The following is a 57671-nucleotide window of genomic DNA, read 5'->3' on the forward strand; positions in this document are numbered from 1 at the left end:
TTATAGTTAGTGCCGTCTTCATGAACCGGAATCTTCTGACTGCAGATCTCCATAGAAATCCGAAATGGAAGACAAATCAACCTTCACCGTCTTCGGATGATCTTCCTGATAAGCGACTACTTTGTTATTGATGGAATAAGCCAGCCAGCCGGCTATAAAAACTGCCGCAACAACAGTAATGACGATCCCAAGTTTTGCCATTCTGTGTTCTCTTCGAACGATCTTCTTACGATTTCTCTTCAGTTCCTTCTTCTTCTCAACTTTTTCCTGGCTCATTTTCTATACTCCCAGATCCTGCAGGTCAAACCTATCTCTATGAGTGTCAAGTGCCACTCCATCACAAAACTTAATATCTTATATTTTAACCAATTCAGCCTTCCACTGCAACGCCTGGTTTACCTTCCGGGAGAAGTCCCATCTTCCATTCCTTAAATAATCTTTCAAAACGTTTCCGAAATGTTAAAAGACGTCTAAATAACTTCCAGAGCCCTCTCTATGAGTCCCTGTCGGTATTCCGGATAAGCGGCAAGTCCCTTATGGATCACATGCACCTGGAAGCCAAAACGTCGAAAAAGTTCTGCAATCTGTCTGGTATCTCCATGGTCTTCTTCTAATATATGGCCAAATGAATTTGTTGTCAGAGGCTGCATTTTCAGAGTTCCATGGAACTGCTGCCGACGAAGATCCGCTGCAATCCGGCTCAATCCATCCCGGTCAATCAAAGAGGCAACATAAGCATTATTCACGTCATGCTCGAGAAAAGCTTCCTGAAGCTGTTGATACATCTTTTTTAACGATCGATCCGTCTCATATCCGATCAAAATATACTTCTCACTGTTTTGAATATGCAAGGACCGGGCAACCAAATCAGCCAGCCGGTTTGCACTGGACAGATCCTCCTCATCCAATATCGGAGGCAGGACACAGACTTCCCGGAATTTCCTCTTTTCTTTTTCAAATTTCACATCACCAAGCATGGCCTGGTAGAGTGGGCCGTCCATCATGATCGTCGGAAAGACAACAATTCGATCATATCCATCTTCCGCCGCCTGCTCTAAAGCTTCTTTCATGCTTAAAAGAGATGCCGCCATACTGGAAAACGACATTTGGCCCATGTATTCGGGTGCAGGCATAAGATCTGTTCCATTCCTTTTTCTCTGAATGGAATCCTTCAAAGCAACTTCACGAACAATATCATTGATGATTGCTGTATACAAGCCCACATTTTCCGGCAATACCTGCATCAGCTCCATCCGCATGTGGTGAAGTCCTTCCCGCGCTTCCAGGAAATTCGTTGTGCCATGATTCGCTATGATAACAGCAGTCTTCATAGTAAAGCCCCTTTCCTCTATGCCATTCTGATCACGTGTAGTTTTCTTGCTTCGCAACTCCCACTGTGATTCTATTCGAAAAAGCGATCACTTGCTTTCTTCATTTCGATTATATCACTTACAGGAACGAAATAGCATAAATGATAGATGAAATTGCAAACAATCAGAAGCCAACGACGCTGAATAACCTTTCATCTTCTTTCACTGGCACTTCTTTTTTCTCAAAGCTTTCTATATGAATCCAATGAGAAGCGCGGGTGATTCCAGGCACAAACGCCACAACATCCAAGGGAGTTCCCTGTACTTCTGCTGTCACTGATCCATCATATTCATTCTTTACAAAACCGGTCAGACCATAATAATCTGCCACCTGCTTTGCGGTATAGCGAAAGCCGACTCCCTGGACTTCCCCATGAAAACAATAGCGTATTCTTACCTTCTTCAAATCAGTCAGGCCTCTTTCTAACAAACTTCTTTTTAACAAACTTCTTTTTAACAAACTTCTTTTTAACAAACTTCTTTGAAAAAAATCCTGTAAAAGAAGCGTCAGACCACACTGCTTTTACAGGATTTGAAGATACGGACAATGGGACTTGAACCCACACGTCGTTAGACACAGGAACCTAAATCCTGCGCGTCTGCCAATTCCGCCATGTCCGTAAATATTTCCGGTGGAAAAAATCCACCGGAAATTATTGTAACCTTTATTCCCCTTCTTTGTCCAGTAGGGAATTACTCCTCTTCGTCTTCTCCCAGACTCTTCAATGCATTCAGAAGATCATCGGAATTGATCTCTGAAAGGGAATCCAAAGCCTCCCAGAACTTGCCCTGACCGGCATTGGGATTGTATTCGCATCCGGCACCGCAGCTCCCACAGTCATGAGCGCAATTCTCAGGTTCATTAAAATTTGTATTCGTATTATCTGCCATAATGGCCTCCTATTCCGTAATTAATTCGAATGTAATGGTTCTTTTATCATAACCGGATTTACATGGGAAGGCAATAAACGATAATCCACTTTTGTATGATGATCTTCCTATGATTTCTTTTTCTTATCCGTGTCAGTGAACAATCTGTCCAAAACTGTCCGATAAGTCGGATCCAGCCGCCAGACAGAATTCTCTCTCAGCCCTCCATGGGCATAGTCTTTCCTGTAGTTGTCCCCATCAATAAAGCGGATATAAGCCTGCTTTTGAAGCTTTCCTCCTCTTTCTTTTAAAGCACTGTCAGACAAAAGCCAGATCCGAATTGTATGATCCGTTACATTTCCTGCGGAATCCTCTGCCCGATAGGTCAGGGTCATCCATCCGCAGTCTGAAAAGCCATCGAACTCTTCCGGGCAAAAGTCCAGGAGTCTTACCTTCCCGGCTGCTTCCCTCTGCCAGCCCTGTGCTTGGGAGCCTATGACTTCTTCAGTCTCCAGCGGAGTATCCGGGCTATCCTCTCTGTCATAAGCCTTAATAAGCTGTAAAAGCTCAATTTGCGTAGGCTTATGATTCAAAAAGAACTCATCTTTTCCCTCAAAATACGGGGCCTGATCCCATATGGCGTAAAGATGAATTTCTTTTCTGCTTTCTCCTTGAATACCCAAAGCTTTTGCCAGGTCCCTGATTCGAATTTTCGAAGACCAGGTGGAGTCCCCGGGATTGAAAGGCAGATCCGGCGTAAAAGAATCCGCTTGAAAGCTCCACCCTTGAAAGAGATACTGATCTCTCCCATCTTTTTGTTTGCTTTGATTGATAAAAGCGTTATCAGCAATTCCAATGGAAGACCAGACCTTATCCTCTGCCGGCATATCGCCGCTGATCTGCCCGTTCTGCCCACCCTTGTCATTGGCATGATAAATAATTCGATAACGGTTTTCTTCCCATTCCGCCTTTAAGGTAACTACGCCTCCATCCTGGTTTCCCCGATAGAACTCTTTCGGCTGTAAAATTCCCTCCGGGCCCTTCCAACCGATAAAGGTCGATCCTTCCAGAGACGGCTTGTCCGGATGCAGGTAGGTCTTTTTTCCATAGATGACTGTCTGATCTGGAAAATTCCCGCTTCCCCCATTCAGATCATAATGAATGGTATGAATTCCTCTTCTTGGAATAGAAACTGTCATCATATCAGAGAGCTGACCGGTATAGGATCTGGCACACAGATGAAGATAGTATTGTCTGGCCGTGTTCACATAGTCCGAAGGGATGTCCATCCCGAGACTCCGTGTATTCCCGCTGAAATCGCTGCTTGAGAGCCAGTGGAAATTCTGCAGGGAAATATTATTTTCATTTTCATCGATTCGATAATAGAAACCGGTCAGATAATCTGTTGCATCCATAGCAACCCCTTCATCGGGGACAAAGGACTCTTTATGACTGTTTTTATGATAGGCTATATAGTCATAATGATAAGTACCGGCCGCACGGTTTGCACTTCCTGTAAAATCTGCATGCAATTGATAATTGTCCAGATTCGAAAAAGAAACAGACGGTCGATAAGGCTTTGCGCCCGGAACTTCCATAGGATTCATCCAGAATGACTTATGCAGATCGACACCCATGATATTTCTCACATTTGACCAGTCAGAAAGGAAGGCTCCACAATCCTGGTCCGGGAGCCAGATGACAGTTCCGTCGCTTTTTCTGATAAAATGGCGCAGCATGAAATCCTTTGTATACCTGGACCTCTGATAAGTGCAGGAGTATAGCTGCAGATAGATCTTCCCGTCCCGATATATGGTTCGATCCGCTGTATTTGACATGTAGCGTGGATCAAATGGCCATTGGTCTGTATTTCCCTCATCGGAATAAGTCATGGGCAGGATCGAATTCTCTGACAGGCTGTCCGAAGCACGTACAGACTTTTCCTGATACATAGAAAACAGCAGAAGAAAAAACAGAATCAATATGAGAGAAAAATGTTTTCGATTCCAATTGATATGCCACCGATAGCCTTTCATACCCCGCCTCCCCTTGTAAAAAGTATCGCTTCCAAGATCCGCTGACAAAAAATCAAACGAACAAAAGAGTTGTAATCAGTTTAACAAGGATTTTCGAAAGCGTGTATAAACAATAATGAAGACTTTCTAAAGGCTGAAATTTCTATAAACAATTTCTATCATAAGTCTAAACTTTAAAAGGATGGTCTTCCTTTCTGCCATAAGCCTAAACTCAAAAGGATGGTCTTCCTTTCTGCCATAAGCCTAAAAAAAGGCTGACGCCTAATCAGACGTCAGCCTCTAATATTAGTCTTGTGAAATTTTATCGAATCAATCTCCAGTGCTTTAAGGCCTTTGCAATCCCATGTTCCTCCACCTTATCTGTCACATAAGCGGCATAAGGATCCAGTACCGGATCATGCTTTTTCATCACAGTAGAATGTTCGGGTGCAATTTTGAACATGGCCAGATCATTCGATGAATCGCCGAAGACATAAATATCATCCCGCTTGATTCCGAGAAGTTCTGCCATATGGAGAATCGCCTGTCCCTTATCATAACCCTTGGGAACACATTCATAAAAGCCTCCCCTCCGGTCCATGATATCAAAGTCATCGGAAAAGTCCCTGATAAAGCCCTCGATATCGGATTCTTCATCCGCCTGGACACAGAACTTTGAGATCTCATAATGACCTTCGAAATCAGAGGTACTCACCGCATAGAGCTTTTCGGTCTGTGCCTTCATATAGTTCATCACTTCCATCCTGGACACTTCCGGACGATAGTGATTACATTCCGATCCTTCCGCAACAACACCGATATTATAAATCTTGTCTGCATGAACCACTCTCTGCTGGAGTTCATCCGGCATAGAATAATAGAAGATTCTTTTTCTTTGATAGGTCAGTTCCGTTCCGCAGCCGGCCAGGATCCCATCCATTGGCAGGATCCTTTCCATTTGCTTCAGCATGCACTCACAGCGTCCGGAATTGATAAAGGACAGACAGCCATTCTTCCGGGCTTCTTCAATCGCACGGATCGCCGATTCCGGAACCTGGTGAGTCTTCTCGGAGAGCAAGGTCCCATCGATATCAAAGAACAGAGCCTTCATTAAGAGTTCTCCTTCAACATCTCATCCATGGTCCGCCAGCCGAGCATGGCACATTTGGTCCGGGCCGGCATATGGCGGATATCCTTCAGAATACCGGCTTCTTCCAGCTCATCTACTTCTTCCTCAGTAACTTCACCGGTGATCATACGATGGAAAACATCTGCCAGATGCTCTGCTTCTTCCACCGGCTTTCCGATGACAAGGTCCAGCATCATGTCAGCAGATGCCTGGGAAATGGCACATCCGTCTCCGACATAGCCTCCGTCGACAACCTTACCATCTTCTACCCGGAGGGAAAGTGTAATGTCATCTCCACAGGAAGGATTGACTCCCTCCAGTTCCATATTTGCATCTTTTATCGCATGCTTATGCACCGGGTTCATATTGTGATCCGTCAGGATCTCATTATAAAAGGTATTATTTGCAGGCATAATTTCCTCTTTTCCTTACTCCGACCTCTCAGGTCGGAATTGTTCAATCCTTATATCCCATCTCCGGCCGGATCATAGACAGGGCATGTAAGAAGGCATCGACATCTTCCTCTGTATTATAAAAGGCCAAAGAAGCACGGGTCGTCGACATGACACCAAGGAATTTATGAAGAGGCTGTGCGCAATGATGACCGGCGCGAACAGCCACATGATAAGAATCGAAAATCGCAGCCACATCATGGGGATGAACGCCGTCGATCTGAAAGGTCACAATCCCATGATGGTCTTCTGCTTTGTCCGAGCCAATGATGTGAACATGATCGATCTCCTTCATGCCATCCATCATCCGTTTGGTCAGGTCCAGTTCCCGGCTCTCGATCAGATCCCAGCCAAAACGGTTGACAAAGTGGATTGCAGCTTCCAGACCGACTGCACCGCCCACATTGACGGTCCCGGCCTCAAATTTATGCGGAAGCTCTGCATAGGTGGCACCCTCCAGAGTCACATATTCGATCATCTCACCGCCGTAAAGGAAGGGCGGCATTTTTTCCAAAAGCTCCTCTTTTCCATAGAGCACACCGATCCCCATGGGAGCATACATCTTATGCCCGGAGAAAGAAAGGAAGTCTACATCCAGATCCTGAACGTCCACCTTCATATGAGGAACGCTCTGGGCTCCATCACAGGAAAAGACGGCACCATGCTTATGAGCGATCTGCGCCATAGCTTTGATGTCATTTTCCCGGCCGAAAACATTAGAGACCTGAGTGATCGAGACAAGCTTGGTACGATCTGAAATGTGTTCTTCCAGGCGTTCGGGCGGCAGGAAACCATCCGGATCCGGTTCGAGATAGATAAGCTTTGCCCCTGTTGCCTTGGCAACATTCTGCCAGGGGAGCATATTGCTGTGATGCTCCATGACGGAAATAATGATCTCATCACCTTCTTTTAAGAAATGCAGACCATAACTATAGGCAATCAGATTCAAGGATTCTGTTGCATTCCGCGTAAAAACAATGTCCGAAGCCTTCTTGGCATGGATAAAGTCCGCGACCGTCTGGCGGGCACTTTCATAGGCATCTGTTGCAGCAAGGGACAATTCATAAAGTCCGCGCAGGGGATTTGCATTATTTTTCTCATAATAATCCGTCACAGCCTTTAACACGCAAGGCGGCTTCTGGGTCGTGGCAGAATTATCGAGATAGATCACATTCCGATTCTCAAAGACCGGAAATTCCTTTCGAATCAGCTTATCTTCCTTCGTCATATTTCTTCCATTCTAATCAGTCAGTCAACCAGTCAATCAACCAATCAACCAGTCATTCATACCATTTTATTCCTCACCGAGGAATTCCCGGACCTCAGCTCTTGTTTCCTCATCCGGGATCTTGGCTTTCACGGCATCAATTCTTGCCTGCGCCATCATTTCATAGATCTCTTCTTCCGTCAGTCCTCTGGACTGGAGATAGAACATAAGACCACTATCAAGCTTTCCGATCGATGCACCGTGATTTCCCTCAACATCCTCTTCATCGCAAAGGATGACCGGTATGGTCCGGTTGATAACGCCTTCATCCATGAGAAGAACATTCTCCATCTCGGTGCCGGTCGATCCGCCACATCCCCGATGGAAATCGATGGTTCCACGGAAAAGTTTATCTGCCTGATCCCGAAGAACACCGGAAGCATTGATATCACAGTTAGACTTTCTGCCATTGTGGTTGGCCACATAGTTCATATCCAGCTTGTGACGACCAGTCACGATATATCCGATATCTGTTGCCAGATCGGACTTATAACCGGAAAGCTCCGTGAAGGAGCCATAGTAATTATTCCGTCCGCCGAGGATCAGCTGGATCAGGCGGAAATTGCCATGATCTTCCACTTCTCCCCCGATATCATTCAGGAAATCCATGTGATCCGGCAGATAATTAACCTGAACCAGGGTCAGCTTTGCGTAGGGTTCGACATGATAGCGGGTCTGGAGAGCCGCCGTCGCATCCTCCTTGGAAACAGACCGGAAATTCATAACTACAGTCAGTTCCGTATTTTCCCCTACAGAAATATCGACCGCGTCCGTATATGCCTTGTCGCCGGCATAGTCGAAATCGAGATGGGCATTCTGCAGCCGTCCGGCATTTTTCTCCGTTTCCAGGACATGAATTGGGGTCTTCGATGCCTTAACGAGCCGGTCTATATTTGTCCCCATGCCGGTACGAAGGTCAGAAAGTGCGGATTCTGTAGACTCGCGGACCGAGATCCCGTCCGGAATATCCTGAGACAGGGCGGACGGCTTTCCTACGGGGACCCCTGTAAGATCCGTTTCATTCATATGAAGCCAGTTCCAGGTCAGACTTGGAATCCGGTTTACGATAAAATGTGTATTATTCATGATTCCACTCCTTAACCAATTGCGCCCTTCATTTCCAGGCCGATCAGATTATTCATCTCAACTGCATACTCCAAAGGCAATTCCTTACCGACATTATCAGCGAAGCCGCGAACGATCAGTGCCCGGGCGTCTTCTTCGGTCATGCCGCGGGACATGAGATAGAAGACAACATCATCCGAGATCCGGCCGATTTTTGCCTCATGTCCGACATCACAATCCTCCGTACGGATATCCATAGCCGGTATGGTATCGGAACGGCTGATATTATCAACCATCAGAGACTGACAGGAAGTCGAAGACTTAGAACCCTTGGCCTTCGGTGTCATGACAACAGAGGAACGGAAGGTGGAAATACCGCCGTCCTTACTGATGGACCGGGTATTGACATAGCTGCTGGTGTGGGGTGCATTGTGAACAGTCTTGCATCCGGTATCCAGATTCTGGCCCTTGCCGGCGAAGGTAACGCTGGTAAATTCAGACCGGGCGCCCTCTCCGTTCAGAACGGACATCGGATAGAGATAAGAAACATGGGAACCGAAGGAACCGGAGATCCATTCGATCTTACCGCCTTCTTCCACCTTGGCACGCTTGGTGTTCAGGTTATACATGTTCTTGGACCAGTTCTCAATGGTCGAATAGCGCAGGGTTGCGTTCTTTCCGACGAAGAGCTCTACGGCACCGGCATGAAGGTTTGCCACATTATACTTGGGTGCGGAACATCCCTCGATGAAGTGAAGGTAAGCGCCCTCTTCCACAATGATCAGGGTGTGCTCGAACTGGCCGGCACCGGCTGCGTTGAGGCGGAAATAGGACTGAAGGGGAATGTCCACATGGACGCCGGCCGGTACATAGACGAAGGAACCGCCGGACCAGACTGCTCCGTGCAGTGCTGCGAACTTATGATCGTTCGGTGTGATCAGCTTCATGAAGTGATCGCGGATCATATCTGCATAGGGTCCGTGAAGAGCGGACTCGACATCACTGTAGATAACGCCCTGGGCAGCAACCTCATCCTGAACATGGTGATAGACCAGCTCGGAATCGTACTGGGCGCCGACACCGGCCAGGGATTTCCGCTCTGCCTGAGGAATTCCAAGCTTTTCGAAGGTATCCTTGATATCTGTCGGGACGTCCTTCCAGTCGCTCTGCATCTTATTGTTCTTGGGACGGACATAGGTCACGATGTGGTCCATATCCAGGCCATCGATGGAAGGGCCCCAGTCGGGAACTTCCATTTTATTGTAGATTTCCAGGGACTTCTGACGGAAATCCGCCATCCACTGGGGATCATTCTTCTCTTTGGAGATCTCTGCCACGATTTCCGGTGTCAGGCCCTCCTGTAATTTGAAAGCATCGTCTTCGGAATAACGGAAGTCGTACATGCTCCGGTCAATATCCTTGACCTCGGTCTTTTCCTTTGCCATGATCTGACTCCTTAAAACTTACTGATTGATATATTTCTCGAAACCATTCTCGTTGATATCATCAACAATGGATGCGTCACCCTCGGCAACGATTTGTCCGCTGACTAAAACATGTGTCTTGTCAATGGTCAGGCTCTCTAAGATCCGGGTCGAGTGGGTAATGATGATCAGTGCTCCTCCAACCGACTTCTTATACTCTTCGACACCCTGGGATACGGTACGAACGGCATCGACGTCCAAACCGGAGTCGGTCTCATCAAGGATGGCGAGACTGGGCTTCAGCATCAGAAGCTGAAGAATCTCTGCCTTTTTCTTCTCACCGCCGGAGAATCCGACATTCAGATCACGGTCTGCATAAGAAGGGTCCATATTTAAGAGTTCCATTGTCTTCTGAAGCTCCTTCTTGAAGTCCCAGAGGCGAATGTGCTGACCGGTCTTATTTTCAATCGCTGTACGGATAAAGTTGGACAGGGTGATGCCCGGGACTTCTACCGGATTCTGGAAAGAGAGAAACATTCCCAGTTTTGAGATCTTATCAGTTGTAAGATCTGTGATATCCTGACCTTCGAAATAAATCTTGCCGCCATCGATCTTATAACGGGGATCGCCCATCAGGGTCGAACCGAGTGTGGATTTTCCGGCACCGTTCGGTCCCATCAAAACATGGGTCTCACCGCTGTTTACAACGAGATCTACGCCATGCAGAATTTCCTTTGCTTCATCGTCTGCTACAGATACCTTCAGGTCCTGTACTTTTAAAAGTTCTTCAGCCACCTTGCAGCCTCCTTCATTTTCAATGGATACATGAAAAGGTTCCGTTTGCTTTGGGTCCGGCCCCTTTTATTTCTTTTGTTCTGGTATTCTCAGCCTGGGACAGGCAGTAAGTAAAATAAACCAAATGGGAAATACAATTTGAGAAATACAATTCGAGAAATACAATTCGAATCGTATAAATCATAATTCCTATGGGATTACTATGTTATTATATCCCAGTGCAGTTTATTATACCATAGACAATCCGGGCCTTCTTGTATTTTTTCTAATAAAAAGACTATTCTTTGCGATTGTATATGTATGTTGGAAATGCAACATCTGACCGTCTGTCAGAGCTTGTATGGAAAAAACGACGGTGATCGTTTCTACAGGATTCCCGTCTGTTTGAGAAAGCCCGGCATTTGCCGGGCTTTTCTAGAGGTTTTGATCTATACGGATCACTTTGTAAATCCCTGCAAGATCTTGTACAGTTCGTGATAAAGGATCATGGCATCATCTTCACTCAGCTTGATGCAGGGAGCAACAAGTCCCGGAACATCCTTCAGCTTATCGCGCAAGTCCATGCCCTTTTCTGTAATTTCCACCAGAACAACGCGCTCATCTTCCTGAGACCGGGTCCTCTTGACCAGACCACTTTCTTCCATTTTTTTAAGCAGCGGTGTCAGTGTTCCGGTATCCAGGAAAAGTTTCTGTCCAAGATCTCCAACTCGAAGTTTCCTGTCTTCCCAAAGCACCATTAATGTGATGTACTGGGTGTAAGTAAGGCCGATGGGTTTCAGATAGGGCGTATACTGCTTGACCACCTCACGGCTTGCTGCATAGAGGGGAAAACAAAGCTGATGATCCAGGCGAAGCGCCTCATATTCCTGTCTTTCTTCCTCGCTGATCTTCTTTTCTCCAGCTTTCTTCCATTCTTCCTCTGTCATATTCCATCCTTTTCCTGTCTTTATCGTTTTTATTCTTTGCTGTATTATCTTATGTCATAATGAAAAGAATTTCAAAAACATCTTTCGAAATCCGTCAGGCAAAGAGAGATGCGATATAGTTGCTGAACTCTTTCATATCATAGGTCGGCTCAAATCGACCGATCACATTACCCTCGCGGTCGATCACAAACTTGGTGAAATTCCACTTGATATCCGGATTCTTCTTATAGTCCTTATCAATCTTCTTCAGAAGGCCCGACATCATGAGTGCCTTCGGTCCCTTGCCAAAACCTTCAAAGCCCTTCTGGCTCTTCAGAAAAGTGTACAGCGGAAGTTCGTTTTCCCCATTGACATCGGATTTCTTCATCTGCGGAAACTGTGTATGGTACTTCAGTGTGCAGAATTCATGAATCTCCTCATCTGTTCCCGGTGTCTGACCGGCGAACTGATTGCAAGGGATATCCACGATCTCAAGTCCCTTGTCATGAAATTCTTCATAAAGCTTCTCCAGCGGCTCATAATGAGGAGTAAATCCACATCCGGTTGCAGTATTTACAACAATAACGATCTTACCCTTAAAATCGGACATTTTCTGCTCTGTTCCATCGGTTTTCGGTACACTGTAATCATAAAATCCTGCCATAATAAGCCTCCTTCTTTTGTCTTATTCAGCGATCAAACATACGTATGATCTATATATTATTTTTGATATCTATATATTATTTTGTACAATATAATTTGTCAACATTTTTATAAAATATAGACCATTTTTTGAAAGAGAAAGGCTTCCCATCACAAAGCAAATGCCTGCCTGCATAAAGCAAATTCCTACCTGCATAAAGTAAATGCCTACCTGCCTAAAGCGAATTCCTACCTGCCTGGCATTCCCGTGTCACTCTTCTCCACTTACTGCTTTTTGGATCTCTTCGATCAATTCTTTTCGAATTCCCGTGATTGCCATATCTTTCCTGGTCATAACACCATAAAGGATTTCTCCCTCTTCCCGGGAAAGAGTAATTCCAGGCTCCTCTCCCTTCGGATATTCGGTGAAACTTTTCGGACTGATATTCGAAAGACCATTTTGCTTCATCATAATATTCATAATGTAATCCGAATTGGTCGTCACAGCTGCCGAAAGTCCGGAGAGGGCTTCGCCGGTCTCTGCCACCTTCCAGTCGGATTGCCTACGGAAGGGATCCATCTCCATCTGAATCAGAGGATGTGCCTGCCAGTCTGTCTTCTGTCTATTCCCCATTACCTGTCCCTTCCTGTCCCTCTGTCCAGACCCATTTTCCACGTTGCTTCCTTGTTCCTGCCGCTTCCCCCGACCATGCGCATGGATCCGTCCATTCTCCTTACCAGCCATATCTTCTGTCATGAAATAGAGCATAGCCGGAGTTTTCCCGAGAATTTCAAAGTCCAGTTGGTATCTCTTCCATTCATAGCGGAAGCGATCCATTTCTTCCGGGAAAATATAAACAAATCCGATATCGTCCTCCATCTCCCGAATCCTCTGCATGATGTGAAATGTAGAATCTGTGTGAATGTTATAACGGATTCCTTCTGCTTCATGTTTTTTATAGAAGTCTGAGAAATGTCTGGCGAACCAGGAACTTGGATTGGTCGCGATACGAATGACGTCGCAGTCGGAATCCATAGATAAAAGTTCCAGCTTTTCCAGCTCCTCCAGGATCGATCTCACCTGAAGATAGAATTGCCTTCCCCTGGGCGTCAGGCGGATGCCGCCGGCTTCCCGGAAAAACAGACTGTAAGAGAGTTCTTTTTCCAGGGAAGCTATGGTTTTACTGACATTGGATTGTGTTGTATAAAGTATTTTCGCTGCTTCGCTGAAGGAGCTGCTTTCTGCTGCGGCTGCGAAGTATTGCAATTGTTTGGTTTCCAGCATTTAGTTTCCTTTCCTCTCTTTTCAAAGCCACAGGCCCACCAGTGGGGCTTCCAACCAAGGATCATATCCAGCCATCCCGCCCGAGAATCATATCCAAACATCCCGCCAGTAGGTCTTCTGCCCGAGAATCATATCCAACCATCTCGCCAGCAGGTCTTCCGCCCTCAGGATTGCTTCGCCCGTAACTTCATCGAACGGTCAACCTCGAAAAGCGGCCCTTCGGAACTCGCCGCTTCGCGGCTCAAACAGTCCTCGGGCTATCGCTTTTCGAGGTTGACCGTTCGGAAGTTACATGGGCTTGCAAAATTCGGGCGGAAGGCCTGCTGGCGGGATGGTTTATATTGTTCTTACGGGCGAAGCAATCCTGAGGGAGGAGGGCCTGCGGCCAGGACGGTTCATATTGATCTTATGGGCGAAGCAATCCTGAGGGTGGAAGGCCCGCTGCCGGGATGGTTTATATTGTTCTTACGGGCGAAGCAATCCTGAGGGTGGAAGGCCTGGTGGCGGGGCGGTTTATATTGTTCTTATGGGCGAAGCTCGAGATCCTTGGTGACCTGATAATAGTCGCAGGCGTGGGGCGTATAGTTCTCTACTTTGGACTGAGAGATCATACTCATCTTCAGAAAGGCGATGAATACGAAGGCATCGTCATTCAGGACTTCCTCCTGCATTTTGATTGCCAGTTCATTTCGTTGGTCCGTATCAAAAGTTTTGGACATCTGATCGATCAAAGCATCCAGATCCGAGTTCGAATAGCCGCCCTGATTCTTCGGTGCACCGGTTCTGGCGAAAACGGTGAACCAATACTGGGGATCGCCTGTCGGGCACTGGACATTCGCCATGGCATAGACATCCCATTTGGAAGGGTCCTTGACGATCTCATTCTGGCTGGCGGTAGAATTGATTTCCACTTTGATGCCGATTTTTGCCAGGGATGCCTGGGCAGCTTCCGCAAGGATCGGAAGTTCCTGGCGGCTCGGATAGGTCAGCCACTTAACGATCAATTTCTTTCCGTCTTTCTCCCGGATGCCGTCTTTGTCTGTATCCAGCCAGCCGGCTTCTTCCAGAACTTTTTCTGCACCTTTTGGATCATATTTTTTTGCCTGAACCTGATCTCCTCCGAAAGAAAAACCGGAGGGAAAGACGCCCTGTGCCACAGTTCCGTTGCCCTCGAGAAGGTTCTTTACAAAGCCTTTTTTGTCAATACCCATGGCAATGGCTTTTCGGACGGCAGGATCTGAGCAGACAGAAGCGGTATTAAAGTTCATTTTGGCAAAGAAACAGCGGGAAGTCGCGATCTGTTTGATCTTGTAAGAATCGTTTTGAAACTCCGGATAAGATTCATAGGCCATCCCATAGGCTGCCTGGATCTCTCCGGATTGAAGTGCAGCTGCCAGGGTGTTTCCGTCGGTAATGGTTCGGATCCGGATCCGGTCGAGTTTCGGCTGACCATCCCAGTAAGCTGTATTCTTCTTCAGTGTCAGGGATTCATCCGCTTTGATCTCCGTTGCAATATATGGGCCGGTCCCGACAACAATGCCATGAGATGATCCTGCCTTCACATCAATAATGCAGGCATAGGGATCTCCCAGATAATTCATAAGTGCAGGATTTGCTTCCCTTGTATGGATGGTCAGAATCTGTCCATCCGCTTCCATGGATGAAATTTTTAAATCTGATGGTGCCCGGTCATGAACAGAAATCAGATGTTCCAGACATTCTTTCACCGCTTCTGCATCCATCTTCCTTCCATCCGAAAAGCTGACATGATCTCGCAGGGTGATCTTCCAGCTGGTATCATCGGTGTTTTCCCACTTCACTGCCAGCCAGGGTTCTACTTTCATGTCATCGGAATAGCGAACCAGAGTCTCTCCGATCCCATAACGAATGCAGGCCCAACCGGAATAGGCATTGTGAGGATCGACATTTGCTTCCTCATTGGAACTGTTGAAAGTGGTATCTCCGATCACAATTTCTTTCTTTCCCTTTCCTGCTTCCTTCCCGCTTCCGGCTTGTTGGGATGTGCTTCCGCAGGCAGTAAGGGAGGAAATCGCCAGAAGCAGTACCAGGAAAGCTGCCCAAAAACCTCTTTTGCTCTTATGGTGTATAAAACTTGTTCTCATTTTTGTTATTATTTCTGTGCTCATCTTCCAGACTTTTCTTCGGTCTATATGTCTCTAGAAGATTCTCATTTTCCAGACTTTTCCTCGATCTATATGTCTCTAGAGGATTCTCGTTTTCCAGACTTTTCTTTGGCCTATATGTCTCTAGAGGATACTCATTTTCCAGACTTCTCTTCGGTCTATATGTCTCTATAGGATACTGTCCAAGAGCCTCTTGGTACCATCGCTCTTCGGATGCCAAATGACATCCTCTGCCTTTCCTTCCTCCACGATCCTGCCCTCCTGCATGACCAGAATGCGGTCACTGTACTCGGCAGCCAGTGCGATATCATGTGTGATCATAAGTATGGTCAGGCCAAATTCTTTTTTCAATTCTTCTGTAAGGTCCATGACCTCTTTCTGGACCGTGACATCCAATGCCGATGTGGCCTCATCCAAGATCAAAAGTTTTGGTTCGGCCGCAAGTGCTCTTGCAATTGCCGCCCTCTGACATTGGCCTCCGCTCACTTCATGCGGATAACGATTTCGGATCTCTTCCGGAAGGCCGAGTTTTCTAAGAAGCGTTTTGCAGTGGCTTTGGGCATACAATTTCAATGCTTTTCTGCTCCTTTTTCCTTGCTGCCCTGCCTGCTTATTCTCCTGCTTGTCTTCTTGGTCCTTCGCTTGCTTATCTTCTTGGTTTTTCGCTTGCTTATCTTCTTGGTTTTTCTCTTGCTTTTCCTGCTGATATCCATCCAAAGATGCGAAATTCAGGATCGTTTCTTCTATTCCGGAGCCAAGACTTCTTCTCGGATCGAAACTTCCTCTCGGATCTTGGAAGACCATCTGCATCTTCTGATAGATCGGTTTCAGTTTCTTGTCTGACAAATTCGTAATATCCTGCCCCTCCAGATAGATCCGGCCCTCTGTCGGATCCAGAAGTCTTGTTAGAATACGTACCAGAGTCGTTTTCCCGCTGCCGCTTTCTCCAACGATGGAAACCGTCTCGCCTTTTTTTATTACGAAACTGACACCGTTCACGGCCGTAAGATCCGCCCGCGCCTTTAGAGGGAAAACTTTCCTGATATTTTCTGCCCTAAGCAGGACATCCTCTTTTGATTGACACATATCAAGTTTTTCTCCTTTGTTTCTCAAAACTGGAGAAATATCGTAATATAAAGTTTTTCTCAAAATTACGATAGTTTGCCCCTCCAAAACATCTATAAAAATTGCAAAAAATCGTTGTTCAGGCCGTCTTTTAAATTTACGATAGTAAAACCAACGATTCACTATCCGATTTCACAATAACTACTTCTCTTACGATATTTCACCCTTCAAACTCTCCACAGACTATCGTAAATGCGCAAGTTGGCTCATATTACGATTTTTCGCCCTACAAACTCTCCACAGACTATCGTAAATGAGAAAGTTGGCTCATATTACGATTTTTCGCCCTTCAAGCTCTCCACAGACTATCGTAAATGAGCAAGTCGCTCATATTACGATTTTTCGCCCCACAAACTCTCCTCAGACTATCGTAAATGCGCAAGTCGGCTCATATTACGATATTTCACCCAACAAACTCTCCACAGACTATCGTAAATAAGCAAGTCGGCTCATATTACGATATTTCGCCCTTCAAGCTCTCCACAGACTATCGTAAATGAGTTAATGCGCAAGTTGTCTCATATTACGATTTCTCGCCCTATGATCTGACGCATCCTTCTGCCTTCGTCTTCCTTTGTTCTGCCTTCATGATCCTCGGTTCTGCATCCAGAAGCAGCTTCGTGTATTCCGCCACAGGGTGGTTCAGGACCCGGTCCGCCGGCCCATATTCCACAGCCCGCCCGTCTTTCAGGACCAAAACCTGATCTGCCATCCGGCGGACAAGCCCCATCCGGTGGGTCACCAGAAGAATTGCCGTCTGATACTCCTCCCGGGCCAGAAGCAGCTCTTCCACCACTTGCTTCTGAATGGTCAGATCCAGGGCGGACGTCGGCTCATCCGCCAGAAGAAGCTTCGGCTTCAAAAGCATAGCTGCCACGATCCCGACCCTCTGCTGCATGCCGCCGGACAATTCAAAGGGATAAGAAGCCAGCACCCGGTCCGGGTCCTGAAAGCCGAATTTTTCCAGCAGTTTTCTTGCTTTCTTTTCAAATATAGACCGCTCCATCCTTCCCATCGTTCTTTCGATCTCATACAGTTGATCGTAAATGGTCCGCATGGGATGAAAAGAGGCTCCTGCATTCTGGAAGACCATGCCGATCTCTCTTCCGCAGAGTTTTCTTTTGTCTCTGTCGGAAATGGAAGTAAGGTCTAAATTTTCAAAGAAAATATGACCATCCTGTATCGTCCCGTCCGATCCCGGAAGTCCGATCACAGATTGTAAAAGAGTGGATTTCCCGGAACCGCTCTCACCGACGACGCAGAGGATCTCGCCCCGGTTTAAGGTGCAAGTGATGTGGGACAGAGCCAAAGAATCTCCATAGGAAATTGTCAAATCCTCTATACTGAGAAGTCCTGACATATGTATCCTTCCTCCCTTCCTTTCATGGATGTCCGATCTCCAGAAAATCTCTTAAGGCATCTCCGAAAAAGCGAAAAACTGCCACACAGATGACGATGGCAAAGCCCGGAGCCAGGGTGACCCATGGTGCTGTTGCCAGGAGATTTCGGCTGTCATTCATCATGGAACCCCATTCCGGGATCGGAGGTTTGGCCCCGAGTCCCAGGAAGGACAGACCGGCAATTTCCATCAGCATGGTCCCGATATCCAGAACTGCCGTGACAAGAATGGATCCGGCAATATTCGGTAAGATATGTCCAAAAAGGATCCCTGCTGTGGAGTCTCCGGACAGACGGGCCGCATCCGGATATAAATTCTGTTTTTCTGACAGGGTCTTACTTCTTGCCAGCCTCGCATATTTCGGCCAGCTGATCAAAGCTAAGGAAAGAACGGCATGAAAAGTGCCTCCGCCTAAAAGGGCCGCAATGGCCAGGGCAAAAACCAGACCCGGAAAGGCCAGAAAAAGGTCAGAGATCCGCATCAGAAGGCTGTCCAGCCACTTTCCATACCAGGCGGCCAGAAGGCCGATCGTCGTTCCTATGATCATAACAAGAAAGACCAGAAGCAGGGTGGACAGAATACTTGTTCTGGCGCCCAGGATGATCCGGGAAAAAGTATCCCGTCCGAAGCGATCCGTTCCCAAGATATGTGAGGCAGAGGGTCTTGCCTTGGTATTGGACAGGTCCTGCTTGTAGGGATCATAAGGCAGGAAAAAGCCGCCAAAAATTGCGATCAGAAGCAAAACAAAAGCCAGGGACCCGGAAAGTCGAAGCCGGCCGGAAATTCGAAGTCGGTTTACATTCGATCTCTGGTTTATCCCTCTCTTATGATCAAATTTATTATTCTCATGATCAAAGTTCTTATTCTCATGATCCAATTTCTTATTCTTATGATCCAATTTCTTATTCTTATGATCCAATTTCTTATTTTCCGTCTTCCTTTTAAATCTCATTTCCTTCCCCCCTCTCCCAGGCGAATCCGAGGATCCAGAAGGCAGGTGATAAGGTCCGTGACAAGATTCACCAGGACATAGATCAAAGCAAGCCACATCACATAGGAAAGGATGATGGGATAGTCTCTGAGATGGATGGCATCGACTGCCATCTTACCGACCCCGTCCCACATAAAAATGGATTCGATAATGGCCGTCCCACCCAGAAGACTTCCGGCGGACAGGGACAGTAAGGTAACAATGGTAAGAGATGCGGATCGCATGACATTTTTCCATAAGATCACGCGATCGCTGATCCCGCGGGACATCAGCCCTTTCACATAGTCCTTGCCAAGCTCCTCCAAAACAGCTGCTCTGACCTGTGGAATATACTTCGAAGACATGGCGATCGTCAGCGTGATAGCCGGGAGCATGGCGCTCTGCAGATTCACTCCGGTCGAGATCACCGGAAAAAGCTTGAACTTAAGACTGAAGACCTGCATGAGAACCATAGCAAGGAAGAAACCCGGCATAGCATTTCCGATGAAACTTAGACCTCGAATCAGGCGGTCCATGAAGTGCCCGCGGTGGATCGAAGCGAGGATGCCAAGCGGGATCGAGATCACTACCGTGAAGCCTAAGGATAAGGCGGCAAGCAGGAGGGTCGCCGGAAGTTTTGACAAAAAAGTCCGGGAGACATCCCTGCCTGAGACATAACTTTTTCCCATGTCGCCGTGGAGAAGGCCGCCAAGCCAGCTTCCGTACTGGACCAGGAAAGGCCGGTCCAGGCCCAGTTCCTCTCTCTTCTCCTGCATGCTTTCTTCAGAGACGACTGTCCCACGGGCAGAAGCCATTTCTTCCACCGCATCGGAACCCGCCACCCGCATCAGGGCAAAGCATAGAAAAGTAATGCCAAGTATTACCGGTATCAATTGTAGGAATCGTTTGATTATATATTTCATTTGATGGTTTGATCGATAGTTTAATCGAAGGTTTGATCGATGGTTTAATCGAAGGTTTGATCGATAGTCTGATCGAAGGTTTGATCGATGGTTTGATCGATGGATGAAAAAAAATCCGAATGCAGGTCAACATTCGGATTTTAACATATATTATTCTATTTTTGAAGATGTAGGACCGTAAAGTGCCTTATTTATTCCTGTATCATTATTCCAAATTGGAATAAGGCTTTCCCTCGATCTTCCTTGCCTGCAAATCGGAATATCGCTTTCTCTCGATCTTCCTTGGCCGCAAATCGGAATATCGTTTCCTCTCGGGCTTCATTTCTTCGCCTCGATCATAAACATCCGATCCGGCATATAAAATTCGTCCCTTTCCTTTAAGGCCCTCTGATAGAAATACCTGTCTGTAGCTACATCTGAGAAACCGACTTGCCGTAAAACCTCTTCATCCCACTCCGGCCGGTCCAGGGCGCTGATGGTCAGCATATGATAAATGGCATGACAACGGTCCTTCATCTCGTCGGGAATGTCTTTATGGGCTATATTTTCCGGCGACTTTAAGTTATGGGCGCCCTTGGCATATTCGGCATCAAAATTCAAGAGCAGGCCGCCCTTTTTCAAGAGACGGTACCACTCGGCATAGGCCTGAATCGGATGCGGCAGAGTCCAGGTCAGGTTTCTCGTAATAATAAGATCAAAGCTCTCGTCTGAAAAATCCAGCTTTTCCGCATCTCCTGTCATGACTCTGACGGGAGCCTCCTTGGGAAGATAGAAGTCCAGCATCCTCTCTGACTTTTCGATCATCTCTTCCGTCAGGTCGATCCCGGTCAGGTCATATCCCAGTCTTCCTAAAAGAACTTCAAAAAATCCGGCGCCGCAGCCCAGATCCAGGACTTTCAGCCTGGGCTCCTGCCTGTCAGACTTTTTGAACTGTCCGGCCTGACCCTCCGCCTTTCGTATTTCTTCCCCATCCGAATCTCCAAGAAGCCCGGCCCGAACCAGAGCGTTTTTGATCTCTCTGGTCCAGAGCTCTGCCTTCTGACTTTCAATTTCATCCCGGCGGATCCTGTAAAAGGAGTCCGCTCGGTCTGTCCAATATTCGATCACCCGATCCTTGATATCTGTCCGTTCTTCTTCAAACGGGAAATAATGCAGTTCTCCCAAAATTTATCCTTTCACTGCAGCCACCATAAAAAGCGGCGTCGCGCCGTAATTTAACTTCTCTTTCTCTGAATAGAGCCGGTCTCCGATATTCAAAACCCTGCTGACCCGGGCGGCTCCGAGTTCCTTTAAAACCGAGAGATCCCAGGCCGGCCGGTGGATCCCGGTCAGAGGCAGATGATCTGCGATTTCTTCCATCCGGTCAAAATTCTCGCCAATGTTCAGATCGCCAACCTTCTTCTCGGCAACCTTTTTCCGGTCCTCTTCGTAAGCCTTTCGGGCTTCCTCATCGACCCGGTAACTGTACCAGTTGGCATCGAAATTCAAAAGCAGGCCTCCTCTTTTCAGAACCCTGAGCCATTCCTGATATGCCTGCTTCGGATCTTCCAGATTCCAGGTCAGATTTCGTGACAGAACCACATCAAAGCTCTGATCCGAAAAAGAAAGATGGCAGGCATCCTCCTGAACAAAATGGATCCGATCTGCCAGGGAAGCGGCATTCTTTCTGGCACAGTCCAACATAGACCCGGCAAAATCTGCTGCAGTCACATGATACCCTGCCTCTGTAAGAACGATCGACAGAAAACCCGGCCCGGCTCCGACATCCAGGATCTGAATGTCCCTGGGGTTGGTCTTCGGATAGATTCTTTCGATCTCTTCTTGTAACAGTTTGGACCAGGTCTCATGCTGAATTCCGGACAGTTCTTCCCTGTTGACTTCAGAATAGCCTTCTGCCCGTTTGATCCAATAAGCATGGTTTTCCTCCCGGAGCTTTCCCTTTATGAAAGCATTTTTTTCTTCACGTTTCATTTGATTTATTTTTTCCGATCCACATTAGACGCAGCCCAAAAATCTTACCACAGACCGGCCCGCCCTTTCAATCAAAAAATTTGGCCTTCTTTCTTCCTCTCCAGAATTTCCCCGATGAAATATAAAGATCCGAAGGCAACCGTCTTTAAGCCCTTGGCCCGAGCCTCATTTTCTGCCTCCCGGATAGCCAGGGCCGGATCCTGGTAGACGTAAGCCCGGACCCCGTCTTCCTGGATCAAACGTGCAAGCTTCTGCCCCTGCAAGGCCCTTTGGTTCGAAACGGTCACTGTCCGAAAGGACTCTGCCATAGGCAGGATCTCCCGGATCATGGCATGATAATCCTTGTCCGCCAGAACACCCATGACAAAGCAGTACGGTCCCGGTCCGTATAGTCCCAAAAGGCTCTCCTTCAGAGCATGGACTCCCTGGGGATTGTGGGCTCCGTCAATGAGAAGGAAGGGCTCCTTCGACAGGACCTGCATCCTGCCCGGCCATTGGATCTGAAGAAAAGCCCGCCTTGCCGCCGACAGGATCTCCTCCTGCCCCATCTCTGGGAAAAGCACCCGGGCCGTCGTCAGAACATTGGCCATATTTTCCGCCTGATAGGCTCCGGCCAGACTGCAGGGAATGGTCTCTGCCAGTTTCTTGTCGCCTGTAGAAAGATAGACCGGCGCCCCAATCTCCTCTGCCTCCTTACAGATCACTTGCGAAGCGGCCGGATCATTCTCCGAAAGGATCAGGGGAACACCGGGACGAAGGATGCCGGCCTTTTCCCTTGCGATCTCCTCCAGGGTATTCCCTAAGATCTGCATATGATCCATGCCGATCCTTGTAATAATGGTAGCGACCGGTTTCTCATGAAGACCGGAAGTGGAGTCCAGGCGGCCACCCAGTCCGGTTTCCAGGACCACATAGTCGCAGGCCGTTTTTTTGAAATATAAAAGAGCCATAAGAAGGCTGTCATCAAACATGGTATCTTCCACGGAAGCGACTTTCTCCCGCTGTTCTTCCGGCAGGATGCTTCGATCCAGGATCCCCCGGCCGAGAGAAACCGCCTCTGCCTTTGGTATACATTTCCCATTGACCTGAATCCGCTCACAAAAGTCCACAAGATGGGGACTGGTGAAAAGGCCGGTCCGATAGCCCATCTCTTCTAAGAGCCTGGCCAGGCCTGCGGCAGTCGACCCCTTGCCGTTGGTCCCGGCGATATGGATGATCTTCATGCCCCGGTCCGGTTCGCCCATGGCTGTAAGGAATCGATCGATGACTTCCCGGCCGCTGGCCTTGCCGAAGCGTCTTTTATTCTCTATGGTCCCGATGACCTCCCGATATTCGTCCTCTGCTTTCAAGCTGATCTCCTTTCAAGAAAAAAGCCACGGGATCTGTCCCATGGCTTTTGATGGATCACGACTTCACGAATCTGCTATCCTATAATCCCCTGCCCTTATATGACAAGAATAATTCCACCGTCATTGGCATACATGGAGCTGACACCCCGTGTTGGAACAATCTTTATTTCCCGGAAAGCAGATTTCTTCAAAGCTGCTTCCTTGACCTTCTCGGCAGTCTCCGGTGCATTGCAATGAGAAATAGCCAGGCATTTTGTCTCGGGATGGGAGGTGACCTTTAACATCTCATCGATCATCTTGTCAATCGCCCGAATCATGCCACGGCCCTGGCCCAACTGCTGAATCGAGCCCTGGGGTGTTGATCCCATAACAGGCTTGATATTCAATGCATTGGCAAGCATTGCCTTGACTCCGGACAGGCGGCCTGCCTTCTGCAAGGTCTCCAGGGTCTCCAGAATAAAGAAGGTATGCTCTTCTTCGATGTATGCATCTGTTTCCTTCACGACCTCTTCAAAAGAGGCGCCGCTCTCTTCCAGTTCTGCGATCCTTTTTCCGATCAGGGTCTGGCCGATGGATGCGGATTTGGAATCGAACACATGGATCTTCGTGGTCTGATCCTCGTCTTCATCTTCCATATCCTCGAGATAGATATCTCTGGCCAGGCAGGCACTGTTGTAAGAACCGCTCAATTTCGAAGACAGGGTGATGATATAGATACGATCCGCACCTTTAAACTCCCGGATAAAAGCATCCGGGGAAGGGCAGGCGGATTTCGGACTGGTCGGACTCTCCTTGACTTTCTTCAGAAAGGCTTTCTGATCAAAGCTTTCATCATCCGGGATTTCTTCGTTTCCCACCTCAAGAGTAAGCGGAATGCTGGCGAAGTGATCCGGGTCTTTCACCATTTCAGGAAACAGTTCCCCACAGCTGTCGATCAAAATTCTATACATTCAGGCTCCTTTCAGGTTTATGAACCAGAAGTCTTCTTTCGCTTAACAAAACAGAATAGATAAGTTTAGTATAACACATTTGGATCCGAATAAAAAAAGACGACACTCAAAACTTTTGAATGTCGTCTTTCGGGTTTCAAATATAGACCAAAATTTTATTTCAGGACAGTTACATTAACAGCCTGGGGACCCTTGGATCCCTCGGAAATCTCATATTCTACTTCCTGTCCCTCTTCCAGAGTCTTGAATCCATCGCTGTTGATACCGGAGAAGTGTACGAATACATCCTTTCCGCCTTCGCCATTGATAAAACCGTAACCCTTCTGGTTACTGAACCACTTTACTGTGCCTTTCATTTCATATACCTCCACTAATACTTCAAGGTCCAAATACCCTGATAGTTCTTAGCCTATCACACAGACACATTAAAGTAAAGAAGTCACGCCATAATTGTGTAATATATTTTTTTATCTTCCAGCCAGCCGGCTAACCAGGCATCCCAAAGTTTCTCTGCGCTCTTATCCAAAGTGAAGGCTTTCATGGAACAACCGCCGGACAGGGTACACTTGCCCTCCGCAAAACGGACATTTAAGAAGAAACCGCCAACCTGATCCGGATCGGTGTCCGAACCGGCAAGCACCTTCTTCTTCAGGCTGTTTGGCGCTTCAAAAATGATCTTGATCTGCTTTGGTGTATATTTCCCCCGGATCCCTTCGAAAATCAAAGGACGAAGCTCCCGATAGGGGCTGAATTCTCCTTCTGCCTTGAATCGTTCCAGTTCCTCGTTACTGTAGAAATCCTCCGGCAGGCGGCCGTCCAAGGACAAGGCAGCCCGGCCGCGAATCTCAGCCTCCACTAAAAGGAAGGAGTCAAAGGTTTCCTTCCGAAGCAGACCGGCCATCAGGCCTTTGACATCGTCTATGGTAAATACTTGCATAGGGTCTGCTTCCGCCTAGTTCTTCTCGTCCATCTCATCCAGGATCTTGGTGATGATTCCGGTTCCCTCCGTAAAAGTACGGCCAACCCTGCTGATGGTCGCAGTACTTGCATTGGTTGCTTCCTGGATCTCCAGATAAGTCTTCCCATCCTCCAGCATCTTTGCCACATTAAAGCGCTGTTCCATCGCAAGGAGCTCGGAATCCGAACAGATATCTCTGAAAAATTTAAAGCATTCGTCCTCATCCTTTAATAAAAGGACGGCACGGTAGAGATCCTGAGAATGTGGTTTTTTCTCTCTTCTCGACATTTTCTTCCCTTTCCATCACATTTTGACCGGCTGCTGCCCGTTCTCTCTTCTTATGTTTATTATGCTTCCTATGCTTCCTTTGCATCCTTAGTGGAAACATTCGAAGCTTTCGACGGCAAGCGTTCTTCGGTCCTCATTTCAATCAGAGGCGCCCCCTTGCCTTCGATATAATCTGCTGTGATCGTCACGGTGCCGATGTCATCGTCTTTCGGGACCTCAAACATGATGTCCAGCATAAATTCTTCGATGATGGCACGAAGGCCCCTGGCCCCGAGCTTCCGATCCATGGCCTTTTTGGCAATGGCATGCAATGCGTCCTCGGTAAAGACCAGATTGACCTCATCCAATGACAGAAGCTTCTGATACTGCTTGATAATGGCATTCTTCGGTTCCGATAAAATGCGGACCAGCATATCCTCCGTCAGATCCTCAAAAGGACAGAGAATCGGCAGACGTCCCAGGAATTCCGGGATCATGCCGAATTTCCGGAGGTCCTCAGTTGTCACCTTCTGCAAAAGATGCGGATCATTATCATATTTATCTTTCAGATCAGAGACAAAACCCATAGAGGAGGAATGGTTCAGCCGTTCCTTGATGATATCGGTGAGACCGGGAAAAGCTCCGCCGCAGATAAAGAGAATATTTCTGGTGTTCACCAGTGTCATGGGAACCATTGCATTTTTAGAGCTTGCACCCACCGGAACCTCCACGGTCGAACCTTCCAGAAGTTTCAGCATTCCCTGCTGAACCGCCTCTCCACTCACATCTCTCATATTGGTATTTTTCTTCTTTGCGATCTTATCGATCTCATCGATGAAGACAATACCCTTCTCGGCCTTCTCCACATCATTATCCGCAGCTGCCAGCAGTTTGGAGATGACACTTTCGATGTCATCGCCGATATAGCCGGCTTCGGTAAGACTGGTTGCATCTGCAATCGCCAGGGGCACATCCAATAGTTTTGCAAGTGTTCGGACAACATAGGTCTTTCCGGAACCGGTCGGTCCCATCATAAGGATGTTCGACTTCTCGATCTCGATTTCATCCATGGTATTGGTTGCCACTCTCTTGTAATGATTGTAGACAGCTACCGAGATCACCTTCTTGGCATAGTCCTGGCCAACCACATAGTCATCCAGCTTTGCCTTGATCTCATGAGGATGGGGAATGTTCTCGATACTGAAAACCGGCTTGATATGGGGCTCTTTGTCCTTCTTTTCCTGTCTCTTCTTTACTCTCTGGGCATCCCCGAAAATATCTCCGAGATTCAGCATCCCGATATTCGGAAAGCCGGAGAAATCCAGATTATTCAAATTATGGCTGTCATCCTGATCCAGTTTTGCATTGCTGCCTCCGCCGAAGCCGAAATTCGCCATAGAGTCAAAGGTCTTCTGCATACAGTCCTGGCAGATGCAGATATTATTGGGCAGATGGATCATCTTCCCTGCCACGCTCTCCGGACGTCTGCAGATATAACAAATGTCCTCATAGCTATTCTTGTTGGAGTCGTCTTTTTTCGAATCCTCTTGATTGGACGGATTCTGATTCGTATTCATGTCTTCTGCCATGCGAACCTCTTTCTGAACTTTAACGCGTCTAATTGCTAAATATTATAAGCTATTGGAAGGAAAATAACAATCGAGAAGCAGATCGTAAAAGCGGCTGCGGTCTTCGGTCGTCGAGTTGAAGATCTCATGCTTAGCATTCGGGAAGCGCTCGATTCGAACATGGGGATTCTCTTTTTGAAAACGGTCCTGTCCGCTGATATCCACCATTGTGTCCTTCCCTGCCTGTAAAATAAGAACCGGCACCCGGATCTTGTCTGCATTCTTATGAAAGACCTTAACGCCTTTCATCGATGCGATCGCCCAGCCGTAAGTTGCCGAAGATGTCTGATCGCAAGTATTTTGAAGACGCTGGTCAAACATATATTGATAGCGGGCGGGCGACAGCTGGGAAGAATGTTCGAAGTCCGCTTCCGGCGTAAAATCGTGACCACCCGGCGCATATTCTTTGGTTTTCCTCCGGATCCTGGCCAGAATTCCCATAAATACCGCCGCTGCTTTCGGGATCCCGCCATAATTAATTTCCAGCATGGGCGAAGACAGAATGGCTCGTTCAAAATCTTTTGGATATTGCTCGAGATAGAGGCCGCCGACCAGACCGCCCATGGAATGGGCAAAAAGAAGCAGGCGATCGGAATGCATCTCTTTTTTTACTACCTGGTCCACAAATGTCTTCTGATCCCGAACATATTCCATGAAGTCTCTGACATGGACCTTGCAGCAATTCTCGCATTCTCTGTCAGAATGGCCATGTCCCCTCTGCTCCAGGAAAAAGATGCTGCATCCTTCCCGGAAGAGATAATAAGCCAGCTCATGATATTTACCGAAAAATTCGCAAAAGCCGTGGAAAATCACAACCGCTGCTCTTTCTTTCGGATGGAGCAGCTCATAATAGTGGAGGTTTATATTTTCCTCACCGGTCAGGTCACCTTCTTTCAGGTTCGACTGTATGACAGGAAGGGCAATATTCCTCATCGAATCATAGAAATCATTTTCTCCAAAATAGGTTCTCTCACTCATCTTTTTCTCCCCATGAGCTATGAAAGCTTCCCGCCGGATCCGTCAGCTGACTTTAAAACCGTCAAGTGCCAAAGCAAAAAAATCAGCCGGATCAGTTTGCATGCGTTATAACCTGTCTTGCCATATCCGGATCATTCGTGATGACGGCATCGACACCGGCCTTGACGCACATACCGACGTATTCCTCTTTGTTGACTGTCCAGACATTCACTTCGAGCCCCTTCTTCTTACAGTCTTCCATGAAACCGGGGAACTGGATATTGTAGAGGGCAGGATGCAGGGCATTAACACCATGTGCCTTGCCATAGGACGGCATATCAATCGTTCCGTCTGCATAGAGGAAACCGACTTTCGCGTCCGGCTTTAAGCTATGGATCTTTTCGATCGTATGATGATTGAAAGAAGAATACAGGACCCGATCTTCCATGCCGCATTCCTCCGTCAGTTTCAGGATTTTTTCTTCCAAGCCCGGATAAAATACGATGCCGGTTTTAAGCTCAATATTGATGGTCAGCCCTGTCGGCTTCAAAAGCTCGAAAACTTCCCGCATCGTCGGAATCTGAATGCTTTCATAGGAATCAAATAATTTGGCCTTCTTTACAACTTCGCCGCCCTGCATCAGGTTCTGATAAGAAGCATCCAGTTTCCGAAGCTCCTCCAAAGTAAAATCTTTGACCCAGCCGCTTCCGTCCGTTGTCCGGTCGACCGTTTCGTCATGGATCACGACGATTTCCCCGTCTTTTGTCAACTGTACATCCAGCTCTACGCCGTCTGCTTTTTTGTTTACCGCTTCTTCAAAAGATGCCAGTGTATTTTCCGGAGCATAGCTGCTGGCTCCACGATGTGCCCAAACTTTAATATTCGACATAATTTTCCTCCTGTTCAAACTCACAGTCTGTCTCATTATAACACCTGCGATTCCATCCATTGTGAATATTCTATGGAAATTTTTGTGGTGAAGGTACTTTTGACACTGTCATCACTCGCTTATTATGGTAACATATAAAGTTGCCTGAGGTTGCTTGAACTTGCAGGAACAGTTACTTGGAAATCAAGCAGGCAAGTCTGAAATTGAATTGGAATTTTGAGGGAGAATTCTATGTATTATATCCAGTTAAACGGACAGATCATTGCTTATGAGAAAAGCGGTTTCGGCCCCCGTCCGCTCCTTCTTTTGCATGGAAATGGTGAGGATCATCATATTTTTGATGAACTTGTGCGGGTGATCGATCAGCAGAAATTTACGATCTATGCCATCGACAGCAGAGGCCATGGCGCATCCGCAGAGGCAAAGGATCTTCATTATCTTAATTTTGCCTTGGATGTCTCCCGCTTCATCACTTCTCTGGAGCTTGAAGATGTATTTATTGTCGGTTTCAGTGACGGAGCAATTATTGCTTTGATCCTTGCCAGCCTCCATCCGGATATGCTTTCCGGCATGATCATCTGCGGTGCCAACCGAAACCCCGACGGCCTGACTCCAAAAGCCATTCGAATGATACGATCCGCTTATCGAAAAGACAAAAATCCGCTGACCGCCATGATGTTAAGTGAGCCCAATATTCTGGATCGTGACCTGAAACGAATTTCTGTCCCGGTTCTGGTACTGGCAGGAGAACATGACATGATAAAAAAAGAAGAGACTGAGGCCATCACCCGGGCTCTTCCCAACAGCCGGATGGAAATTCTTCCCGGTGAAAGTCATGACAGCTATGTCGTTCATTCCGAAAAGCTTCTTCCCTTCATCAATCGCTTTTATAAGGAGCATTTGACAGCTTATCAACTGAGACACCGGCCGTCTGATGCGGATCCAAAAATTTGATCTGCTATGGATCTTAATGCAAATAAAAACCGATCGTGAAATCAGCTTTTCACGATCGGTTTTTTTCAATGAAATCTATATTACGAAACCTATATTGCAAAAACTATATTATGAAAACTATATTACGATATTGGATTCCGTTTTCGCCCTGGTATCATGGTCTTACTTTGCAGCAATCACATCTGCCATGTCGTACATTCCGGCAGGCTTTCCAGCCAGAAATTTAGCAGCTTCTACCGCACCCTTGGCAAAAACACCCTTGCTGTAAGCGGTATGACGAATGGTGATGACTTCATCCATTCCTGCAAAAATCACATCATGCTCACCCACAATATTACCGCCCCGGATCGATGAAATACCGATCTCCTTAGGATCTCTCTTGGCTCTCCGGTCATGACGGTCATAGATATAAGTATAATCGCCGCCGGAAGCCTCGTTTACCGCATCTGCCAAAGCAAGGGCAGTTCCGCTCGGAGCATCCAGCTTCTGATTATGATGCTTTTCCAGGATCTCTACATCAAATCCGGCAGGCACAAAGACCTGGGAAGCCTTCTTTAAGAGGTCAAGGATCGCATTGATCCCGAGAGACATATTCGCAGAACGAAGAACTGCCGTTTTCTTAGCAGCTTCCTCAACCTTTTTCAACTGCTCATCGGAAAGACCGGTGGTGCAGAGAACGACCGGCATGGTCTTCTTTTCACAAAAAGATAAAAGATCGTCGACTGCAGCTGCATTGGAGAAATCGATGACTGCATCTGCAGCCAGATCACACTCAAAAAGGCTGGAAAAGACCGGATAACTGTTCTCTAGGCCCAGGTACTTATCCACGCCGGCGACAACTTCCATATCCGGATCATTTGCAATAATATCGGTAAGGACACGGCCCATATGACCGTTGCATCCATGAAGAATTACTTTTGTCATATCATCTTTTCCCTTTCCAAAGAATTACAGCAGTCCATACTCCTGCATGGCCTTCTCCAGACCACGGGCCTTTTCCTCTGACATTTCGAACATAGGGGCCCTGAGAGGTCCGACATCCATTCCCATGAGATTCATGGCCTTCTTAACAGGAATCGGGTTCACTTCCGAGAAGAGAGCGTCAACCAGAGGAATCAGACGAAGCTGCATCTGTCTGGCCTTTTCTGTATCTCCATCCAGATAAGCCATAATCATATCATGCTCATCTTTCGGAGCGATGTTAGAAACAACGGAAATACAGCCGATACCTCCCATGGAAAGGATCGGTACGACAAGACCGTCTTCTCCGGAATAGAGATCCAATTTGCCATCACAGAGATTCATCATATGTGCCGTCTGAGAGAGGTCTCCGACCGCATCCTTGATGGCAACGACATTTTCATTTCGATCGATGATGGCCTTGACCGTCTCCGGCTGGATATTGGTGCCGGTCCGGCTGGGTACATTGTACATAATGATCGGAAGCTTGGTTTCTCTGGCGATCATGCTGTAATGCTCTATGAGGCCCTGCTGGGTTGCCTTGTTATAATAAGGAGTAACGACTAATGCGCCATCACAGCCGACGCTTTCCGCTTCCTTTGTGAGTTCAATCGCGGTCTTGGTACAGTTGGAGCCGGTTCCTGCCACAACAGGGATCCGATGCTTTGTAAATTCAACGGCTGAAGCGATGACTTTCTTATGCTCTTCCATGGTCAAAGTAGCGCCCTCACCGGTCGTTCCGGCTATGACAATGCAATCTGTGCCGCCCTTGATCTGGTCATCGATAATCTCTTCGAGCTTATCGTAATTTACTTCCATCTCACTTGTATTCTTCATCGGTGTAACAATAGCGACACCGGCACCTTTAAAAATCGCCATAATGGTCTCCTCTCATAAAGACTTTATTCCATAAAAGTCTACACTTCAGCCGCCGGACTGTCAATGTGTTGATGAGACAAACTGTCTGCAAATTTTATGCAAATTTTTCCTGTTCCATCCGCCAGGGCACAAATACCGTCAAAAACTTCCTATTGAAAATCCGATTTCCTGTGATAGAATAAATTAGTTGTTTTATGATTACAGAGTCAAAAGTCTGCCGTAAGGCATGTAAGAAAGTGTGTATCGAATGATAAAGACGAGAGACGACATTCGTAATGTAGCAATTATCGCCCATGTCGATCATGGTAAAACCACTCTGGTCGATGAGCTTCTGAAGCAGAGCGGCGTCTTCCGTGACAATCAGACAGTGGAAGACCGGGTCATGGACTCCAACGCCATCGAGCGTGAAAGAGGAATCACCATCCTGTCCAAGAATACCGCTGTTGAATATAAGGGCGTGAAGATCAATATTGTCGACACCCCGGGCCATGCGGATTTTGGTGGTGAAGTTGAGCGTGTCCTTAAGATGGTAGACGGCGTTATTCTTGTCGTAGATGCTTTCGAAGGTGTTATGCCTCAGACCAAGTTCGTATTGATGAAGGCCCTGTCTCTGGATCTTCCGGTAATCGTCTGCGTCAACAAGCTGGACCGTCCGGATGCACGTCCCGAAGAGGTGGAGGATGAAGTTCTTGAGCTCTTCATGGATCTGGATGCCAGTGATGAACAGCTGGATGCGCCCTTCGTTTTCGCATCTGCTCGTGAAGGTTACGCCATCAAGAATCTCAACGATGAAAGAGTAGACATGAAGCCTCTCTTCGATACCATTCTGGACTATATTCCTGCGCCGAAGGGAGATCCGGATGCCAATACTCAGGTTCTGATCTCTACCATCGACTATAATGAATTCGTCGGCAGGATCGGCATCGGAAAGGTTTCTAACGGTGCCTTAAAGGTCAATATGGATGCAGTCGTTGTCAACCATCACGATCCCGATAAATCCGAGAAGGTTCGTATCACCAAGCTTTTTGAATTCGATGGCTTAAAGAGAATTCCGGTCGAGGAGGCCAAGATCGGTTCCATCGTTGCGATTTCCGGAATCGGCGACCTTAAGATCGGGGATACGATTTGCGGTACCAATGGGGATCCGGTCTCCATTCCTTTCCAGAAGATCTCCGAGCCGACCATCTCCATGAATTTCGTGGTCAACGACTCTCCTTTCGCCGGTCAGGAAGGTAAGTTCGTTACCTCCCGTCATCTGAGAGACCGTCTCTATAAGGAGTTGAACACCGATGTGTCCCTTCGTGTCGAAGACACGGAATCTCCCGATACTTTCAAGGTCAGCGGACGTGGAGAACTTCATCTGTCCGTATTGATCGAGACCATGCGACGTGAAGGTTATGAATTTGCTGTTTCAAAACCCGAAGTCATCTTCCATACCGATGAGAATGGAAAGAAGACCGAACCCATCGAGATCGCCTATATCGATGTCCCGGATGAGTATTCCGGAGCCGTCATCTCCGCTCTCTCCCAGAGAAAGGGAGAACTTCGGAACATGGGTGCCATCAATGCCGGTTTCACCCGTCTGGAGTTCCGGATTCCTTCCCGTGGACTGATCGGTTTCCGTGGCGACTTCATGACCATGACGAAGGGTACCGGCGTTATCAATACCATGTTCGACTGCTATGAGCCTTACAAGGGAGATATCGCATTCCGTGAAAACGGTTCCCTCATTGCATTTGAGACCGGTGTCTCCGTTACCTATGGTCTCTTCGCTGCACAGGACCGTGGAACCCTCTTCATCGGACCCGGCGAAAAGGTTTATTCCGGCATGATCATCGGCGAGTCCAGCCGTCCTCAGGACATCGAGATCAATGTCTGCAAGAAGAAGCATCTGACCAATACCCGTACTTCTTCCTCGGATGAAGCCCTGACTCTGACACCGCCGACCATCCTCTCACTCGAGCAGGCAATGGATTATATCGATGTCGACGAGCTTCTGGAGGTCACCCCTGAGAGCCTTCGGATTCGAAAGAAGATCCTGGATCCCCGGGAACGTAAGAGAGCAGGTTTCCGTAAGGAAGGTTAATTCGGTTGATGCATTTCCAGTCCCGGCTGATAAAGCATTCCGGATCCGTTTCTTCTGACCGATAGATCCAATAAAATAAAAACACCCGGCCTGATATGTATCCTCCTAACTGGTTTGTCCAGTAAAGAGGGTACATATCAATGGCCGGGTGTTTTTTATCTTTCCTTCTACCGTATCAAAATTTCCTTTGATACTTCTGTCATTTTTCTACTTTTGATTCTTCTCTTCAAATTGGATATCGAGATCCACCGGGCCGTCGATGCCATCCACCGTTCCCGTGGCCGAATACTGCCAGCAGTAATATTTATAAGGACTCTGTGGCAAAGGTTCATAATCTGCATACCAGACAGGGATGTCATTCAAAGCGATCTTCTCCATATCGATCTTATTGGCCTGCCACTCCATATTTAAATAAAGGGCCGGCTGATAGCCCGCCTTCCGGATCGCTTCCGCGAAAGCAATGGCATTCTTTGTGAACTGCTTACCGGAAACCGAATCGGTCCGCGCCTTACCGCCGCCAATCTTCTCCGGATCGAAAACGATCGGCAGATCTAATTTTGTCTTACCCAGATTTTTCAGAAGGAATGCCGCCTCTTCCTCTGCTTCCTTAACGGATACAGCCTGTGAGAAGAAATATAGACCAACGTCTAGGCCTGCCGCTTTCGCTTCTTTTAAGTTCTTCTGAAACATTTTATCGACGACAAGCTTTCCATCCTTGCCATAGCCCCGGTAACCCATACGAATATAGACAAAGGAGACTCCGGATTTCTTCACTTTCTTCCAGTTGATATCACCCTGATGATAAGAGACATCAATTCCAAGACGCCCCTTCACCTGATCATCGCTATAAGCCAGCTTTCCCTGATCCAGATAGCCGATATGTGTCCCCTGACTGCCTTTGGTCTTCGGAAACTTTGCAGCATCCGTTTCATCCAGAGCTTTCCCGGACAGATCAGCTTCGTAGATCTTACCATACAAATCATACAGGGACTTCCCCTCTAAGCGAAAGGACTTGACATCGATCGTATTCCTGAATGCCTTGCGATCCAGATTAAAAGTATAGCTTTTTCCATTGGCATCAATGAAGTGATAGATTTTTTCGCTCCCAACCTCTTCGCTCTTCACTTCCGTGTTTGTTTTCTTCTGAAAAATCAGATTGCCGGCAATCAGAAGAATCAGAGCAAGAAATATGACAAGGATCAGGATCAGCTTTTGTTTTTTTGTCATGACTCCGGATGGTTTCAAATTCATGCGGTCCTTTCTCTTTCAAGGAATAAAAAATCCGGGTTCAAAAGCTGAACCCGAAATAAAAATTTGCCTTACATCTCTGTAATCAGTTCCTGACTCCGGCTTGCATTCAATTTCTTGCAGGCTTCCACGAAAGTCTCCGTCGGAACATTGTGAAGCTGCTGTTTCTGTCCGCGAATGGTAACAGAAACGGTATCCGACTCCACTTCCTTATCACCGATTACAATTGTATAAGGATCCTTATACTTACGGAAGTACTTGATCTTCTCATTCATGTTCTTATCCGCATAGTCTGCCTCGACACGAATGCCGGCATCCTCCAGTCTCTCCTGCAAAGCCTTGGCAAAGGCATTGTGCTCCGGCTTGATCGGTACCAGAGCAACCTGATAAGGAGACATCCAGAAAGGAAAAGCTCCCTTGTAGTTTTCGATCAGGATACCCATGAATCGCTCAATGGAACCGAAGATCGCACGATGCAGAACGACCGGCTGCTCCAGCTTTCCTTCCTTATCCTGATAGGTTAATCCGAAATTGTGCGGCAGCTGGAAGTCAAGCTGTACCGTACCGCACTGCCATTCACGTCCCAGGGCATCCTTGATCTGGAGATCAATCTTCGGGCCATAGAAAGCACCGTCGCCCTCATTAATCTCATATCCGCCCTTGCCGTAACGCTTGTCCAGGATCCTTTTCAGAGAATCTTCTGCATGGTTCCAGACCTCGATATCACCCATGTAATCATCCGGACGGGTGGAAAGTTCTGCCCGGTAAGTAATACCGAAGGTAGAGTAGATCTCATCTGCAACCGCAAGAATATTATCGATCTCCTCTTCGATCTGGGATTCCATAACGAAGGTATGACAATCATCCTGACGGAATTCCTGTACACGGAAGAGTCCGTTCAGCTGACCGGATTTCTCTTTTCTGTGAATGACATCCAGCTCATTGTAGCGGATCGGAAGTTCCTTGTAAGAATGAATGGTCCGCTTATAAGTCAGCATGGCATTCGGGCAGTTCATCGGCTTTGCAGCCATGGTATCCAGATCATCAATGCTTCCATTGGATCCTGGAATGATGAACATATTATTGACATAATGTGCCCAGTGGCCGGAAATCAGCCAGAGCTTCCGGTTATTGATGACAGGAGCAGAGATCTCCTGATAACCGTTTCTGTCATGAACTTCTCTCCAATACTTGATCAGAGCCCGATAAGCCTTCCATCCTCTCGGCAGCCAGTAAGGCATGCCGGGAGCCGTCTCATTGAACATAAAGAGATCCATCTGAGGACCGATCTTCTTATGGTCGCGTTCCATGGCTTCCCGGACCAGATTCAGATGAGCTTTCAGTTCATCCTTAGACGGGTATGCATAGACATAGATTCTCTGCATCATGTCATTGTGCTCATCCCCTCTCCAGTAAGCGCCGGAGCAGGACTTGATCTTAAAAGCGGTTCCCAGAAGATCCTTTGAATTCTCGACATGAGGTCCCCGGCAGAGATCTACATAGTCATCACCGGTATAATAAAGAGTGATAACAGCGTCCTCCGGAAGATCCTTAATGATCTCGGTCTTATATTTCTGATCCTTGAAGATTGAGAGGGCCTCTTCTCTGGAGACCTCTTTCCTGGTCCAGTCTTCCTTTCTTTTCAGGATCTCACGCATTTTATTTTCGATGATCTCGAAATCATCGGAAGAGATATTATGATCCAGGGTGAAATCATAATAGAAACCATCCTCGATCTGAGGTCCGATGGCATACTGCACATCTTTTCCATAGAGTTCAATCACAGCCTTAGCCAGGATATGTGCCAATGAGTGTCTGTAAAGTCCGAGAAATTCTTCTCTTTCCATAATAAAATTCCTTTCGTCTCACACCTACCGGGTGTAATCATTTTGATCTACAATTTCAAATTTAAGTCCTTCTTCAGTGCTTGGGGATCAGAACCTTGGTCCCACCCATGTAAGGCTGCAGCACCTCAGGAATCTTCACGGAACCATCTGCCTGGAGATTGTTCTCAAGGAAAGCAATCAGCATACGAGGAGGGGCAACTACCGTGTTATTCAGGGTATTGGCGAAATACTTGTTGCCGTCCTTCCCCTTGACACGAATCTTCAGACGGCGGGCCTGGGCATCGCCGAGATTAGAGCAGGAACCGACTTCGAAGTACTTCTTCTGACGAGGAGACCATGCTTCGACATCACAGGATTTGACCTTCAGATCCGCAAGGTCACCCGAGCAGCACTCCAGAGTACGTACCGGGATATCCATGTTGCGGAAAAGCTCAACCGTATAAGACCAGAGCTTGTTATACCAATCCCAGGCTTCTTCCGGCTTGCAGACAACGATCATCTCCTGCTTCTCAAACTGATGGATCCGGTAAACGCCACGCTCTTCAATGCCGTGAGCTCCCTTTTCCTTACGGAAGCAAGGGCTGTAAGAAGTCAGTGTATAGGGAAGTTTTTCCTCCTCATTTATCGTATCGATGAATTTACCGATCATGGAATGCTCACTGGTACCGATCAGATAGAGATCTTCGCCTTCGATCTTATACATCATGGCATCCATTTCGTCAAAGGACATCACACCGTTTACTACATTCCCATGGATCATATAGGGAGGAATGACATAAGTGAATCCCTTATTGATCATGAAGTCTCTTGCATATGCAAGAACTGCAGAATGGAGACGGGCAATATCGCCCATGAGATAATAGAAACCGTTTCCTGCAACCTTACCGGCTGCATCGAGGTCGATCCCGTCGAATCTCTCCATAATATCGGTATGATAGGGGATCTCATAGTCCGGAACGACCGGATCGCCGAACCTCTGAATCTCCTGGTTATAAGAATCATCCGGTCCAATCGGAACAGAAGGATCAATAATGTTCGGGATCCGCATCATGCGTTCCTGTACACCGGCTTTTGCTTCCTCTGTTTCCTTGGTCAGAGCATCCAGCTTAGCAGCAAAATCAGAGACCTGCTTCTTTACCTCTTCGGCCTCTTCCCGCTTGCCTTCCTTCATCAGCTGTCCGATCTGCTTGGACAGGGCATTTTTCTTGTTACGGAGCTCATCCGCTTCCACCTGTGCTGCTCTTGCCTTCTTGTCGAGCTCGATGACTTCATCGACTAGTGGGAGCTTCTGATCCTGGAACTTTTTTTTGATGTTTTCCTTTACAGCTTCCGGATTTTCTCGTAAGAACTTGATATCAATCATGTCTTCCTCCTGAATCTTGCCTTCATGCGTTCCCTGCGACCGGCCGGGTGCTATGGAGGCGGTTTTCAATATCCTAACCATTATACTTTGCCGAAAGCAGTGATTCAAGCATGTACATATCAAAAAGCAAAATACAGCTGCATCAATAACTTTCACCAGATTCCTTCCGTATCTCCTCCGCTTCTGCGATTACTTCCGCCTCGTGCTCTGAAAGCAGATGATAAACCGTATTTTCAGGATCCCTTTCGCCCGACAAAAGCTCTTTTTCATACGCACATAAAACGCTTTCCTTCAAATAGCTGGAAATCATACGACATCCAAAAGACGAATTTGCCTGTGTCAATAACACTTGCCGAAAAGCACGAGACAAAGAGATCTTTCGCATATAACTGCTGGAAAGCGCATGTACTTCCTTTGCAATGATCGCCTTGACGCTCTCTTCGGAAAGCCGGTCATAATTTACAATCAGAGGGAACCGCCCCAAAAGCTCGTGCGATGCACCGAAAGTAATCATATTTTCCCGTGTGACATAGGTAAAATGCTTCTCCTCTTCGGATTGTTCCTGCACGTTAAAGCCAACAGTTGCCGTTTTTTCTTCACGCTCTTTTCGAAAGGCATCGAAGGAACCCAGTCCAACGAAAAGGACTTTATCCGTAAAGATCGTTCCACGCTGTACCGTCACCCCCGATCCTTCCAACATGGTCAGAAGATCTTCCTGAACATCAGCGTTTACGTTCTTTCCGAATCCGTCAAAGTTCGGTTTCATCTTTTTGTCGATTTCGTCCAAAAAGAAGATCGCAGCGGGGTGCATCGTTCGCGCGAGCTTGGAGAGATTAAAAAGCGTACCAAGCATTTCGCCTTTATTTGCCCCGCGGAAGCCGGTCGGGCTTAACTGTGTCATGTCGAACATCAAAACCGGCAGATTCGGGATCTCCTTTTGAAAGTAATCCCGCAATGCCCGATAGGTTTCGGTCTTTCCTGAGCCGGACGGTGCCGCAAGCAGCATGTGATCGGTAGATGGAACATCAACGAGCAGGCTAGTGATATAATGATAGACATTTGACAGAACATGGATCAGGTTGTCCTGCCCGATCACACGCTGTTCAATCGCGCTGTAAAACGCCGGAAAGGGCACACGGTGTAAAAAGCTTTCGATCTGATCGAGGAGCGCTTCACTAAAATCTTCCTCAAAATCATCGGTTTCTACTGCTTCATTATTCATATCATTTCTCCTTTTTGTGCATTTCTCTTTCTCATCGGAAACATACGTTTTTGTCGTAGTAAACGGCGTGGCATGTCGGATTGCCGCCTTCACGCCTTGCGTCTGCTCCAAATCTCCTGCTTTTGTTAATGAAAAAATCTCGTTCGTTTTTGTTGTTTTCGCCATAGAAAATACCTCCTATTCTCTTCATTTGTTCTATGTGTAAAAAAAAAGAAAAATGACAGGTTTTTACGAATTTATTTTTGTTTTTTTCTAATAAGAAGAAACTCTATAAAAATCACTCTCCTTTCATCAAAAATGCCAAGATATTTCGTTCCGTTTGCGGAAGTACCATGCCAAACAAATCCGCCATGTCGTCAAAACTCGCATCTTTTTCCCCATCAAATACACGGGATACAATCTCTTCCGCAGAAAGCCGCTCTTCTTTTTGTAGCAGCTCCTCTGCGCGTTCAATCCATTTCGTTTTCATTCCACGTAAAAAGCCTCCTTCTTAAAAAACCTCCTTCTCCGCGCCTTTTTTATATTTTGGATATAGGAGCAAAACGCTTTTTTGTCCTACAAAAAGGCAAAAAGAAAAGAGACAAGTTTTGACACTTTTCTCTCCTCTTTTTTGTGCATTTTGACGAAAGATTAACCGAACAGCCAGCCGAAAATGCCGCCGCCCTTCTTCTATCCAACCATTGCAAGAATCATGTTGTGGAATGCAGCTACTTCATCTGTCATTGATTTCCCCCTAGCGTTTCGATCAGTTCCGCTAAAAAAGATTATGATAGAAAGGAGGTCGGGCGCCCTCTTCGGTCTTTCATACCTAAGAACGCCCGGTTAACGGTGAGCTTGTTCCTTATCTTTGTGAAAGAAAGGAAAAAGAGCGCGTTAACCATACAAAATGGAAAGAATCATACACAGGAAATGCCGAATTACAGACTCTTTCACAAGACTATAAATGCTCCCGGTCGGTTTCGAACCGACAAAGATAGTCACGTCCATCTGCCATGGGGTTCCTTTTTTATGGTCTGCATGAGCGAAACAGATCACATCGAAGAACTCCTTCCATTCCATATTGGAAAAAGAGGGAAAGAACGGAATGTTTCGGGAACAAAAAACCTTTCCCCGCGCTTTAAATTTTTTTACATGTGGGATATAGGAGCAAAGCGCCCGTTTGTCCGAAGATATTCAACTTATTTTTGTATTTATTTTTGTACAAAATGTTCATGCCCCAAAAAAGGTTCATGCCAAATGTGTTTTCTTTTCCTTAACATAGCAACTCACTTTGCATCAGCTGACAAAAAAAAGACAGAAAAAAAGAAGCCATACGTTTTGCCGTACAGTTTCTTTTTTATGTCCGTTCTTCGATCAATCACTTATAGCTGGATCGATCGATTGTGGTATGCAGCTTGTTCAGGCCTGAGATATCGTAACAGAGATAGGGATTTGAAAATTACGATAGTGAGACCTGGAAAATAGGCTTGTTTAGGCCTGAAATATCGTAATAGAGACAGACAATCTAAAATCCGATAGTGAGATGAGGCTTTCACTATCGGATTCTTTTAAGTTACGTGATATAAAGATAATTCACTAGGCTTGACCGAAGTCTACTATCGGATTTTTGAAGATTGAGTAATATTACGATAAATGCCCAAGGTTGGCCTGAACATACTATCGATATTTTAGTAAGCCCTCAAGCCTGGGTACTAAATCAAAGAAAACCCTGTAAGCGAGCTTGTGAAGCAGCTTACAGGGTTTCCTATCTTACCAATCTTACCCGTCTCTTTATTTCTTCTCCGATTCCTTCGGAGCAATAGGGACCCGGCCGTAAACTTTCGTTGCGGTATAGATCTTTTCGGCAAGGTCTTCTGTCAGGACTCCTGCCTTCATCCGCCAACGCCAGTTTCCGCCAAGCGTCGAAGGAGTATTGATCCTTGCGCTGTTATCCAGGCCCAGATGGTCCTGAATCGGAACGACAGCAGTGTCTGCAGGAGAAGATAATACGGCGCGTACCATTTTTCTGCAAAGTTCCTTGTCATCGGCAGATTTCGGAGCGTCCAGAAATTCTCTCACGTAGTCTATGGTTTCCTGATCCTGACCTTGCAGCCAGCCGACAACTGTTTCATTGTCATGAGTGCCGGTATAAGCCACACAATTTCTCGGATAGTTAAAAGGCAGATAGTCATTTGCAGATCCGGTATCACGAACATCAAAGGCGAATTCCAACACCTTCATATTCGGGAAGCCGCTGTCACTGACAAGCTTTCGAACCGTATCCGTAATGAAGCCCAGATCCTCGGCAATGATGCCAACATTCTTTTCTTTCAGGACCGGCTTCAGGGCTTGAAAGAGATCCATTCCCGGTCCGTTGACCCACTCTCCGATGACTGCATTCTTGGCATTTCCCGGGATCGAGTAATACTGGTCAAAACCGCGGAAGTGGTCGATCCGAATGACATCATAGAGAAGAGCACTCTTTTCGATCCGCATTTTCCACCAGGCATATCCTGTTTTCTTATGATAATCCCAGCGATAAACGGGATTTCCCCAAAGCTGACCTTCCGGAGCAAATCCATCCGGCGGACAGCCCGCTACATGAACCGGCCGATATTCCTGATCCAGTTCGAAAAGTTCCGGATGCGACCAAACATCTGCAGAATCCGCAGAAACGTAGATCGGAATATCACCGATGATCCGGATGCCTTTGTCATTGGCATAACCCTTCAGTGCATCCCATTCTCTGTAGAATTCATACTGGGTCCAGATATAAAAATCAATGTCATCCCGGCATTTTTCCCGATAGGATCTCATGGCATCCGGCTTCCGTAAGCGGATATCATCATCCCACTCGGAAAGTGCGACCCCACCGAAGGTGTTCTTGACTGCCATATAGAGAGCATAATCTTCTACCCAGTCCTGATTGTCCTTTCGATAGGAAGAAACTGCCTCTTTCGTCTCCTGATCGATCCTGTCAAAAGCCTTTCTTAAAAGCGGAAAGCGATTTTGATATAACTTTCCATAGTCGATATCTTCGGGGTCTTTACCCAAATCAGCAGCTTCAAGCTCCCCGTCTGTCAGTAGTCCCTGTCGTTTCAGTTCATCCAGATCGATGAAATACGGATTTCCGGCATAGGTAGAGAAAGACTGATAAGGTGAATCTCCATAACTAGTCGGTCCCAACGGCAGGATCTGCCAGTAGGTCTGACCGGCTTTCGCCAGGAAGTCTACAAATTTGTAGGCTTCCTTTGAGAAAGATCCGATTCCATAGTTCCCCGGAAGACTGAAAACAGGACATAAAATTCCACTTTTTCTCATAATCAGCCTTTCACTGCTCCAGCCATAACTCCTTCAATAATATACTTCTGTGCTGCCAGATAGAAAATAACGATCGGGATGATAGCCAGGAGCAGAGCAGCCATCATAGCGCCCCAGTTGATATTACCATGTGAGGTTGTCAAAAACTGAATTGCGATCGGGATGGTCTTGTAATCATTGACATCCAGTACCAGGGAAGGAAGGAGGTAGTCGTTCCAGATCCACATGGACTGCAGGATCGCAATGGTGATGGTGGTCGGCTTCATGATCGGGAAAACGACCTGGAAATAGGTCTGCAGAGGTGTACAGCCATCGATCATTGCTGCTTCCTCGATATCGATCGGCATGGATTTGATAAATCCGGTATACATAAATACGGAAAGGCCGGCACCAAATCCCAAATATACGATGGTGATTCCCCAAGGAGTATAGAGATGAAGCATGTTGGCAAACTTACTCAGAGTGAACATGACCATCTGGAAAGGTACGATCATGGAGAAGAGGCAAAGCAGATAGAAAAGCTTTGTGAACTTCGTATGCACTCTGGTGATGAAGTATGCACACATGGAACAGCAGACCAAAATCAGAGCCACTGATACAACCGTGATGATCACCGAATAAATGAATGCATGCCAGAAATCCGTCTGCTCAATGGCATTCCTCATGTTGATGAGGAACATGGCCTCACCTGAGGATTTGCTCTTGGTTGCCAGGGGAAGATTCTTTGCCCACTCGGCGAATCCGGTCTTAAAGATCGACTCGGTACTGAGTCCGAAAGGATTGTTGAAAATATAGACCTGACTCTTAAATGCATTCAATACAACGGCAATGATCGGAAGGATCCAGACAATGCTTAAGATTGTGAAGATAACAGTCAGTACGTTCTGCCAGGGTTTATATTTCTTATATTTCTTTGTATTTGTCTGTGCTGCCATTACTGCTGTACCTCCTTCCTTGTAGTGAGCTTATTCTGAATGATAGAAATTACTGCAACAATGATAAAGAAGATGACTGCCTTTGCCTGTCCGACACCTTCCCAACCGGTCTTACCATAGAAAGTATTGTAAATGTTCAAAGCAAGGAGTTCGGACTGTCCGCCGGGCTTACCACCGGTCAATGCAAGGTTCTGATCGAAAAGTTTGAAGCCATTGGTCAGTGTCAGGAAAGTACATACCGTGATGGTCGGCATCAGCATCGGAAGGATGATGGACTTTAACATCTGCCAGCCGCTGCAGCCGTCGATCTTCGCAGCTTCAATGACATCGGTCGGGATGTTCTGCAGACCTGCGATGTAGATGATCATCATATATCCGATCTGCTGCCAGCTGACGACAATCACCAGACCCCAGAAAGCAGTTCCGGAGGTGGATACAATGGTCTTCGAATATCTCTGCAGAACAGAGTTGAAGATCATTAACCAAATGTAGGAAAGTACAATTCCGCCGATCAGGTTGGGAAGGAAAAATGCTGTACGGAAAAGATTGGTTCCACGGATTCCCTTGGTCAGTGCAAATGCAATAGCAAAGGCGACAACATTGATAATCAGCATGGTAACAACGGTGAATGCGACTGTATACCAAAGACTGTGCATAAAGGACGGATCATATTTCCCGTTTACGAAGAGGATCTTCTTATAGTTTTCCAGTCCGATCCACTTGAAATCTACTACAGTTGTAAACTTGCAGAAGGAAAGGAACAATCCATAAAGGAAAGGTACCAAAAATCCAATTGCAAAGGCAACCATGGTAGGAATCATAAAGACAGGAAAATATTTTTTGATTGCTTTTTCCATATTTTTATTCCTTTTTTTGTTAATCCCGTTGACAATGAAAAGATTCCTAACAGAATCCGTCCGGTCTCATCTTGCCAGTAAAAAAGGAGGAGAAGCTTGGCCTCCCCCTCCCTTGTTTTTGGGTATCCTTACCGCACGAGCTTGGATACCCCTTATCCAGTTACTCTGTGAGTTACCTATATCAGACTGCAGAATCTGCAGTTTCTAGTGCCTTGATTAGTTGGCATGAGCCAGCTTCCACTGCTCGGACCAGCCATTTACGAAAGCAGTCTTAACGGCATCCCAGTCGCCGGATCCATTGGTATAAGCAGTCAGAGCGGTTACAAAGCCCTTTCTCCAATCATCTACGTTCGGTGTAGCATTGAATGCCCACTGAATATTGGTCTTACCATCTGCAACATACTTGTTAGCTGCCTTCAGGAAAGGATTGGAGCTCTCATAGTCACCGGTCATGGTATCATAAGGTGCTGCCAGACCAAGCTTGTTCATAGCTGCCTTACCTTCGTCATCGGTGATCAGCCAGTTGATGAAGTCGATGGAAGCTTTCTGATCTGCTTCAGAAGCCTTGGCATTTACTGCCCAGCAGTTCTCAGTACCGGAGCAAAGGCCCTGATTTGCATCATCAACACCGAAGTAGATCGGCATCATGGAAACATCGGATTCCTTCAGAGTATAACCATTCTCATCAGCCTTGGTGATCAGAGGATCATATTCCCAGGAACCATTCTGATAGAATACAGCCTGGCCGGTACCGAACTCAGACTCAGCATTGTAAGAACCGGAATCCAGTGTCTTTACATCAGCTGCAGAATCCTTTACATAGGCATCCCAGATGGTCTTGTAGTTATCCAGGTACTTGCCTGTTACAGTATCCTGACCTGCAGTAATATCGGAAAGGCCTGCATCCTTGAACTCATAGTAGAGAGGAAGGTTTACAAGATGTCCGGAGAATCTCCAGGAAGAACCGTCATCCAGGCCTGCGCTTGCAAAAGCTTCGGTCAGGTTTTCGCATCCCGGCTGCTTCTTCAGTTCATCGACACGCTTCTGGATATCATCCGCAACCTTAATCAGTGTAGCCTGATCCTTGATATCATCAACAGAAGAAACAACTGCATTCGGGAGCTTTGTGTAAGCAGTAAGAATGGTCTTGTTGTAGATCAGACCGAAGGTCTCGAATGTATTCGGGATAGCTGCGACCTTGTCATTGTACTTAATGGCAAGAGTCTGATCGGACAGATGCTTGTAAGCTTCTGTTGTAGAAAGATCCAGTGTGTACTTATCCCAAGTCTTTGCTGCTGTTGCATTTCCGATGTTGAAGATGGTCGGTGCATTCTTCTTAGCCATCTCAGACTTCATAGTGCTGTCGTACTTTCCGCTTGCTGCGGTAAGGACCTTGACCTCTACACCCTTCTCCTTAGTATACTGCTTTGCAACCTTCTGCCAGTCGCTGTCGTTCTCAGGTTTGAAGTTTAAGAGATAAACCGAACCGGAACCCTTCTTAGAAGAAGTTTTAGATCCTGTGGATCCGCATCCTGCAAGAGTTGTTAAGGCCATGGCAGTCAAAAGAACGCCACTAATAAGCTGCTTTTTCATAAATACCCTCCAATCATGAAAACCGCTTGTTTTAAGAATTCCCGTTTCTTTTTACTCGGGAACGTTTCCTATGTCTGCATAGTATCACCCATTGGTAACGTTTTCAATTCTTTTTTTGGCGCCGGGAACGATTTCGTGAAATCATTACAAATTTGAGCCCTGTTTTTTGTACAAAAATAACCCGACATCGAATGCAAACGATGCCGGGCTGTAAAGTTTTGACAAATATGAAATTATTCTTTTAGGCATTCTGACAGATTGCAGTAATTCATTCCCGGGAAGATCAGAGGGAACGTTTTCCAAAACGGATCTCTTTTGCTCGAAGAAATCGTTCATTTTTTCTCTGTTACAGGATCTCCCTCCGAAAAACTTATGTCTCTTCCTCACTGTTCTCATCCTTTGTACTGTTCTCATCTTTTGGAATCATCTTTTGAAAGACCCTTTCGATGATCTTCACATTGATCCAGCAGATGACAGCAGGAAGAATGACCACAAGGGCAGGTAAGACCCGCATGACCAGCACATAAGCTAAAACCAGGACCAGCATCAGAAGCAGACTCCAGCCGAAATTTCCAAGCATTAAAAGAAGTCCGTTTTTCAGACAGTGCATACTGCTGTCGACAAAGCGGGAGACGTAGGCATAGGTATATTCCTCCCAGACGATCACCATCAGAAGAAAGATCATATTCAGGTAGTATAGGATCGGAAAGATACCGCCCTGCTTCATGCCCAGACTGATGATCAGCTGGTCGATAAACATAACAGCAAAGATCACAAGATGAAAGACCCAGGCAGGTGTCGCTACACGAAAGTTGGATTTAAAAGAGTTGAAGAAAGTCCTCCAGAGATAGCCTCTCTCTTCATCCAGGACCCTCCGGACCGTATCATAGAGAGCTGCCGAGGCAGCTCCCGCCGTGACGATTGGAATACTGAAAACGATCCAGAAAAGGGTCACAAGAAATACATCGATCAGGTTCGAAAGAAAGTTCTGTAAGGGTCCGTCATATGCAAAAAAGCCTTTTATATTCACAAAAATCTCCTAAAATCTTTCTATCTGATAGCAGAACTTAAAATCCTCCCCTCAGCGGATATTTATCCGTCAGGGTCTTAATGATCCCCTTTGCACCTTCGATTCCATCAGCACCCTGATTTACAACCATGGCAATGGCCTCTGCCACCTGATCGAAGTCTTCGGTATTCAAGCCTCTCGTTGTTGCAGCCGGTGTTCCAAGACGGATACCGGATGTTACGAAGGGGCTCTTCGGATCGTTCGGGATCGTATTCTTATTCGCGGTGATATTGGCCTCTTCCAGGAGTTTCTCCACTTCTTTTCCGGTCTTTTCCTGAGGCGTCAGATCGATCAGGAGAAGATGGTTGTCCGTACCGCCGGAGACTACTTTCACGCCGCGCTCCATCAATCCTCTCGCCAGAGCCTTGGCATTGTCAATAATATTCTCTGCATAAACTTTGAACTCCGGCTGCAGGGCTTCTTTGAAGCAGACTGCCTTACCTGCGATCACATGCATCAGAGGACCGCCCTGAACGCCGGGGAAGACAGCCTTGTTAAAGTTATACTTCTCATTGCAGGCAGCGGTTGCCATGATCATTCCGCCTCTTGGACCACGCAAAGTCTTATGTGTTGTCGTTGTTACGACATCGGCATAAGGAACCGGACTTTCGTGGAGTCCTGCGGCTACAAGGCCTGCTATATGGGCCATATCCACCATAAGAACTGCTCCGACATCGTCTGCGATCTCCCGGAACTTCTTGAAATCAATGGCGCGGGCATAGGCAGATGCGCCGGCAATGATCAACTTTGGTTTACATTTCTCTGCGATGGCACGAACGACGTCATAATCGATATAACCATTATCATCGACGCCGTAAGGCACACAGTTGAAGTACTTTCCGGAGAAATTGACCGGCGAACCGTGTGTCAGATGGCCGCCCTGGTCCAGAGCCATGCCCATGAAAGTATCACCGGGCTCTAGGATCGCCATCTCAACTGCCATATTGGCCTGAGCGCCGGAATGAGGCTGGACATTGACATACTCACAGCCGAAGAGTTCTCTGGCCCGCTCTCTTGCCAGATTTTCTACGATATCGACATCTTCGCAGCCGCCGTAATAACGCTTTCCCGGATATCCTTCTGCATATTTGTTGGTCAAAATGGAGCCCATGGCCGACATTACCGCCGGGCTGACCCAGTTTTCCGAAGCAATCAATTCAATATGGCTGGACTGACGGTCAAACTCCTTCCGGATGGCATCTGCGATCTCAGGATCTTCCTGTTGAATATCAAGAAATGTGTACATGGCAGTTCCTCTCTTTCTCTTTTCTTCTTTTTCTCCTGTTCGCACAAGAACGTTTTCCTTATTATACTTTTTCAAATGGAAATTGTACACCGGTCTGAATGCGAATATGATCCATAAGTTCCATCATCCGGATCGTGTCTCTGTGGCTCATGGACGGGCATTCCAGTTCGCCCTCTTCCACTGCCTGAATCATTTCCCTCACCTCATACTCATATCCTGAGATCTGCTCGGGCGCATCAATCGTCTTGGAAATCTGACGGGACAGATCATATACACTGACCTGCGTCGGATGATTGATGTTATCCACAACGAGATAACCTTCATCCCCATGAATGATGCCCTGGCGATCCGAAATAGCCCTGGTTCCGCAGAGCAGAGTCGCCATCTTCCCATCCGGATAGCGGAGTGTGATGCTGTCGCTCTCATCCACACCGGTCTCTCCGATCACTGCCTGGGCCTGAACTTGAGAAGGCTGACCGAAGAAGATATCTGCGAAATTTAAAGTATAGACACCGACATCCAGGAGGGCTCCTCCGGCCAGAGCGGGATCATGGATCCTTTCATTCTGCCAGATATTATAAGAGAGATTCGCCGTCAGTGTCCGGGGCTCCCCGATCTGACCTTCTTCTATGATCTTTTTGATGGTTTGATTGAAGGGCATATAGCGGGTCCAGATGGCTTCCGTCACCGGGATATCCTTCAATTTGGACAGAGTCAGGATTCTTCGGGCCTGGTCTGCATTTGCCGTAAAGGCTTTCTCACAGAGAATGGCCTTGCCGAATTTCAGGCAAAGAAGCATATGTTCATAGTGATGAGAGTGCGGTGTCGCAATATAGACCAGATCCAGACCACTGTCCTCAAGCATATTGGCATAACCTGCATAGGCTTTGTGGATCTGGAAGCGGGCCGCAAACGCCCTTGCCTTATCAATGTCTCTGGATGCAACCGCATAGAGAGTTACATCTTCTCCCTGTAAATGCATCTTTTGGATCGTCTCTGCCATGGTCGCTGCAATATGTCCGGCTCCAAGAATTCCAATATTCATATGATCCCCTTTCTAAGGACTCTCTGATCTAAAATATCCGATAAAAAAACAGACGGGGCGCCTGACTGAAATGAAGCGTCCCGTCCTTATTATGATGTCTTATTTTGCGAAAGCCGTATTTTTCTTATTCTTCCCGGCTTTCTTCCCCTGATTCTCCTTCTTCGATGCCTCCGTATTTCTGGCACTCATAAGATACCAGAGTTCCGTAGCCAGACAGATGGAAGAATAGGTACCGCTGATCAGTCCGATCATAAGAGGGAAGGCAAATGCGCGGATCGCGGACACACCGAGGATCTCCAGCATGATGACCATAACGATCGTCGTAAAGGAGGTCGACAGGGACCGGGTCAGGGTTTCTGTGATCGACCGGTCACAGAGTTCCTTCAAAGTCTCCCTGTTTCTCTTCTCCTTCTGCAGATTGGTCAGATTCTCACGGATACGGTCAAAGACAACGATGGTATCATTAATGGAATATCCGATGATAGTCAGGATACATGCAATGAAGGTTGAGCCGACACTCAGTCTTGCCAGTGCATAGACTGCCAAAGTAACAAGAACATCATGTGCCAGTGCGATCACAGCCGAGGATCCGAAGCGGATATCGCGGAAACGGAACCAGATATAAACCAGCATCAGAAGAACCGCAACGATAACTGCGATCAGAGAAGTCCGCCGCATCTCACCGGAAATGGTGGAGCTGATATTTTCATTCTGAATGGCGGATTCCTTAATTCCAAGATTCTTCTTCAGGGAAGCATTCACGGCTTCTCTTTCTTTCAGAGTCAAAGTTCTGGTCTTAATGATCACGGCCTTGTCCGAATTCACAACCGTAGCCTGTACATCCGAATCTCCGGTGACTTTCTCAAAGAGAGGAACGATCTCCTTCTCAGCCTTTGACAAGGTGTACTGTTTCTTGGTTGCAATGGTGGTAGAAGTACCGCCGGAGAACTCCAGACTGTAATTCAAGGCCTTTCCGGTCTTAGCCTTATAGACTCCCATACCGACAAAGCCGGCAATGATCACTGCCAGAGAAACACTAAAGAAAACAGCTCTCTTCTCCACAAATTTGAGACTGGGCTTTTCCAGTTTCTTCCCATAGAATTTCTCATCCCGGATACCGATAGCATAGAAAGCGCGAATCAGGGTACGGGAAATAAAGAAGGCTGTAAAAAGGGAGAGCACAACACCGATTGCCAGTGTTACGGCAAAGCCCCGAACCGTACCGGTACCGATCAGTCCAAGAACTGCTGCTGCAATCAGCGTTGTCATATTTCCATCGATGATCGCGGACAAGGCTTTATGGAAACCTGCTTCAATGGCAGATGCCACGGTATGCTCCAGACCGATCTCTTCCTTGATTCTGGCGAAAATAATGGAGTTGGCATCGACTGCCATACCGATGGACAGGATAATACCTGCAATACCCGGCAGGGTCAATGTGATGGTGAACTGGTCCAGGATCCCGATCATAAGCTCTGTATAGAGAAGCAGAGCCAGGGATGCTCCAAGTCCCAGGATCCGATAGGCAAGGATCATAAAGAGGAAAATGATCAAAATACCGATAAAGGCTGCAATCAGGGAAGTTTTTAAAGCATTGCCGCCAAGCTGTGCAGATACGATCTGAGACTGGACTTCTTTCAGATTGATCTTCAGGCCACCAATCCGGATATAAGATGCCAGCTGATTGGCTTCATCAATACTGGACATTCCGGTGATCTGACAGTTTCCGTTGGTAATAGCCGCCTGAACGGTAGGAACGGAAACGAAACGGCCGTCATAGTAGATACCAATGGTCTGGCCATTCTTATAAGCTTCCGTTGTTGCATCGCCAAAAGCCTTGGTACCTTTTTTATTTAAGGAAACTTCGACGATGGGGCTCTGATTTCCGGTCGTCTGATCCTGGGTATAACCGGCTTTTGCGGTCTTTACCTCAGTACCGGTCAGAACAATACTGCCTTCCTTTTGCAGAGATTCGATGGTCTTTCCTTCCGCAAGCTTATACTCACCGGAAGTCTGATCATAGTTATAGTTGTTATTGCCGCTGGCATCCGTTTGCTTAATGAAATAGAGATTACCGGGCGTTCCCAGTTCCTCCAGGATGGCATTGGCGTCCGATACACCGGGAATTTCGACCGTGATCCGGTTATCCCCGACCTGGTATACATTTGCCTCTGTCGTAGATGCCTTGTCAGAAAGGTCATGCTCGATACGGGACTGGAGTTTCTGAATGGTGTCCTCCATGTCCTGCTTACTCGGATGTTCCTTGTCCGCTTGGTATGTGATCGACACACCGCCGGCCAGATCCAGGCCGAGTTTCAAGCCCTTCTTATTCCCCTTGATGGTATTCTTTATCACCCCAAAAGAATACCAGCCCAGGAAAACAATGATTGCGGCAATCAAGACCAAGGCCAGAATGCCGGTCTTCTTTTTCATACGTTTCATTGTGTGTTCCCCTCCCCTGTTTCTTCTCCTGCATCGATTTCTGCTTCTGCAGCCTTGATCATAATGGCACATTCGATCCGCTTTCTCTGAAGCTCACAACCGATCTTATACTGACCCTTGATATCACCGGTAAAATTATAGGCATTGGCCTGACAGCCGCCGCTGCAATAGAAGCGTGCGAAGCAGTCCCGGCAGGCCGGCTTGGCATAGACATTGCAGCACTTGAATTCATCCCGCAGAGCATCCGCCTTGACGCCCTCAAAGACATTGCCCATCAGGAATTTTTTGTCTCCGACGAACTGATGACAGGGATAGAGATCTCCGGTCGGCGTAACTGCCAGATATTCGGTTCCCGAACCACATCCGGACAGGCGCTTATAGACACAGGGACCGCCTTCGAGATCGATCATGAAATGGAAGAAATTGAATTCCTTATCGGTCTTATAGCGCTTCACCATTTCCTTAGCCAGCTTGTCATATTCCTCTAAAAGGATCGGTACATCTTCTTCCGTCAATGCATAGGGGGCATCCGGCGGAGCCACGACCGGTTCCACGGAGATCTGCTTGAAGCCTTCATCCGCTAATGCCAGTACATCCTTGGAGAAGTCCAGATTATAGTGGGTATAGGTTCCGCGAACGTAATACTTCTCCTGATTCCTGGATTCGGCAAATTTTTTGAACTTGGGCAGGATGATATCATAAGCGCTCTTCCCATTTCGGGTCGGACGCATCTTATCATTGACTTCCTTTCTGCCATCGATGGAAAGCACTACATTTCCCATCTCCTTGTTGCAGAAGTCCATGATCTCGTCATTTAAGAGAAGGCCGTTGGTGGTCAGGGTAAAACGGAACTTCTTGTTATGGGCCTCCTCCTGAGAACGGCCATATTCAACCAGACGCTTTACCACATCCCAGTTCATGGTCGGCTCACCGCCGAAGAAATCGACTTCCAGATTCCGGCGATTTCCGGAATTGGCAATCAAGAAGTCCAGAGCTTGTTTTCCGACCTCATAGGACATAAGCTCGGCCTTCCTGCCGTGGTACATGCCCTCTTCTGCAAAGCAGTATTTGCAGGAGAGATTACAGTCATGAGCAATATGCAGACAGAGAGCCTTTACTACATTGGGTCTCTTGGTAAAGTCCTCGATCTTATCCTTATAGATGTCATGGGTAAAGAGTGTCCCGTCATCGACGAGCCCGCTGACTTCGTCATAGGCTTCGAAAATGTCATTTTTGGAAACTTCAGGATATTTTTCCTGAAGGAGATCTGCGATTTCGCTTTTTTTATGATCGCTGTAAAGTGCGATCAGATCATAGGTCAGGTCATCGACCAGATGGATGGATCCGCTGTCGATATCCATGACGATATTATATCCATTGTTTTTGTACTGATGTATCACTGGTACAAAATCCCTTCTAAGTGTCTTTTTATGTCTTTTTTGGCTTTCCTTTCAAATCCATGAAAAAAGCCTATTTTTTCAACAAAAAAGGCCGCACAAGCCGTGCGGCCCTTGTCCGTATGCGATGGTTCGAAATGTAAAACCATCGGAGGTCAGTTCTTGTGCTCGCAGCTCTGATTACCAACGGTGCAGCTGGTCTTACATGCTGACTGGCAGGAAGTCTGGCACTCGCCGCATCCACCGGCCTTAACAGTGTTCTGAAGTCTCTTAGTGCTTAAAGTCTTCACATGCTTCATGATGATTCTCCCTTCTCTCGCGTCAGCGCCGGGGCCTCCCTCAGCGTTTGCACGGAATGATTGATGATTCGTTTTACATCCGAATGTCTCCGAACATAAATCAATGTGATTATATCACAAGTCAAAATGGACTGACAAGAAATTATTCTACCGATACCCTGGCATGATCCACGCAGAAATCGCAGGCCTTCTGGCATACATACATTTTCTTTAAATAGGCTTCTCCGGACTTGGAATCCGGGGCGATCAGCTGATAGAGATCATCTTTACTTTTCAGGCTGTTATTGTCCATCAGATTGTCCACAAATTTCTTATAGCCCTTCTTGTCAAGCTTAATTCCTTCTTTATCAGCCACAGCCTCCAAAACCAGCTCTGTCTCAAGATTCTTTTTCAGGCTCTGTTTTACCTTGGACTCGAAGTCTTTCACGGTCATATTGTTCTTCTTCAGATAGTCCTTCAAGCTTGCTCCGTTTGTATACTGGTCAGTAAAACGGTCCTCATACTCCTTCAAGCGCATGGATAAGAGATCCTTCGGGAACTTGATCTTCGAACCCTGGATCAGCTGATCCGTCACGGCATCTCTGGTATCGCTCTTCTTTTTTTCCAAAGCTTTGGTCTTAGCGCTTTCCTTCAAAGCATCCACCGAATCCAGGTTGAACTTGCTCTTCACATAGTCATCTGTCAGGCTGTTCATATCCACCTTCTTACAGATATAGTTTACTGTGAAAGTGAAGACCACAGCCTTGCCGGCCAGATCTGTACTGGAATAATTCTCAGGGAAGGTCACCGGGCAGTCGACCGTTGTGCCGACCTTCGCCCCAACCAGACCGGACGTAAAGCCATCGATATAGGAAGAACCGCTTCCTGCCTGGCAGTTATTCTTGACATCAATCGTCTGATCCTGTGCGGAGCCGCCGTCGAAAGCCGTTCCATCCAGCTTTCCGACATAGTCCACATTGACAATCGAATCCTCTGCTACCGTCGTCTGACTCTCATCCTTGTCATATCCTCCGGCAGAATCCAGCATCTCTTGAAGGGCTGCCTCGGTGGAATAATCACCCGACAGGGTGACTTTCAGTTTCTTATAATTTTTATCCAAGGTCACATAGTCGGATACCTTATACTTAATATCCATACTGGTCTTCGGTTTTCCACAGGCTGCAAGAGACATCGCTGTGGCAAGGCAAAGCATCAGTGCCGTAAATTTCTTTCCTCTCATATGATTCTCCTTCTGTTTCATTTAACAGCAATTATTTAATATAAACCAATCCTTTCTATTCGTCAAAGCACCCGAAAAACTTTGATTGAAATAAAAGTCCTCTTTTGCTATCATATCTCTTGACTTTTAATTTGTATCGGAGGGTATCATGCCAACATTTTTAATTGTATTGCTTATTATTACGGCCGCCCTGGTCGCATTTACCATCTTCCTCTACTTCTTCGGCAAGAAAGCGGAAAAGAAGAGAGACGAGCAGGAGGCCCAGATCAAGGCCAGTGCTCAAAACGTCAGCATGCTGATCATTGACAAGAAGAAAGTCAAGCTGAAGGAATCCGGTCTCCCGGAAAATGTGATCGCAAGCACTCCCTGGTATGCCAGAAGAGCGAAAGTTCCCGTAGTCAAAGTCAAGGTTGGTCCCAAGGTCATGACCATGATCGCAGCCAATGAGATCTATGACGACATCCCGGTCAAGAAGGAAGTCAAAGCTTCGATCAGCGGTCTCTATATCAACAGTGTCCGCGGCCTGCATGGCAAGATCGAACATGCTTCCAAGAAGAAAAAAGGCGTTCGGGCAAAGCTTCTGGACCGCTACAACGAAATGAGAAAAAACAAATAATTCCACGAATAATTCCATTGAATCAATGGGATGAAAAAAGGGAGCTGGAAAAATGAGATCATCATTTTTTCCAGCTCCCTTTTTTTGATATCATCTGAATCAAGAATGCAATAGGAAGACTGACTAGATTCCAGCTCCCTTATCTACCTTATCGAAGGTGAAGGTCTCAAGGAACTTCTTCGCTCTCTCCGTCTTAGGATCCTCGAAGAAGTCGAAGGGGTTTCCCTCTTCGACGATATTCCCCTTATCGAGGAAGATGACGCGGTCGGCTACTGCCTTCGCAAAGTTCATCTCGTGGGTAACAATCACCATGGTTGATCCCTGCTTTGCAAGTTCGAGGATAACATCGAGAACCTCACGAACCATCTCAGGATCAAGAGCTGCAGTGACCTCATCGAAGAGAAGGACTTCCGGATGCATCGCAAGCGCACGTACGATTGCTACACGCTGCTTCTGTCCACCGGAGAGCTGACGAGGATAAGCATCCTTCTTGTCTATAAGACCAACTCGTCTCAGAAGGTCTTCTGCTTCCTTCTCGGCTTCCTTCCTTGCCTTCTTCTGTACCAGAATCGGAGCCAGGGTGATGTTATCAAGAATGGACATATGAGGGAAGAGCTCATAGGACTGGAATACCATTCCAACCTTCTGACGAATCTCGGTAATATCCTTATTCTTCGCATCTACCTTCTTGTCACGATAAGAGATCTGTCCGTCCTGAATCGGCTCCAGGCCATTCATGGTGCGAAGAAGTGTGCTCTTACCGCATCCGGAGGGGCCGACAACTACCAGTACTTCTCCCTTATGAACCTGAAGAGAGAGGTCATTCAGAACTGTGTTATTGTCATACCGCTTTACGATATGATCTACATTTATAAGAACCTCTGACATTAGTTCCACTTCCTTTCCAAGAATTTGGCCAGCATACTGATGGGCCAGCATACGATGAAATATAGAACGAACACCGTAAGATAGATGCCAAACGCTGCATTCGGCGAACTCGAACGGTTTGCTTCGATAATCTGCTGACCTACTTTCAGGACTTCCACAACACCAATCATCATAACAAGAGATGTCGTCTTGATCATACGGGTGATCAGGTTGATGGCGTTCGGGATCAGACGACGGACGGTCTGTGGAATGACAATGCGGAAATAGACCTGTCGTTCCGTAAGTCCGAGTGCTGCACCACTTTCGTACTGATGCTTAGGAATGGAGATCAGAGCAGATCTTACCAGATCGCCCATCTCAGCAGTTCCCCAGAAACTGAAGACGAAGATGGATGCTGCTTCTGCATCTATATCGATGCCGAGAACTCTCGTCGCACCGAAGAAAGTGATGAAGAGCAGGACCATCTGTGGCATGACACGCACGATCTCGAGATAGATACGGGTCAGCACCTTAATGACGGGATTCTTCCTGGTCATCAGAGCACCCAGAAGAAGTCCGAGCACCATAGAGATGGCGATTGCGATCAAGCTGATACGCATGGATACCCAGAGTCCCTCTAAGAGGCGCTGCATGTTAATTCCTTTAAACAGTACTTCAAGCCCCAAATCCGGCATAGCGCATCCTCCTCTCTATGATGCTTCCGATGATGGACACCGGAAGAAGAATAATAAGATAGAAGATGACAAGCAGAGTCAGACTCTCAATGGTCTTATAGTAGAGACCGATCAGGTCCTTTGCAGTGAACATGAGATCCATCAGACTGATTGCTGAGAATACCGATGTCTCCTTCAGAAGGAAGATGATATTCGCAACAAAGGCCGGAACACTGGTCGAAACTGCCTGGGGCAGGATAATATAACGCATGACCTGTGCATGATTCATGCCAAGAGAGAGTGCACTCTCTGACTGGATCGGTTCAATGGACTCTAGTCCACTTCGAAAGACTTCTGCCATATAGGCTCCGCCTAAGAGGGCGAGGCCCAGCTCACCACATACCTCTGCACTGATAGGAACTCCCAGTTTGGGAAGACCATAGTACATGAAGAAAAGCTGCACAAGGAGCGGTGTATTGCGGAAGAGTTCGATATAGATTCCGGTAATCTGTTTCAATACCGGAACATTGAAGTGTCGAATCAGCGCTGTCACAAGACCAATCACGATAGAGAGCAGAATGCCCATCCATCCGATTCTAAGAGTCAGCCACATCGCCTTTGTAAATAAGGGCAGGTATTCCTGCATAGCCAATAGATCCATACGTACCTTTTTCTAGTTCTGATGCAACAACTTTTGCCTGAGATTTCTAACTTTTAAGATAAAGTGAATAATGCTCTATATCTCTTACTCCGTCTTACCACCTTCAACAACGAGGGTATCTTCATAATCTGCACCGTAGGTGT

Annotated in this window: 54 protein-coding genes and 1 tRNA gene (1 of these 55 cut by a window edge); 3 read left to right on the top strand and 52 right to left on the bottom strand. The window is 47.0% G+C overall.

The window, feature by feature from the left end:
* Positions 1 to 18: 18 nt before the first annotated feature.
* The 30 genes from ACKX2L_RS00815 to ACKX2L_RS00960 all read right to left on the bottom strand — a co-directional run bounded on the left by ACKX2L_RS00815 (position 19) and on the right by ACKX2L_RS00960 (position 28749).
* Complete coding sequence (locus ACKX2L_RS00815; RefSeq protein ID WP_497552444.1) at positions 19 to 276, bottom strand: hypothetical protein; 258 nt, start codon at positions 274 to 276, stop codon at positions 19 to 21.
* A 194-nt stretch (positions 277 to 470) separates the two neighbouring features.
* Entirely contained in the window at positions 471 to 1331 is an 861-nt protein-coding gene (locus tag ACKX2L_RS00820; RefSeq protein ID WP_497552445.1) for a sirohydrochlorin cobaltochelatase, read from the bottom strand.
* A 163-nt stretch (positions 1332 to 1494) separates the two neighbouring features.
* Entirely contained in the window at positions 1495 to 1845 is a 351-nt protein-coding gene (locus tag ACKX2L_RS00825) for an acylphosphatase (RefSeq protein WP_497552446.1), read from the bottom strand.
* A 64-nt stretch (positions 1846 to 1909) separates the two neighbouring features.
* A tRNA-Leu gene (locus tag ACKX2L_RS00830) sits at positions 1910 to 1991 on the bottom strand.
* 72 nt (positions 1992 to 2063) lie between these two features.
* A complete protein-coding gene (locus ACKX2L_RS00835; protein ID WP_497552447.1) occupies positions 2064 to 2261 on the bottom strand; it encodes a hypothetical protein in 198 nt (65 codons plus the stop codon).
* A 107-nt stretch (positions 2262 to 2368) separates the two neighbouring features.
* Positions 2369 to 4276, bottom strand: coding sequence for an InlB B-repeat-containing protein (locus ACKX2L_RS00840; protein ID WP_497552448.1), 1908 nt, complete (start codon positions 4274 to 4276; stop codon positions 2369 to 2371).
* Between the two features lie 301 nt (positions 4277 to 4577).
* On the bottom strand, positions 4578 to 5366 hold the full coding sequence (locus ACKX2L_RS00845) for an HAD-IIB family hydrolase (protein ID WP_497551159.1): 789 nt from the start codon (positions 5364 to 5366) through the stop codon (positions 4578 to 4580).
* The gene (gene sufU, locus ACKX2L_RS00850) at positions 5366 to 5797 is read right to left on the bottom strand and encodes a Fe-S cluster assembly sulfur transfer protein SufU (protein ID WP_497551158.1); all 432 of its coding nucleotides are present in this window, start codon (positions 5795 to 5797) and stop codon (positions 5366 to 5368) included. Before sufU ends, ACKX2L_RS00845 begins: the two co-directional genes overlap by 1 nt.
* 43 nt (positions 5798 to 5840) lie before the next feature.
* The gene (locus ACKX2L_RS00855) at positions 5841 to 7064 is read right to left on the bottom strand and encodes an aminotransferase class V-fold PLP-dependent enzyme (RefSeq protein WP_497552449.1); all 1224 of its coding nucleotides are present in this window, start codon (positions 7062 to 7064) and stop codon (positions 5841 to 5843) included.
* 66 nt (positions 7065 to 7130) lie between these two features.
* Positions 7131 to 8189: a SufB/SufD family protein gene (locus ACKX2L_RS00860; RefSeq protein WP_497552450.1), complete on the bottom strand. Its 1059-nt coding sequence runs from the start codon at positions 8187 to 8189 to the stop codon at positions 7131 to 7133.
* A gap of 11 nt (positions 8190 to 8200) precedes the next feature.
* On the bottom strand, positions 8201 to 9613 hold the full coding sequence (sufB, locus tag ACKX2L_RS00865; RefSeq protein WP_497552451.1) for a Fe-S cluster assembly protein SufB: 1413 nt from the start codon (positions 9611 to 9613) through the stop codon (positions 8201 to 8203).
* Positions 9614 to 9631: 18 nt separating this feature from the next.
* Entirely contained in the window at positions 9632 to 10387 is a 756-nt protein-coding gene (gene sufC, locus ACKX2L_RS00870; protein WP_497552452.1) for a Fe-S cluster assembly ATPase SufC, read from the bottom strand.
* Between the two features lie 437 nt (positions 10388 to 10824).
* Positions 10825 to 11313 carry a MarR family winged helix-turn-helix transcriptional regulator gene (locus ACKX2L_RS00875; RefSeq protein WP_497552453.1) on the bottom strand — a complete coding sequence of 163 codons (489 nt, stop codon included), beginning with the start codon at positions 11311 to 11313 and terminating at the stop codon, positions 10825 to 10827.
* A 94-nt stretch (positions 11314 to 11407) separates the two neighbouring features.
* On the bottom strand, positions 11408 to 11956 hold the full coding sequence (locus ACKX2L_RS00880) for a glutathione peroxidase (RefSeq protein WP_497552454.1): 549 nt from the start codon (positions 11954 to 11956) through the stop codon (positions 11408 to 11410).
* 249 nt (positions 11957 to 12205) lie between these two features.
* Positions 12206 to 13219 carry a LysR family transcriptional regulator gene (locus tag ACKX2L_RS00885; protein WP_497550740.1) on the bottom strand — a complete coding sequence of 338 codons (1014 nt, stop codon included), beginning with the start codon at positions 13217 to 13219 and terminating at the stop codon, positions 12206 to 12208.
* Between the two features lie 524 nt (positions 13220 to 13743).
* Complete coding sequence (locus ACKX2L_RS00890; protein ID WP_497550741.1) at positions 13744 to 15342, bottom strand: ABC transporter substrate-binding protein; 1599 nt, start codon at positions 15340 to 15342, stop codon at positions 13744 to 13746.
* A 189-nt stretch (positions 15343 to 15531) separates the two neighbouring features.
* Positions 15532 to 16449 (bottom strand): ABC transporter ATP-binding protein, encoded by a 918-nt coding sequence (locus ACKX2L_RS00895; protein WP_497550742.1) that lies wholly within the window; start codon positions 16447 to 16449, stop codon positions 15532 to 15534.
* Between the two features lie 577 nt (positions 16450 to 17026).
* Positions 17027 to 17848, bottom strand: a complete 822-nt coding sequence (locus tag ACKX2L_RS00900) for an ABC transporter ATP-binding protein (protein WP_497550743.1) — start codon at positions 17846 to 17848, stop codon at positions 17027 to 17029.
* A 22-nt stretch (positions 17849 to 17870) separates the two neighbouring features.
* Positions 17871 to 18839, bottom strand: a complete 969-nt coding sequence (locus ACKX2L_RS00905; RefSeq protein WP_497552455.1) for an ABC transporter permease — start codon at positions 18837 to 18839, stop codon at positions 17871 to 17873.
* On the bottom strand, positions 18836 to 19780 hold the full coding sequence (locus tag ACKX2L_RS00910; RefSeq protein ID WP_497552456.1) for an ABC transporter permease: 945 nt from the start codon (positions 19778 to 19780) through the stop codon (positions 18836 to 18838). The genes ACKX2L_RS00905 and ACKX2L_RS00910 overlap by 4 nt, the downstream gene beginning before the upstream one ends.
* 318 nt (positions 19781 to 20098) lie before the next feature.
* Positions 20099 to 20944: a class I SAM-dependent methyltransferase gene (locus ACKX2L_RS00915; protein ID WP_497552457.1), complete on the bottom strand. Its 846-nt coding sequence runs from the start codon at positions 20942 to 20944 to the stop codon at positions 20099 to 20101.
* Positions 20945 to 20947: 3 nt separating this feature from the next.
* Positions 20948 to 21751 (bottom strand): class I SAM-dependent methyltransferase, encoded by an 804-nt coding sequence (locus ACKX2L_RS00920; RefSeq protein WP_497552458.1) that lies wholly within the window; start codon positions 21749 to 21751, stop codon positions 20948 to 20950.
* A 71-nt stretch (positions 21752 to 21822) separates the two neighbouring features.
* A complete protein-coding gene (locus ACKX2L_RS00925; RefSeq protein WP_497552459.1) occupies positions 21823 to 23100 on the bottom strand; it encodes a bifunctional folylpolyglutamate synthase/dihydrofolate synthase in 1278 nt (425 codons plus the stop codon).
* Positions 23101 to 23195: 95 nt separating this feature from the next.
* Positions 23196 to 24050, bottom strand: a complete 855-nt coding sequence (locus ACKX2L_RS00930) for a DegV family protein (RefSeq protein WP_497552460.1) — start codon at positions 24048 to 24050, stop codon at positions 23196 to 23198.
* A gap of 155 nt (positions 24051 to 24205) precedes the next feature.
* A complete protein-coding gene (locus tag ACKX2L_RS00935) occupies positions 24206 to 24406 on the bottom strand; it encodes a cold-shock protein (protein ID WP_497550750.1) in 201 nt (66 codons plus the stop codon).
* An 83-nt stretch (positions 24407 to 24489) separates the two neighbouring features.
* Positions 24490 to 24987, bottom strand: a complete 498-nt coding sequence (locus tag ACKX2L_RS00940) for a DUF5721 family protein (protein WP_497552461.1) — start codon at positions 24985 to 24987, stop codon at positions 24490 to 24492.
* A 15-nt stretch (positions 24988 to 25002) separates the two neighbouring features.
* Positions 25003 to 25296: a YerC/YecD family TrpR-related protein gene (locus ACKX2L_RS00945; protein WP_497550752.1), complete on the bottom strand. Its 294-nt coding sequence runs from the start codon at positions 25294 to 25296 to the stop codon at positions 25003 to 25005.
* Positions 25297 to 25364: 68 nt separating this feature from the next.
* Positions 25365 to 26864: an ATP-dependent Clp protease ATP-binding subunit ClpX gene (gene clpX / locus ACKX2L_RS00950; protein ID WP_497552462.1), complete on the bottom strand. Its 1500-nt coding sequence runs from the start codon at positions 26862 to 26864 to the stop codon at positions 25365 to 25367.
* 42 nt (positions 26865 to 26906) lie between these two features.
* The gene (locus tag ACKX2L_RS00955) at positions 26907 to 27881 is read right to left on the bottom strand and encodes an alpha/beta fold hydrolase (protein WP_497552463.1); all 975 of its coding nucleotides are present in this window, start codon (positions 27879 to 27881) and stop codon (positions 26907 to 26909) included.
* A gap of 91 nt (positions 27882 to 27972) precedes the next feature.
* The gene (locus ACKX2L_RS00960; protein ID WP_497552464.1) at positions 27973 to 28749 is read right to left on the bottom strand and encodes a glycerophosphodiester phosphodiesterase; all 777 of its coding nucleotides are present in this window, start codon (positions 28747 to 28749) and stop codon (positions 27973 to 27975) included.
* 231 nt (positions 28750 to 28980) lie between these two features.
* Between ACKX2L_RS00960 and ACKX2L_RS00965 the strand changes: the two genes are divergently transcribed.
* Positions 28981 to 29703 (top strand): alpha/beta fold hydrolase, encoded by a 723-nt coding sequence (locus tag ACKX2L_RS00965; protein WP_497552465.1) that lies wholly within the window; start codon positions 28981 to 28983, stop codon positions 29701 to 29703.
* 162 nt (positions 29704 to 29865) lie between these two features.
* Here the strand turns inward: ACKX2L_RS00965 and dapB are convergent, their stop codons facing one another.
* Together dapB and dapA are read right to left on the bottom strand one after the other, a co-directional pair.
* On the bottom strand, positions 29866 to 30627 hold the full coding sequence (gene dapB, locus ACKX2L_RS00970) for a 4-hydroxy-tetrahydrodipicolinate reductase (RefSeq protein WP_497552466.1): 762 nt from the start codon (positions 30625 to 30627) through the stop codon (positions 29866 to 29868).
* A gap of 24 nt (positions 30628 to 30651) precedes the next feature.
* The gene (gene dapA, locus ACKX2L_RS00975; RefSeq protein WP_497552467.1) at positions 30652 to 31542 is read right to left on the bottom strand and encodes a 4-hydroxy-tetrahydrodipicolinate synthase; all 891 of its coding nucleotides are present in this window, start codon (positions 31540 to 31542) and stop codon (positions 30652 to 30654) included.
* Positions 31543 to 31789: 247 nt separating this feature from the next.
* Between dapA and typA the strand changes: the two genes are divergently transcribed.
* Positions 31790 to 33628, top strand: coding sequence for a translational GTPase TypA (gene typA / locus ACKX2L_RS00980; RefSeq protein WP_497552468.1), 1839 nt, complete (start codon positions 31790 to 31792; stop codon positions 33626 to 33628).
* 207 nt (positions 33629 to 33835) lie between these two features.
* On the opposite strand, the gene ACKX2L_RS00985 is transcribed toward typA, so the two are convergent.
* The 16 genes from ACKX2L_RS00985 to ACKX2L_RS01060 all read right to left on the bottom strand — a co-directional run bounded on the left by ACKX2L_RS00985 (position 33836) and on the right by ACKX2L_RS01060 (position 54710).
* Positions 33836 to 34879, bottom strand: a complete 1044-nt coding sequence (locus ACKX2L_RS00985) for a glycoside hydrolase family 25 protein (protein ID WP_497552469.1) — start codon at positions 34877 to 34879, stop codon at positions 33836 to 33838.
* A 68-nt stretch (positions 34880 to 34947) separates the two neighbouring features.
* Entirely contained in the window at positions 34948 to 36723 is a 1776-nt protein-coding gene (gene thrS, locus ACKX2L_RS00990; protein ID WP_497552470.1) for a threonine--tRNA ligase, read from the bottom strand.
* A gap of 73 nt (positions 36724 to 36796) precedes the next feature.
* Positions 36797 to 38086 (bottom strand): serine--tRNA ligase, encoded by a 1290-nt coding sequence (gene serS / locus ACKX2L_RS00995; protein ID WP_497552472.1) that lies wholly within the window; start codon positions 38084 to 38086, stop codon positions 36797 to 36799.
* A gap of 142 nt (positions 38087 to 38228) precedes the next feature.
* Entirely contained in the window at positions 38229 to 39473 is a 1245-nt protein-coding gene (locus ACKX2L_RS01000; protein WP_497552473.1) for an AAA family ATPase, read from the bottom strand.
* 112 nt (positions 39474 to 39585) lie between these two features.
* Positions 39586 to 39777 carry a hypothetical protein gene (locus tag ACKX2L_RS01005; RefSeq protein WP_497552474.1) on the bottom strand — a complete coding sequence of 64 codons (192 nt, stop codon included), beginning with the start codon at positions 39775 to 39777 and terminating at the stop codon, positions 39586 to 39588.
* 1301 nt (positions 39778 to 41078) lie between these two features.
* Positions 41079 to 42608, bottom strand: a complete 1530-nt coding sequence (gene malQ / locus ACKX2L_RS01010) for a 4-alpha-glucanotransferase (RefSeq protein ID WP_497552475.1) — start codon at positions 42606 to 42608, stop codon at positions 41079 to 41081.
* Positions 42609 to 42610: 2 nt separating this feature from the next.
* Positions 42611 to 43543: a carbohydrate ABC transporter permease gene (locus tag ACKX2L_RS01015; RefSeq protein WP_497552476.1), complete on the bottom strand. Its 933-nt coding sequence runs from the start codon at positions 43541 to 43543 to the stop codon at positions 42611 to 42613.
* Positions 43543 to 44400 carry a carbohydrate ABC transporter permease gene (locus ACKX2L_RS01020; protein WP_497552477.1) on the bottom strand — a complete coding sequence of 286 codons (858 nt, stop codon included), beginning with the start codon at positions 44398 to 44400 and terminating at the stop codon, positions 43543 to 43545. The genes ACKX2L_RS01015 and ACKX2L_RS01020 overlap by 1 nt, the downstream gene beginning before the upstream one ends.
* A gap of 216 nt (positions 44401 to 44616) precedes the next feature.
* A complete protein-coding gene (locus ACKX2L_RS01025; RefSeq protein ID WP_497552478.1) occupies positions 44617 to 45993 on the bottom strand; it encodes an ABC transporter substrate-binding protein in 1377 nt (458 codons plus the stop codon).
* Between the two features lie 370 nt (positions 45994 to 46363).
* Entirely contained in the window at positions 46364 to 47023 is a 660-nt protein-coding gene (locus ACKX2L_RS01030; RefSeq protein ID WP_497552479.1) for a YesL family protein, read from the bottom strand.
* A gap of 37 nt (positions 47024 to 47060) precedes the next feature.
* Positions 47061 to 48308 (bottom strand): serine hydroxymethyltransferase, encoded by a 1248-nt coding sequence (gene glyA / locus ACKX2L_RS01035; protein ID WP_497550770.1) that lies wholly within the window; start codon positions 48306 to 48308, stop codon positions 47061 to 47063.
* A 61-nt stretch (positions 48309 to 48369) separates the two neighbouring features.
* Complete coding sequence (locus ACKX2L_RS01040) at positions 48370 to 49353, bottom strand: Gfo/Idh/MocA family protein (protein ID WP_497552480.1); 984 nt, start codon at positions 49351 to 49353, stop codon at positions 48370 to 48372.
* Between the two features lie 99 nt (positions 49354 to 49452).
* On the bottom strand, positions 49453 to 51786 hold the full coding sequence (gene secD, locus ACKX2L_RS01045) for a protein translocase subunit SecD (RefSeq protein ID WP_497552539.1): 2334 nt from the start codon (positions 51784 to 51786) through the stop codon (positions 49453 to 49455).
* A gap of 5 nt (positions 51787 to 51791) precedes the next feature.
* Positions 51792 to 53195 carry a thioether cross-link-forming SCIFF peptide maturase gene (gene scfB / locus ACKX2L_RS01050; RefSeq protein ID WP_497552481.1) on the bottom strand — a complete coding sequence of 468 codons (1404 nt, stop codon included), beginning with the start codon at positions 53193 to 53195 and terminating at the stop codon, positions 51792 to 51794.
* A gap of 152 nt (positions 53196 to 53347) precedes the next feature.
* Positions 53348 to 53491: a six-cysteine ranthipeptide SCIFF gene (gene scfA / locus ACKX2L_RS01055; RefSeq protein ID WP_497550878.1), complete on the bottom strand. Its 144-nt coding sequence runs from the start codon at positions 53489 to 53491 to the stop codon at positions 53348 to 53350.
* A gap of 142 nt (positions 53492 to 53633) precedes the next feature.
* Positions 53634 to 54710 carry an FKBP-type peptidyl-prolyl cis-trans isomerase gene (locus tag ACKX2L_RS01060; RefSeq protein WP_497552482.1) on the bottom strand — a complete coding sequence of 359 codons (1077 nt, stop codon included), beginning with the start codon at positions 54708 to 54710 and terminating at the stop codon, positions 53634 to 53636.
* 148 nt (positions 54711 to 54858) lie between these two features.
* On the opposite strand from ACKX2L_RS01060, the gene ACKX2L_RS01065 reads away from it, so the two are divergent.
* A complete protein-coding gene (locus ACKX2L_RS01065; RefSeq protein WP_497552483.1) occupies positions 54859 to 55326 on the top strand; it encodes a hypothetical protein in 468 nt (155 codons plus the stop codon).
* 123 nt (positions 55327 to 55449) lie between these two features.
* Here the strand turns inward: ACKX2L_RS01065 and ACKX2L_RS01070 are convergent, their stop codons facing one another.
* The 4 genes from ACKX2L_RS01070 to ACKX2L_RS01085 form a co-directional block, all read right to left on the bottom strand.
* Entirely contained in the window at positions 55450 to 56214 is a 765-nt protein-coding gene (locus tag ACKX2L_RS01070; RefSeq protein ID WP_497552484.1) for an amino acid ABC transporter ATP-binding protein, read from the bottom strand.
* Positions 56214 to 56888 (bottom strand): amino acid ABC transporter permease, encoded by a 675-nt coding sequence (locus tag ACKX2L_RS01075; RefSeq protein WP_497552485.1) that lies wholly within the window; start codon positions 56886 to 56888, stop codon positions 56214 to 56216. The genes ACKX2L_RS01070 and ACKX2L_RS01075 overlap by 1 nt, the downstream gene beginning before the upstream one ends.
* Positions 56869 to 57528, bottom strand: a complete 660-nt coding sequence (locus tag ACKX2L_RS01080) for an amino acid ABC transporter permease (RefSeq protein ID WP_497552486.1) — start codon at positions 57526 to 57528, stop codon at positions 56869 to 56871. Before ACKX2L_RS01080 ends, ACKX2L_RS01075 begins: the two co-directional genes overlap by 20 nt.
* An 84-nt stretch (positions 57529 to 57612) precedes the next feature.
* A protein-coding gene (locus ACKX2L_RS01085) for a transporter substrate-binding domain-containing protein (RefSeq protein WP_497552487.1) crosses the window boundary here: on the bottom strand, positions 57613 to 57671 show its final stretch. Its footprint extends 844 nt past the window's final position; the window shows 59 of its 903 coding nt (coding positions 845–903); the start codon falls outside the window, past its right edge; the stop codon is at positions 57613 to 57615.

The organism is Porcibacter vitabionis (genome assembly GCF_046263795.1).
Taxonomy (GTDB): domain Bacteria; phylum Bacillota; class Clostridia; order Lachnospirales; family Lachnospiraceae; genus Lachnocurva.

Coding starts and splice junctions, on each gene's coding strand:
- ACKX2L_RS01065 (WP_497552483.1), top strand. CDS start 54,859: ATGCCAACATTTTTAATTGTATTGCTTATTATTACGGCCGCCCTGGTC.
- sufU (WP_497551158.1), bottom strand. CDS start 5,797: ATGCCTGCAAATAATACCTTTTATAATGAGATCCTGACGGATCACAAT.
- ACKX2L_RS00820 (WP_497552445.1), bottom strand. CDS start 1,331: ATGAAGACTGCTGTTATCATAGCGAATCATGGCACAACGAATTTCCTG.
- ACKX2L_RS00910 (WP_497552456.1), bottom strand. CDS start 19,780: ATGAAATATATAATCAAACGATTCCTACAATTGATACCGGTAATACTT.
- serS (WP_497552472.1), bottom strand. CDS start 38,086: ATGATTGATATCAAGTTCTTACGAGAAAATCCGGAAGCTGTAAAGGAA.
- dapA (WP_497552467.1), bottom strand. CDS start 31,542: ATGGCGATTTTTAAAGGTGCCGGTGTCGCTATTGTTACACCGATGAAG.
- scfA (WP_497550878.1), bottom strand. CDS start 53,491: ATGAAGCATGTGAAGACTTTAAGCACTAAGAGACTTCAGAACACTGTT.
- ACKX2L_RS00855 (WP_497552449.1), bottom strand. CDS start 7,064: ATGACGAAGGAAGATAAGCTGATTCGAAAGGAATTTCCGGTCTTTGAG.
- clpX (WP_497552462.1), bottom strand. CDS start 26,864: ATGGCAGAAGACATGAATACGAATCAGAATCCGTCCAATCAAGAGGAT.
- ACKX2L_RS00885 (WP_497550740.1), bottom strand. CDS start 13,219: ATGCTGGAAACCAAACAATTGCAATACTTCGCAGCCGCAGCAGAAAGC.
- thrS (WP_497552470.1), bottom strand. CDS start 36,723: ATGGAAAGAGAAGAATTTCTCGGACTTTACAGACACTCATTGGCACAT.
- malQ (WP_497552475.1), bottom strand. CDS start 42,608: ATGAGAAAAAGTGGAATTTTATGTCCTGTTTTCAGTCTTCCGGGGAAC.
- ACKX2L_RS00920 (WP_497552458.1), bottom strand. CDS start 21,751: ATGAAACGTGAAGAAAAAAATGCTTTCATAAAGGGAAAGCTCCGGGAG.
- ACKX2L_RS01015 (WP_497552476.1), bottom strand. CDS start 43,543: ATGGCAGCACAGACAAATACAAAGAAATATAAGAAATATAAACCCTGG.
- ACKX2L_RS01075 (WP_497552485.1), bottom strand. CDS start 56,888: ATGCCGGATTTGGGGCTTGAAGTACTGTTTAAAGGAATTAACATGCAG.
- typA (WP_497552468.1), top strand. CDS start 31,790: ATGATAAAGACGAGAGACGACATTCGTAATGTAGCAATTATCGCCCAT.
- ACKX2L_RS00880 (WP_497552454.1), bottom strand. CDS start 11,956: ATGGCAGGATTTTATGATTACAGTGTACCGAAAACCGATGGAACAGAG.
- ACKX2L_RS01080 (WP_497552486.1), bottom strand. CDS start 57,528: ATGGATCTATTGGCTATGCAGGAATACCTGCCCTTATTTACAAAGGCG.
- ACKX2L_RS01025 (WP_497552478.1), bottom strand. CDS start 45,993: ATGAAAAAGCAGCTTATTAGTGGCGTTCTTTTGACTGCCATGGCCTTA.
- ACKX2L_RS01020 (WP_497552477.1), bottom strand. CDS start 44,400: ATGGAAAAAGCAATCAAAAAATATTTTCCTGTCTTTATGATTCCTACC.
- ACKX2L_RS00935 (WP_497550750.1), bottom strand. CDS start 24,406: ATGAAAGGCACAGTAAAGTGGTTCAGTAACCAGAAGGGTTACGGTTTT.
- ACKX2L_RS00845 (WP_497551159.1), bottom strand. CDS start 5,366: ATGAAGGCTCTGTTCTTTGATATCGATGGGACCTTGCTCTCCGAGAAG.
- sufB (WP_497552451.1), bottom strand. CDS start 9,613: ATGGCAAAGGAAAAGACCGAGGTCAAGGATATTGACCGGAGCATGTAC.
- ACKX2L_RS00955 (WP_497552463.1), bottom strand. CDS start 27,881: ATGAGTGAGAGAACCTATTTTGGAGAAAATGATTTCTATGATTCGATG.
- dapB (WP_497552466.1), bottom strand. CDS start 30,627: ATGACAAAAGTAATTCTTCATGGATGCAACGGTCATATGGGCCGTGTC.
- ACKX2L_RS00875 (WP_497552453.1), bottom strand. CDS start 11,313: ATGACAGAGGAAGAATGGAAGAAAGCTGGAGAAAAGAAGATCAGCGAG.
- ACKX2L_RS01005 (WP_497552474.1), bottom strand. CDS start 39,777: ATGAAAACGAAATGGATTGAACGCGCAGAGGAGCTGCTACAAAAAGAA.
- ACKX2L_RS00815 (WP_497552444.1), bottom strand. CDS start 276: ATGAGCCAGGAAAAAGTTGAGAAGAAGAAGGAACTGAAGAGAAATCGT.
- ACKX2L_RS00960 (WP_497552464.1), bottom strand. CDS start 28,749: ATGTCGAATATTAAAGTTTGGGCACATCGTGGAGCCAGCAGCTATGCT.
- ACKX2L_RS00985 (WP_497552469.1), bottom strand. CDS start 34,879: ATGAATTTGAAACCATCCGGAGTCATGACAAAAAAACAAAAGCTGATC.
- ACKX2L_RS01070 (WP_497552484.1), bottom strand. CDS start 56,214: ATGTCAGAGGTTCTTATAAATGTAGATCATATCGTAAAGCGGTATGAC.
- glyA (WP_497550770.1), bottom strand. CDS start 48,308: ATGTACACATTTCTTGATATTCAACAGGAAGATCCTGAGATCGCAGAT.
- ACKX2L_RS00905 (WP_497552455.1), bottom strand. CDS start 18,839: ATGAGATTTAAAAGGAAGACGGAAAATAAGAAATTGGATCATAAGAAT.
- ACKX2L_RS01040 (WP_497552480.1), bottom strand. CDS start 49,353: ATGAATATTGGAATTCTTGGAGCCGGACATATTGCAGCGACCATGGCA.
- ACKX2L_RS00860 (WP_497552450.1), bottom strand. CDS start 8,189: ATGAATAATACACATTTTATCGTAAACCGGATTCCAAGTCTGACCTGG.
- ACKX2L_RS00895 (WP_497550742.1), bottom strand. CDS start 16,449: ATGTGTCAATCAAAAGAGGATGTCCTGCTTAGGGCAGAAAATATCAGG.
- ACKX2L_RS00930 (WP_497552460.1), bottom strand. CDS start 24,050: ATGTATAGAATTTTGATCGACAGCTGTGGGGAACTGTTTCCTGAAATG.
- ACKX2L_RS00945 (WP_497550752.1), bottom strand. CDS start 25,296: ATGTCGAGAAGAGAGAAAAAACCACATTCTCAGGATCTCTACCGTGCC.
- ACKX2L_RS00890 (WP_497550741.1), bottom strand. CDS start 15,342: ATGAGAACAAGTTTTATACACCATAAGAGCAAAAGAGGTTTTTGGGCA.
- secD (WP_497552539.1), bottom strand. CDS start 51,786: ATGAAAAAGAAGACCGGCATTCTGGCCTTGGTCTTGATTGCCGCAATC.
- ACKX2L_RS00835 (WP_497552447.1), bottom strand. CDS start 2,261: ATGGCAGATAATACGAATACAAATTTTAATGAACCTGAGAATTGCGCT.
- ACKX2L_RS00900 (WP_497550743.1), bottom strand. CDS start 17,848: ATGTCAGGACTTCTCAGTATAGAGGATTTGACAATTTCCTATGGAGAT.
- ACKX2L_RS00965 (WP_497552465.1), top strand. CDS start 28,981: ATGTATTATATCCAGTTAAACGGACAGATCATTGCTTATGAGAAAAGC.
- ACKX2L_RS00940 (WP_497552461.1), bottom strand. CDS start 24,987: ATGCAAGTATTTACCATAGACGATGTCAAAGGCCTGATGGCCGGTCTG.
- ACKX2L_RS01060 (WP_497552482.1), bottom strand. CDS start 54,710: ATGAGAGGAAAGAAATTTACGGCACTGATGCTTTGCCTTGCCACAGCG.
- ACKX2L_RS01000 (WP_497552473.1), bottom strand. CDS start 39,473: ATGGCGAAAACAACAAAAACGAACGAGATTTTTTCATTAACAAAAGCA.
- ACKX2L_RS00840 (WP_497552448.1), bottom strand. CDS start 4,276: ATGAAAGGCTATCGGTGGCATATCAATTGGAATCGAAAACATTTTTCT.